Origin of the sequence: Luteimonas viscosa, assembly GCF_008244685.1 — a bacterium.
GTDB lineage: Bacteria > Pseudomonadota > Gammaproteobacteria > Xanthomonadales > Xanthomonadaceae > Luteimonas > Luteimonas viscosa.
On the sequence record NZ_VTFT01000001.1, the window covers coordinates 2,220,717 to 2,278,387 of the forward strand.

Annotated in this window: 47 protein-coding genes, 2 tRNA genes and 1 riboswitch (2 of these 50 cut by a window edge); of the genes, 23 read left to right on the forward strand and 26 right to left on the reverse strand. The window is 70.1% G+C overall.

Translation table 11 applies throughout. The annotated features are described in order from the left end of the window. From FZO89_RS09805 to FZO89_RS09845, 9 genes are all read right to left on the reverse strand, one after another. On the reverse strand, positions 1 to 1,111 hold the 5' end (the start) of the coding sequence (locus tag FZO89_RS09805) for an NADP-dependent isocitrate dehydrogenase (RefSeq protein ID WP_149103081.1). The gene continues 1,124 nt to the left of window position 1, outside the view; only the first 1,111 of its 2,235 coding nucleotides appear in the window; the start codon lies at positions 1,109 to 1,111; its stop codon lies off the left edge, out of view. A gap of 223 nt (positions 1,112 to 1,334) precedes the next feature. After that, a complete protein-coding gene (locus FZO89_RS09810) occupies positions 1,335 to 1,811 on the reverse strand; it encodes a hypothetical protein (RefSeq protein WP_149103082.1) in 477 nt (158 codons plus the stop codon). 51 nt (positions 1,812 to 1,862) lie between these two features. Then, positions 1,863 to 2,225, reverse strand: coding sequence for a LysM peptidoglycan-binding domain-containing protein (locus FZO89_RS09815; RefSeq protein ID WP_149103083.1), 363 nt, complete (start codon positions 2,223 to 2,225; stop codon positions 1,863 to 1,865). Between the two features lie 88 nt (positions 2,226 to 2,313). Next, the gene (queF, locus tag FZO89_RS09820) at positions 2,314 to 3,132 is read right to left on the reverse strand and encodes an NADPH-dependent 7-cyano-7-deazaguanine reductase QueF (RefSeq protein WP_149103084.1); all 819 of its coding nucleotides are present in this window, start codon (positions 3,130 to 3,132) and stop codon (positions 2,314 to 2,316) included. Between the two features lie 93 nt (positions 3,133 to 3,225). Further along, positions 3,226 to 3,756, reverse strand: coding sequence for a DinB family protein (locus FZO89_RS09825; RefSeq protein ID WP_149103085.1), 531 nt, complete (start codon positions 3,754 to 3,756; stop codon positions 3,226 to 3,228). A 30-nt stretch (positions 3,757 to 3,786) separates the two neighbouring features. Continuing rightward, complete coding sequence (locus tag FZO89_RS09830; RefSeq protein ID WP_149103086.1) at positions 3,787 to 5,094, reverse strand: amidohydrolase; 1,308 nt, start codon at positions 5,092 to 5,094, stop codon at positions 3,787 to 3,789. Positions 5,095 to 5,124: 30 nt separating this feature from the next. Then, complete coding sequence (locus tag FZO89_RS09835; RefSeq protein ID WP_149103087.1) at positions 5,125 to 5,586, reverse strand: VOC family protein; 462 nt, start codon at positions 5,584 to 5,586, stop codon at positions 5,125 to 5,127. After that, entirely contained in the window at positions 5,583 to 6,890 is a 1,308-nt protein-coding gene (locus FZO89_RS09840) for an amidohydrolase (RefSeq protein ID WP_149103088.1), read from the reverse strand. Before FZO89_RS09840 ends, FZO89_RS09835 begins: the two co-directional genes overlap by 4 nt. Before the next feature lie 141 nt (positions 6,891 to 7,031). Then, a complete protein-coding gene (locus FZO89_RS09845; RefSeq protein WP_149103089.1) occupies positions 7,032 to 7,676 on the reverse strand; it encodes a mechanosensitive ion channel family protein in 645 nt (214 codons plus the stop codon). A 287-nt stretch (positions 7,677 to 7,963) separates the two neighbouring features. Between FZO89_RS09845 and FZO89_RS09850 the strand changes: the two genes are divergently transcribed. Further along, a complete protein-coding gene (locus tag FZO89_RS09850; protein WP_149103090.1) occupies positions 7,964 to 8,857 on the forward strand; it encodes a fructose bisphosphate aldolase in 894 nt (297 codons plus the stop codon). A 257-nt stretch (positions 8,858 to 9,114) separates the two neighbouring features. Here FZO89_RS09850 and purU read toward each other — a convergent pair whose 3' ends face one another. From purU to FZO89_RS09900, 9 genes are all read right to left on the reverse strand, one after another. Further along, positions 9,115 to 9,966 carry a formyltetrahydrofolate deformylase gene (gene purU, locus FZO89_RS09855; protein WP_149103091.1) on the reverse strand — a complete coding sequence of 284 codons (852 nt, stop codon included), beginning with the start codon at positions 9,964 to 9,966 and terminating at the stop codon, positions 9,115 to 9,117. A 542-nt stretch (positions 9,967 to 10,508) separates the two neighbouring features. Continuing rightward, positions 10,509 to 10,766 carry a DUF2789 domain-containing protein gene (locus FZO89_RS09860; protein WP_149103092.1) on the reverse strand — a complete coding sequence of 86 codons (258 nt, stop codon included), beginning with the start codon at positions 10,764 to 10,766 and terminating at the stop codon, positions 10,509 to 10,511. Positions 10,767 to 10,977: 211 nt separating this feature from the next. Then, the gene (locus FZO89_RS09865) at positions 10,978 to 11,376 is read right to left on the reverse strand and encodes an acyl-CoA thioesterase (RefSeq protein WP_149103093.1); all 399 of its coding nucleotides are present in this window, start codon (positions 11,374 to 11,376) and stop codon (positions 10,978 to 10,980) included. Further along, on the reverse strand, positions 11,373 to 11,723 hold the full coding sequence (locus tag FZO89_RS09870; protein ID WP_149103094.1) for a thioredoxin family protein: 351 nt from the start codon (positions 11,721 to 11,723) through the stop codon (positions 11,373 to 11,375). Before FZO89_RS09870 ends, FZO89_RS09865 begins: the two co-directional genes overlap by 4 nt. Then, positions 11,695 to 12,177 carry a flavodoxin gene (locus FZO89_RS09875; RefSeq protein WP_149103095.1) on the reverse strand — a complete coding sequence of 161 codons (483 nt, stop codon included), beginning with the start codon at positions 12,175 to 12,177 and terminating at the stop codon, positions 11,695 to 11,697. The genes FZO89_RS09870 and FZO89_RS09875 overlap by 29 nt, the downstream gene beginning before the upstream one ends. Before the next feature lie 438 nt (positions 12,178 to 12,615). Next, entirely contained in the window at positions 12,616 to 13,677 is a 1,062-nt protein-coding gene (locus FZO89_RS09885; RefSeq protein WP_149103096.1) for a ribonucleotide-diphosphate reductase subunit beta, read from the reverse strand. A 152-nt stretch (positions 13,678 to 13,829) separates the two neighbouring features. Next, on the reverse strand, positions 13,830 to 16,331 hold the full coding sequence (locus FZO89_RS09890; protein WP_316247535.1) for a ribonucleoside-diphosphate reductase subunit alpha: 2,502 nt from the start codon (positions 16,329 to 16,331) through the stop codon (positions 13,830 to 13,832). Between the two features lie 174 nt (positions 16,332 to 16,505). After that, positions 16,506 to 16,736, reverse strand: a riboswitch (cobalamin riboswitch). A 390-nt stretch (positions 16,737 to 17,126) separates the two neighbouring features. After that, entirely contained in the window at positions 17,127 to 17,408 is a 282-nt protein-coding gene (locus tag FZO89_RS09895; protein ID WP_149104124.1) for an EF-hand domain-containing protein, read from the reverse strand. A gap of 95 nt (positions 17,409 to 17,503) precedes the next feature. Then, entirely contained in the window at positions 17,504 to 18,079 is a 576-nt protein-coding gene (locus tag FZO89_RS09900) for a hypothetical protein (protein ID WP_149103097.1), read from the reverse strand. Between the two features lie 187 nt (positions 18,080 to 18,266). Here FZO89_RS09900 and ompR point away from each other — a divergent pair, with 187 nt between their 5' ends. The 5 genes from ompR (at position 18,267) to FZO89_RS09925 (ending at position 25,948) form a co-directional block, all read left to right on the forward strand. Next, positions 18,267 to 18,986: an osmolarity response regulator transcription factor OmpR gene (ompR, locus tag FZO89_RS09905; RefSeq protein ID WP_149103098.1), complete on the forward strand. Its 720-nt coding sequence runs from the start codon at positions 18,267 to 18,269 to the stop codon at positions 18,984 to 18,986. Then, complete coding sequence (locus FZO89_RS09910; protein WP_149103099.1) at positions 18,983 to 20,239, forward strand: ATP-binding protein; 1,257 nt, start codon at positions 18,983 to 18,985, stop codon at positions 20,237 to 20,239. The genes ompR and FZO89_RS09910 overlap by 4 nt, the downstream gene beginning before the upstream one ends. A 28-nt stretch (positions 20,240 to 20,267) precedes the next feature. Continuing rightward, positions 20,268 to 21,191 carry an alpha/beta hydrolase gene (locus tag FZO89_RS09915; protein WP_149103100.1) on the forward strand — a complete coding sequence of 308 codons (924 nt, stop codon included), beginning with the start codon at positions 20,268 to 20,270 and terminating at the stop codon, positions 21,189 to 21,191. Between the two features lie 556 nt (positions 21,192 to 21,747). Next, positions 21,748 to 24,282, forward strand: a complete 2,535-nt coding sequence (locus FZO89_RS09920; protein ID WP_149103101.1) for a winged helix-turn-helix domain-containing protein — start codon at positions 21,748 to 21,750, stop codon at positions 24,280 to 24,282. A 133-nt stretch (positions 24,283 to 24,415) separates the two neighbouring features. Continuing rightward, positions 24,416 to 25,948: a hypothetical protein gene (locus FZO89_RS09925; RefSeq protein WP_149103102.1), complete on the forward strand. Its 1,533-nt coding sequence runs from the start codon at positions 24,416 to 24,418 to the stop codon at positions 25,946 to 25,948. Between the two features lie 293 nt (positions 25,949 to 26,241). Here FZO89_RS09925 and zapE read toward each other — a convergent pair whose 3' ends face one another. Together zapE and FZO89_RS09935 are read right to left on the reverse strand one after the other, a co-directional pair. Then, positions 26,242 to 27,402: a cell division protein ZapE gene (gene zapE / locus FZO89_RS09930; RefSeq protein ID WP_149103103.1), complete on the reverse strand. Its 1,161-nt coding sequence runs from the start codon at positions 27,400 to 27,402 to the stop codon at positions 26,242 to 26,244. Next, the gene (locus FZO89_RS09935; RefSeq protein ID WP_149103104.1) at positions 27,395 to 28,066 is read right to left on the reverse strand and encodes an alpha/beta hydrolase; all 672 of its coding nucleotides are present in this window, start codon (positions 28,064 to 28,066) and stop codon (positions 27,395 to 27,397) included. The genes zapE and FZO89_RS09935 overlap by 8 nt, the downstream gene beginning before the upstream one ends. An 89-nt stretch (positions 28,067 to 28,155) precedes the next feature. On the opposite strand from FZO89_RS09935, the gene FZO89_RS09940 reads away from it, so the two are divergent. After that, a complete protein-coding gene (locus tag FZO89_RS09940; protein WP_149103105.1) occupies positions 28,156 to 28,542 on the forward strand; it encodes a MerC domain-containing protein in 387 nt (128 codons plus the stop codon). Between the two features lie 282 nt (positions 28,543 to 28,824). Here the strand turns inward: FZO89_RS09940 and FZO89_RS09945 are convergent, their stop codons facing one another. Both FZO89_RS09945 and FZO89_RS09950 read right to left on the reverse strand, forming a co-directional pair. After that, the gene (locus FZO89_RS09945) at positions 28,825 to 30,603 is read right to left on the reverse strand and encodes an ExeM/NucH family extracellular endonuclease (RefSeq protein WP_149103106.1); all 1,779 of its coding nucleotides are present in this window, start codon (positions 30,601 to 30,603) and stop codon (positions 28,825 to 28,827) included. A gap of 79 nt (positions 30,604 to 30,682) precedes the next feature. Next, positions 30,683 to 31,198, reverse strand: a complete 516-nt coding sequence (locus FZO89_RS09950) for a c-type cytochrome (RefSeq protein WP_149103107.1) — start codon at positions 31,196 to 31,198, stop codon at positions 30,683 to 30,685. 159 nt (positions 31,199 to 31,357) lie between these two features. On the opposite strand from FZO89_RS09950, the gene recC reads away from it, so the two are divergent. The 7 genes from recC (at position 31,358) to FZO89_RS09985 (ending at position 46,541) form a co-directional block, all read left to right on the forward strand. Beyond that, entirely contained in the window at positions 31,358 to 34,822 is a 3,465-nt protein-coding gene (gene recC, locus FZO89_RS09955; RefSeq protein ID WP_149103108.1) for an exodeoxyribonuclease V subunit gamma, read from the forward strand. Continuing rightward, entirely contained in the window at positions 34,819 to 38,670 is a 3,852-nt protein-coding gene (locus tag FZO89_RS09960) for a UvrD-helicase domain-containing protein (protein ID WP_149103109.1), read from the forward strand. The genes recC and FZO89_RS09960 overlap by 4 nt, the downstream gene beginning before the upstream one ends. Then, positions 38,667 to 40,754, forward strand: a complete 2,088-nt coding sequence (gene recD / locus FZO89_RS09965) for an exodeoxyribonuclease V subunit alpha (protein ID WP_149103110.1) — start codon at positions 38,667 to 38,669, stop codon at positions 40,752 to 40,754. The genes FZO89_RS09960 and recD overlap by 4 nt, the downstream gene beginning before the upstream one ends. Before the next feature lie 367 nt (positions 40,755 to 41,121). Further along, a complete protein-coding gene (locus FZO89_RS09970) occupies positions 41,122 to 43,506 on the forward strand; it encodes a TonB-dependent receptor (protein WP_149103111.1) in 2,385 nt (794 codons plus the stop codon). A gap of 40 nt (positions 43,507 to 43,546) precedes the next feature. Beyond that, complete coding sequence (locus tag FZO89_RS09975; protein WP_187471191.1) at positions 43,547 to 44,224, forward strand: response regulator transcription factor; 678 nt, start codon at positions 43,547 to 43,549, stop codon at positions 44,222 to 44,224. After that, positions 44,224 to 45,462, forward strand: coding sequence for a sensor histidine kinase (locus FZO89_RS09980; protein WP_149103113.1), 1,239 nt, complete (start codon positions 44,224 to 44,226; stop codon positions 45,460 to 45,462). Before FZO89_RS09975 ends, FZO89_RS09980 begins: the two co-directional genes overlap by 1 nt. 179 nt (positions 45,463 to 45,641) lie before the next feature. After that, positions 45,642 to 46,541, forward strand: coding sequence for a nucleotidyl transferase AbiEii/AbiGii toxin family protein (locus FZO89_RS09985; protein ID WP_187471112.1), 900 nt, complete (start codon positions 45,642 to 45,644; stop codon positions 46,539 to 46,541). On the opposite strand, the gene FZO89_RS09990 is transcribed toward FZO89_RS09985, so the two are convergent. Next, positions 46,518 to 47,414 carry a type IV toxin-antitoxin system AbiEi family antitoxin domain-containing protein gene (locus tag FZO89_RS09990; RefSeq protein WP_149103115.1) on the reverse strand — a complete coding sequence of 299 codons (897 nt, stop codon included), beginning with the start codon at positions 47,412 to 47,414 and terminating at the stop codon, positions 46,518 to 46,520. The genes FZO89_RS09985 and FZO89_RS09990 overlap by 24 nt on opposite strands. Before the next feature lie 734 nt (positions 47,415 to 48,148). Between FZO89_RS09990 and FZO89_RS18840 the strand changes: the two genes are divergently transcribed. Next, entirely contained in the window at positions 48,149 to 48,478 is a 330-nt protein-coding gene (locus FZO89_RS18840; RefSeq protein WP_262378598.1) for a hypothetical protein, read from the forward strand. A 48-nt stretch (positions 48,479 to 48,526) separates the two neighbouring features. Beyond that, positions 48,527 to 49,339, forward strand: a complete 813-nt coding sequence (locus FZO89_RS10000) for an SEL1-like repeat protein (RefSeq protein ID WP_149103116.1) — start codon at positions 48,527 to 48,529, stop codon at positions 49,337 to 49,339. Between the two features lie 106 nt (positions 49,340 to 49,445). On the opposite strand, the gene FZO89_RS10005 is transcribed toward FZO89_RS10000, so the two are convergent. After that, entirely contained in the window at positions 49,446 to 50,579 is a 1,134-nt protein-coding gene (locus FZO89_RS10005) for a hypothetical protein (protein WP_149103117.1), read from the reverse strand. A gap of 129 nt (positions 50,580 to 50,708) precedes the next feature. Between FZO89_RS10005 and FZO89_RS10010 the strand changes: the two genes are divergently transcribed. The 6 genes from FZO89_RS10010 to FZO89_RS10035 all read left to right on the forward strand — a co-directional run bounded on the left by FZO89_RS10010 (position 50,709) and on the right by FZO89_RS10035 (position 54,245). Next, on the forward strand, positions 50,709 to 51,080 hold the full coding sequence (locus FZO89_RS10010) for a YciI family protein (RefSeq protein WP_149103118.1): 372 nt from the start codon (positions 50,709 to 50,711) through the stop codon (positions 51,078 to 51,080). A 138-nt stretch (positions 51,081 to 51,218) separates the two neighbouring features. Beyond that, positions 51,219 to 51,383 (forward strand): hypothetical protein, encoded by a 165-nt coding sequence (locus FZO89_RS10015; protein WP_222928108.1) that lies wholly within the window; start codon positions 51,219 to 51,221, stop codon positions 51,381 to 51,383. 128 nt (positions 51,384 to 51,511) lie between these two features. Continuing rightward, a complete protein-coding gene (locus tag FZO89_RS10020; RefSeq protein WP_149103119.1) occupies positions 51,512 to 51,901 on the forward strand; it encodes an EF-hand domain-containing protein in 390 nt (129 codons plus the stop codon). Positions 51,902 to 52,621: 720 nt separating this feature from the next. After that, positions 52,622 to 52,694: transfer RNA gene (locus tag FZO89_RS10025), tRNA-Pro, on the forward strand. Positions 52,695 to 52,697: 3 nt separating this feature from the next. After that, positions 52,698 to 52,765, forward strand: a tRNA-Thr gene (locus FZO89_RS10030). Between the two features lie 358 nt (positions 52,766 to 53,123). Next, positions 53,124 to 54,245: a slipin family protein gene (locus tag FZO89_RS10035; RefSeq protein ID WP_149104126.1), complete on the forward strand. Its 1,122-nt coding sequence runs from the start codon at positions 53,124 to 53,126 to the stop codon at positions 54,243 to 54,245. A 57-nt stretch (positions 54,246 to 54,302) separates the two neighbouring features. Here the strand turns inward: FZO89_RS10035 and FZO89_RS10040 are convergent, their stop codons facing one another. Further along, positions 54,303 to 55,847: a hypothetical protein gene (locus FZO89_RS10040; protein ID WP_149103120.1), complete on the reverse strand. Its 1,545-nt coding sequence runs from the start codon at positions 55,845 to 55,847 to the stop codon at positions 54,303 to 54,305. Between the two features lie 25 nt (positions 55,848 to 55,872). Then, a complete protein-coding gene (locus tag FZO89_RS10045; protein ID WP_149103121.1) occupies positions 55,873 to 56,430 on the reverse strand; it encodes a hypothetical protein in 558 nt (185 codons plus the stop codon). Between the two features lie 200 nt (positions 56,431 to 56,630). Here FZO89_RS10045 and FZO89_RS10050 point away from each other — a divergent pair, with 200 nt between their 5' ends. Beyond that, a protein-coding gene (locus FZO89_RS10050) for an RtcB family protein (RefSeq protein WP_187471113.1) crosses the window boundary here: on the forward strand, positions 56,631 to 57,671 show its 5' portion. 177 nt of this gene lie beyond the right edge of the window; only the first 1,041 of its 1,218 coding nucleotides appear in the window; the start codon lies at positions 56,631 to 56,633; its stop codon lies beyond the right edge, outside the window.

Sequence of the window (57,671 nt, forward strand, 5' to 3'; positions counted from 1 at the left end):
GCTCGCCCGCGGCGTTCCACATGCCGCCGCCGTCGCGGATCATCGCCGGCATCGAGGCGTCGACGATCACGTCGGATGGCACGTGCAGGTTGGTGATGCCCTTGTCGGAGTTCACCATCGCCAGGCCCGGACGCGACGCGTACAGCGCGCCGATCCCGGTGGCGATCGCTTCGCGCACGTCCTCCGGCAGCGACGGCAGGCGCCCGTACAGATCGCCGATGCCGTTGGCCGGATCGAACCCGGCTTCGGCCAGCGCAGCCGCGTGCTTCTCCAGCACCGGCCGGTAGAACTCGCCCACCGCCACGCCGAACATGATCGGGTCGGAGACCTTCATCATCGTCGCCTTCAGGTGCAGCGAGAACAGCACGCCCTGCGCCTTCGCGTCCTCGATCTCGTTCGCGACGAACGCCGTCAGCGCCTTGCGCGACATGCGTGCGGCATCGACGATCTCGCCCGCCTGCACCTTCACCGCGTCCTTGAGCACGCGGCTGGCGCCGTCGGCGCCGGTGAACTCGATGCGCAGCGTGTCGGCGCGCTCGAACGTGGTCGACAGCTCGCTGCCGTAGAAATCGCCGTCGTCCATGTGCGCGACGTGCGACTTCGAACCCGCGCTCCACTTGCCCATCCGGTGCGGATGCTTGCGCGCGTAGGCCTTGACCGATTTCGGCGCGCGGCGATCGGAATTGCCCTCGCGCAGCACCGGATTGACCGCGCTGCCCATGGCCTTGCCGTAGCGGGCGCGGATGTCGCGTTCGTTCGCATCCCGCGGCTCGTCCGGATAGTCGGGCAGCGGATGGCCCTGGGCCTGCAGCTCCTTGATCGCGGCCTTGAGCTGCGGCACCGAGGCGCTGATGTTGGGCAGCTTGATGATGTTGGCTTCGGGCGTCTTCGCCAGCTCGCCGAGCTCGGCGAGGTCGTCGCTGACCCGCTGCGCCTCGTCCAGCAGGTCGGGGAACTGCGCCAGGATCCGCCCCGACAGCGAGATGTCGCGCGTTTCCACCGCGATGCCCGCGGCACCGGCGAACGCCTGCACGATCGGCAGCAGCGAGGCGGTGGCCAGGAACGGGGCCTCGTCGGTCAGGGTGTAGAGGATCTTCGGCGTGTCGGGCATGCGGGGACCTGTTGGACGAAAATGGAAGCGCGCCGTGGGCAGGGCCGGCGTGGCGCAGGGGAATGCGCGTCGGGCGACGCGAGCGGGAGCGCGCATTGTCGCGGTTTGCGCCAGCGCGGGCAAAGCGGCTGCGTGCTGCACTGCGGCGTGCGCCGGCATCCCGGCATGCGAAAAGGGCGCGGCCATCGCCGCGCCCTCTGGTGTCCACCTTCCGCGAACGCAGTTACTGCACGGTGAACTCGCTGGTGTTGACCACCGCGCCGTCCATCGACACTTCCACCTGGTACCTGCCGGTGGGCCAGCCATCGGGCTTGCTGATGTGGAAGTCGGTGACCTGCGGGCCGGCGGCGATGTCCTTGGTCTCTTCGGCGACCGTCTGGCTGCTGTCGAGATGGGTCCACTTCGCCGTCAACTGGCCGGGGGCGGCGCCGTCGGTGGCGACCGACGCGTGGATGGTGTCGCCCGCGGCGAAGGTGGTGAGCGGCGTGGCGATGGTGTTGTTGGCATCGATCGCGTTGCCCAGCGTGACCGAGGCGCTGCTCGCGGGCGCGGCGGGTGGCGGTACCGGCGCAGGCGCAGGCGTGGTCTCGGCCGGTGCGGCAGGCGGCGTGGGCGCGGGTTCTTCCTTCTTGCAGCCGATCAGGGCCACGCTGCCAATGGCGGCGGCGAGCAGGGCCTGCGACAGACGGGTGCGATTCATGGGTGTGTCCTCGAGGAAATTGGAGATTGAAGGGCGATGGACGACGCGCACTCAGGGGGCCGACGGGTCGTCGGGGCTGCCGTCGCCGTCGGTGTCGATCGCAGGCAGGCGGATCACCTGGCCCGGGAAGATCCGGTCCGGATCCTCGATCTCGTCGCGGTTGGCTTCGTGGATCTGCCGCCAGTACTTCGCCTTGCCGTAGGCGCGCTGCGCGATCGCGGACAGGGTGTCGCCCTTCTCGATCGTGTAGCTGCGCTCGCCGCCGGCGGTGCCGGGCACGGTGTCCGCGCCGCTGACCACGTTGGAGAAGTCGGGCCGGGCGCCGGCCAGGGTACCGCCGCTGCTGCCGCCGGTGGGCCTGGTGTTGGCGCCGCTCTGGACGTTGGAGAAATCGGGCTTCTTGTCGCTGCTCATTGGGAGGCTCCTCCCTGGTGGACGATCCAGCGGCGAAAGTGGCACGGCGGGCGTTAAGAAACCATCGCGACTGCCCGCGGGGCGGTACTCACTGGCGCAGGTCGCGACGCGCTGCGGGTGGCGCGATCCCGGCGCTGCCGCGCCAGGGATTGATGTCGAGCCCGCCGCGGCGGGTGTAGCGCGCCTCCACCGACAGCGCTTCCGGCCGGCAGCGTGCGAGCAGGTCGACGAAGATGCGTTCGACGCACTGCTCGTGGAATCCCGCGTGTTCGCGGAACGAGACCAGATAGCGCAGCAGCGCCGCGCGATCGATGCGCGGTCCGCGATAGGCGATGGAGACGCTGGCCCAGTCCGGCTGGCCGGTGACCGGGCAGTTCGACTTCAGCAGCTCGCTGCGCAGGACCTCGGAGACGTTCCCGCCGGCGTCCGCGTGCAGCAGGCCCGCGTCGGGCGGGCCATAGGTCTCGATCGCGATATCGAGCCCGTCGATGCAGGCCGCCTCGTCGATGATGTCGCCTTCGAACGGAGGCAGGCCGAAGGCGAAGCCGACCGGCGCGCCCGCGGACCGCGACAGGTCCTCGGCGATGCGGCTGCTCAGCGCCTCGGCCGTGTCGAATCGCGTCGAGTTCAGCGAGTTGAGGTAGAGCTTGAGCGATTTCGATTCGACCAGGTTCGGCGACGTGGCCGGCACGGTGATGGTCGCCGTCGCCGCCTGTGGCTTGCCGCGTCCGTCCAGCCAGGACAGTTCGTACGCATGCCAGCGGTCGTGGCCTGCGAACGGCAGCGCCTCGCCGATCCCGAGTTCGCCCCGCGCCGGCGCGCGCGGGATCGGGAACAGCAGCGAGGGGTCGTAGTGCGCGGGGTACGCGACTTCGCGGCCGAGGGGGGAGTGGTCGGGGGTGGGCATGGGGGCATTCTAGGGGCGAGTGCAGCGTGGGTCCGTCGTCATCGCGAGCGGCGCTGTTGATTCTCTCGCCAGCCGGCGCATGCCCACGTAGATCTACTGCACATACACCAGATAGTCCGTCACTCCCGGATCCACCCCAAGCTGCTGCATCAGCGTCGTCACCTGCCCGCGATGATGGGTCTGGTGGTTGAACAGGTGCGCTGCCGCGATCCAGGCGGGATGTTCGCGCTGTCGTCCATTGGAGGTGCGGTAGCGCATCGTCGTGGCGAGCAGCGTGTCGGTCAGTTCGGTCGCCCAGCGCACGATGACTTCGTCGGTTGCACGCCGTTGTGCGTGCAGTTCGTCGAAGTCCGCGTACAGTTCGTGGCGCAGCGAGGGAAACGTGTGCACGAGGGCGGCATCGGCCAGCGACGTCATCGCGGGAAACGCGGTGGCGAAGCGGCCGAGCCAGATGCGGTCGGCGAGCAGGATGTGGTTGAGGGTGCCGTGGATCGATCCGAAGAACGCGCCCAGGTCTCGCTTGCGCTGTTCATCGCCCAGTTCCGACACCCGGTCGAACAGGTTGTGGTTGAACTCGAGATTGTATTTCGCGAAGCCGCGGAACTGGTCCTGGTGCGCGCCCATGTCGTTTCCTTGCCGGGCCGGGGCCGCGGGTCAGGTGCCGGACCCTTCGAGGTAGTCCAGCGCCACCTGCAGCATCGCGCGGAAGCCGACGTCGAGCGCGCCTTCGTCGAGATAGAACTCCGGCGAGTGGTTGCTGGCCGCGGTGCGCGGGTCGGTGCCCTCCGGCGTGGCGCCGACGAAGAAGTACAGCCCCGGCACCTCGCGGGCGAAGAACGAGAAGTCCTCGGCGCCGGTGATCAGGCCGGGATCGACCACGTTGCCGGCGCCGACCGCAGCCTCCAGGCTCGGCACCAGCCGCGCGGTGAGCGCGGGATCGTTGGCGGTCACCGGATAGTTGTGGTCGAGCGGGATGGTGGCGTCGATGGTCGCGCCGTGCGCGGCGGCGACGTGTTCGGACACGTTGCGCAGGTCCTCGAAGATCGCCTCGCGCATGCCGTCGTCGAAGGTGCGGATGGTGCCGATCAGTTCCACCGAGTCGGGAATGATGTTGTGGCGGATGCCGCCCTTGACCGCGCCGAAGGTCACCACCGCCGGCAACCTGGTGATGTCGGTGCGGCGGCTGACGATGCTCTGCGCGGTGGACACGAGGTCGGCGGCGGCGACGATCGGATCGACCCCGTTCCATGGCCGCGAGCCGTGCGTCTGCCGGCCCTTCACCGTGATCTCGAACGTGTCCGATGCCGCCATCATCGGCCCGGGCCGGACCGAGACCTGGCCGACGTTGAGCGCCGAACCCACGTGCAGGCCGAAAACCGCGTCCGGCCTGAAATCGTCGAACACACCCTGTGCCAGCATTTCCTTCGCGCCACCCACCTCGCCCTCGGGAACGCCCTCCTCCGCAGGCTGGAACAGGAACATCACCTCGCCCGGCAGTTCGTCCTTCATCGCCACCAGCGCCTCGGCCAGGCCCATCAGGATCGCCACGTGCGCGTCGTGGCCGCAGGCATGCATCACGCCGACGGTCTCGCCGCGGAAGGTGGTGGTGACCTTCGACGCGAACGGCACGTCGACCCGTTCGGTCACCGGCAGCGCATCCATGTCGGCGCGCAGCGCGATGCGCGGGCCGGGCCTGCCGCCCTTGAGCACGGCGGTCACGCCGGTGGTGGCGATGCCGGTCTTCGGCTCCAGCCCGAGCGCGCGCAGGTGGTCGGCGACCAGCGCGGCGGTGCGGGTTTCGCGATTGCCCAGCTCCGGATGCTGGTGGATGTCGCGGCGCCATTCCACGACCCTGGCCTGCACGCGCTGTGCGGCCTCGGCGACCTCGCCGCGCTGCGCGGCCCCGGCGGGGAACGGTGCGATCGCGACAAGCAGGCAGCAGGCGAGCAGGGAACGGGACATGGGGAGTCTCCTGGCGGCAGTCACGGGATATTAAACGCGGATGCCGGGGCCCGTCCGCCCCGTCGCACCGGCGGGGTCGCCGTCACCGCCGCCGTCGCGCCGCCACACCGCCTCGATGTTGTGGCCGTCGGGGTCGAGGACGAATGCCGCGTAGTACCCGTCGCCGTAGCGGGGCCGGTCGCCGGGCGGCCCGTGGTCGATGCCTCCTGCCGCCACCGCCGCGCGATGGAACGCATCCACCTGCGCCCGATCGCCCGCAACGAAGGCGACGTGCACGCGAAGGCTCGTTGGCGCATCGCTGCGCAACCAGAGCAGCGGATCGGGAGGGACACCGTAACCCAGCGTGACGCCCCCGCGCGGGTTGGCGTGGCGGTCGAGCAGTCGCAGGCCCAGCGGCGCCAGCGCCTGCGTGTAGAAGCGTTCGCTGCGCGCGAGGTCGGCGACGGCGATGTCGAGGTGGTGGATGCGCGGCCGGTCCGCCGGCGCGGTCATCGCGCGCTCGCCGCGCCATCCAGGAAGTCGACCGTCGCCTGCAGCATCGCGCGCACGCCGAGGTCGAGCGCGCTTTCGTCCGGTGCGTACAGCGGCGAGTGGTTCATCGGCGCGCTCGCCAGGTCCTGGCCGCGTGGCGTGGTGCCGACGAAGAAGTACAGCCCCGGCACCACGTTGGAGAACTGCGAGAAATCCTCGGCGATCGTGTAGCGCGGCACCTCGACCACGTTGCCCGCGCCCGCCGCGCGCTCCAGCGACGGCCGCAGGCGCTCCACCAGCGCCGGATCGTTGCTGGTGGCCGGCGCGTTGCCGGCGACCTCGAGCGTCGCGCTGGCGCCGCTGGCCGCGGCGAAGTGCTCGGCGGTGTTGCGGAAGCGTGCGATCACGTCCTCGCGCACGCCGGCGTCGAAGGTGCGCAGGGTGCCGACCATCGTCGCCGCGTCGGGGATGATGTTGAAGCGCGTGCCCGACTGGATCTGGCCCGCCGTCAGCACCACCGGATGTGCGGTGATGTCGATCTGGCGGGCGATGATCGACTGCGCGCCCAGCAGCACCTGCGCGGCGACGGTGATCGGATCCACGCCGGCCCAGGGCTGCGAGCCGTGGGTCTGCCTGCCGGTGATCTCCAGGGTCCACTCGTCGGCGCTGGCCATGAACGGGCCGGCGCGCACGCCGATCTGTCCCGCGTGCAGGCGCGACCAGACGTGCAGGCCGAGTACCGCGTCGGGCTTGAAGTCGTCCCAGATGCCCTCGTCGAGCATGCGCTTCGCGCCCGCCACCTCGCCGGGCACCGGCGGGCCTTCCTCGGCCGGCTGGAACACGAACATCACCTCGCCGGCCAGCTCCTCGCGCATCGAGGCCAGCGCTTCCGCCACGCCCATCAGGATCGCCACGTGCATGTCGTGGCCGCAGGCGTGCATCACCCCCACCGGCTGGCCGCGGTACTCGCTCTTCACGGTGGACGCGAACGGCAGGCCGGTCGCCTCGGTGACCGGCAGCGCATCCATGTCGGCGCGCAGCGCGATCCGCGGGCCGGGCCTGCCGCCTTCCAGCACGGCGACCACGCCGGTCGGGCCGATGCCGGTGCGTGGTTCCATGCCGAGCGCGCGCAGGTGGTCGGCGACGACCTGCGCGGTGCGCGTTTCCTGGTTGCCGAGTTCGGGATGGCGGTGCAGGTCGCGCCGCCAGTCCACGACCTTCGGCTTCACCGCCTGCGCGCCGGCGGCGATGCGGTCGGGCGACTGCGCGCACGCGAGGGCGGGCAACAGGGCGAGCGCGAGCAGCGCGATGGCGGCACGGGACATGCGGGCTTCCGGTAGCGGGATGTCGACATCCTATGCCAGTCGGATGCCGGCCGCGGCTGGAGGGCTCCCTGCAGCGTGCGTGGGTCCGGGACGCGACGACCCGCGATCCAGTGGCGACAACGTGCGATGCGGATCGATCCGCTACGGAAAACTCGTCACCGCGGCCCCGCCCCCGCCACCCGTCGATGCCTGGGCGCCACCGTCGTCACGGCTGCCGGCGGGCGCGGGCTGCGGCACCGGCTCCCCGCGCCAGCGCCGCGTCGCGCGCTGGAAGAACAGGCTGTTGGGCACGCGCAGCAGGCTCTCGCCGCCGGCGGGATGGGTTTCCTCGAGGGTCACGAAGATCAGGTTCATGTCCACCACGCGGCCGGCGAGGCCCGCGCGTTCGCCGTTCTCCAGCAGTTCGATGTGGTCGTGCAGCCGGAACGGGCGCGTGAGCAACAGCAGCAGCGAGCAGAACACGTTGGTCAGCACGCTCCAGGCGGCGAAGAACGCGACCGCCGCCACCGCGGCGAACCCGGTGAACGCGGTCCACAGCACGCCGCCGGACACACCGAAGCGTTCCAGGATCATCAGCAGCGCACCGAACCCGATCACGAAGCCGGACAGCCGGCGCGCGCTGACCACGATCTGGATCGGCAGGTCGTAGCGCCGGTGCAGGCGGTTGACCAGGCGCCGCGCCAGCCAGCGCAGCACCAGCGCGCCGACCACGATCGCCAGCACCTGCAGCACCAGGTTGATCTCGCCGAGCCAGACGTGGAGCCAGGGCGGCAGGTAGGCTTTCATCGACGAGGGGACCAGGGCGGCGCGGCGAGCGGGGGTTCCATTCTAGATCCTGCGCCTGGCATCTCCGGGGCGGATCGCGGCGCGCGACCGCTGCCGGCGACGGAGAGCGACGCCGGTCCGGGCGCATGCCAGCGGCATCGTGCGATCGACGTGCAGCGCGATGCGGACCGCGCATGCTGCACGACAGCAATCATCATGACCGCGACCGCGGCGGCGGGACGGTATGATCTTGGAGCTTCCGCGCGATCCCGCGCCCTCCCGTCCGCCAGCACAGGAACGACACCGACGTGGCCATCCATCCGCAGCAACGTGACCGCATCGCCTCCGGCAAGGGCTTCATCGCCGCGCTCGACCAGAGCGGCGGCAGCACGCCCAAGGCGCTCAAGCTCTACGGCGTCGACGAATCGGCGTACTCGAACGAGAAGGAAATGTTCGACCAGGTGCACGCCATGCGCACCCGCATCGTCACCAGCCCCGCGTTCACCGGCGAGCGCGTGCTCGGCGCGATCCTGTTCGAGCGCACCATGGACGACGATTTCGGCGGCAAGAACGCGGTGGCCTACCTGTGGGAGGACAAGGGCGTGGTGCCGTTCCTGAAGATCGACAAGGGCCTGGCCGACGAGGCGGACGGCGTGCAGAAGATGAAGCCGATCCCCGGCCTGGCCGACCTGCTGGCACGGGCCAAGGCCCGAGGCGTGTTCGGCACCAAGGAACGCTCGGTGATCAAGTCGCTCAATCCCGCCGGCATCGCGGCGGTGCTCGACCAGCAGTTCGAGCTCGGCCGGCAGGTGCTCGATGCCGGCCTGGTGCCGATCATCGAACCGGAAGTCGACATCAATTCGGCCGACAAGCAGGCGATCGAGGCCGAACTGAAGAAGGGCCTGCTCGAGCGGCTGGACCGGCTCGATGCGTCCACGCCGGTGATGCTCAAGCTGACGCTGCCGGAGGTCGACGGCGACTTCGCCGAGCTGGTCGCGCATCCGGCCGTGCTCAAGGTGGTGGCGCTGTCCGGCGGCTACAGCCGCGACGACGCGAATGCGAAGCTCGCGCGCAACCCCGGCGTGATCGCCAGCTTCAGCCGCGCGCTGAGCGAAGGGCTGAGCGCACAGCAGGACGACGACGCGTTCAACAAGACGCTCGACACCTCGATCGAATCGATCTACCGCGCGTCGATCGCCTGAGGCCGCGTCAGTGGCATCGGAAAGCCGGCGCGCAGGCGCCGGCTTTTTCATGGGCGCCCCACCCACGCATGCAGGCATTGCTCCATCGCATTGCGACCTGATCGGTCCCGCCCCGACCGCCAGGCCTTCGCAGCGAATGTCCTCCGCCATCCGCCTGCAGGCGGATGCCTCCCCCTTGATTTCGCCGCGAAGGCCCGGCGGCCGGGGCGGGACTCGGCTTGCGGGCGCAGGCGCGCGTCGCATCGCCGCGCGTTGCCTCAGCGGAACACCACCGTGCGATGTCCGTTGAGCAGGATGCGATGCTCCACGTGCAGCCGCACCGCGCGCGCCAGCACGCGCGATTCCACGTCGCTGCCGATCCGGATCAGCGAAGCGGGCGTCATCGCATGGTCCACGTGGGCCACGTCCTGCTCGATGATCGGGCCTTCGTCGAGCTCGCGGGTCACGTAGTGCGCGGTGGCGCCGATGATCTTGACCCCGCGCGCGTGCGCCTGGTGGTAGGGCTGGGCGCTCTTGAAGCTGGGAAGGAAGCTGTGGTGGATGTTGATCGCGCGGCCGGCGAGCGCATCGCACAGGGCGGGCGAGAGGATCTGCATGTAGCGCGCCAGCACCACCAGGTCGATGCGCTCGCGCTCGACCAGCTCGAGCAGCCGGCCCTCCTGCGCCGCGCGGTTGCCGGCATCGACCGGAAGATGGTGGAACGGCACGCGGTAGGAGGCGGCCAGCGGCGCGAAGTCGGTATGGTTGGAGACGACCGCCGCGATGTCGGCACGCAGCTGCCGGCTGTGGGTGCGGAACAGCAGGTCGTTGAGGCAGTGGCCCTGCCGGCTGACCAGCACCAGCAGCCGTGCGCGCCGGCGGGCGTCGTGCAGCTGCCAGTCCATCGCGTGCGCCTCGGCGAGCCGCGAGAAGGGCGCGTGCACCAGGTCGATGCGCGCCGGCTCGGGCGTGTCGAAGTGCACGCGCAGGAAGAAGCGGCCCGACTCCGGGTCGCCGAACTGCTGCGCATCGAGGATGTTGCAGCCGTGCTCGAACAGCAGGCCGGAGACACCGTAGACGATACCGGTGCGATCCGGGCAGGACAGGGTGAGGACGTGGTCGCGGGGCATCTGCGGCGGTGCGGGGGGCGATCGCGGGACTATGTCACAGCCGGCTGCGGGGCCGGATGACCGTTGCCGGTGCAACCAGGCGAGGTCGATGTTCGCTCCGACGCTGTCGTCCCGTCCCGACGCCGTCACTCTCACCACCGCTTCCGACTACCGCTGATGCCGCCAGTCTTTGCCGCCTCTGCCAGCTATTGCGATGCTGCCGGTCTTTGCCGCCGCATTCGGCTACCGCGATGCCGTCGGCTTTTGCCGCCGCAGTCGGCTACCGCGATGCTGTCGGCTTCTGCCGCCGCACTCGGCTGCCGCGATGCTGTCATCCCGAGCGTAGCGAGGGATCTCGCTTCCTGCAGGGAGCAGCAGATCCCTCGCTACGCTCGGGATGACAGGTGCGAAATGACAGGTGCGGGACGACAGGTCCGGGATGACAGGTGCCAAATGACAGGTACGGGATGAGGGTGCGGCGGGAAACGATGGATACGAACAGCGCCTGGATCGAAGTGAACCGGACGGAGGAAACAACGTCGCCGCCGCGGCCCTGGCACGGCCTACAGCCCCGTCTGCCGCTTCACCGCATCTTCGTGCAGCGATTCGTTGAGCTGGTCGACCACGGTGGTCCAGCGCGCGTCGGCGCGCAGCTGTTCGGCGAGGAACTGGCGCTGGCCCTCGCTCCAGTACGGAGCGTCGGCGATGTGCACCCCGCCCGGCAGCTGGTGCCTGCCGATGAATGCGGCGATCGCCTCGTGGTCGGCGTCGAGGCCGAGCTGCAGGAACAGGTTGGTCATGTTCGGCGTGGTTTCGTCCATGCGGGGCTCCGGGTCTGGCGGGGTCGTCGCTCATCTTTTTTTCGCGCGGGCGCCATCGGCTGCGGACGCCGGGCTCCGGTCGTCTGGATGTCCCGACGACGCGCCCGAAGGCGCTCTTGTGGTGCGAAGGGCGGATGCTGGCGCATCCGGGATCGCAGCAGCTCCGCCACCGCGGCAAAGTCGCGTGAGCGACGGAGTGGCGGCCCGGCGCTCAGCCCGGGGGCAAGGCCGGCACCGGCGCCGGCGCGCCGGCCTCGTCCAGCGCCACCATGACGAAGCGCCCGCGCGTGCACAGTTCGCGCCGGCCGCTGTGCAGGTCTTCGGTGAACACTTCCACCTGCACCTGCATCGAGGTGCTGCCGACCTCGACCACGCGCGCGATGGTCTCGACCAGTTGCCCCTGGCGGATCGGCAGGCGGAAGTCGACCTGGTCCGAGCGCGCGGTGACCACGGTGCGCCGTGCGTAGCGCGAAGCGGCGATGAAGGCGGCCTTGTCCATCCACGCCAGCGCCTGGCCGCCGAACAGGGTGCCGAGGTGGTTGGTGTGGTCGGGGAACACGATCTCCAGCATCCGCGCCTCGACGGCGGGCGCATCGGAAGCGGGCGTCATGCCGCCGATTCCGCCGACTCGCCGAGGTAGAGCCCGACCGCCTGCGCGATCTGCCCCGGCGCCTGGAAGCCCGGCAGCCGGCGCGCCTCGACGCCGTCCTGGAACAGCGACAGCGTCGGCGTCTGCCGCAGGCCCAGCGCGCGGAACAGGTCCTCGCCCACCGTTTCCAGCTTCACCTTGAGCAGCACCAGACCGGCGGCGGCGGGATCGTCCGCGAACTTCATGAGCGACATGTCCAGCATGCGGCAGGCCGGGCAGTCGTCCTTGTGGTAGTCCACCAGCAGCCGCGGGTGTGCGGCCAGGGCGGCGCGGTAATCGTCAGGCGATGAGGCGTGCAGGGTCTGCATGTGGGTGGCTCTCGATGGATTCCAGGAGGTGGTCGGTCCAGCATCGGATCCGCTCGGCGTCGCGTTCGCCATGCGGCATCTGTTCGATCTCCAGGCGCGGCAGCCGCGTGCCGAAGAACGCGGCGATGCGCCGCACCGCGCCGCAGTAGCACTCCTCGCCCCACTGGGTCTCGCCGGTGCCGAACACCGCGACGCATTGCGGCTTGCCGACCGCCTCGACCAGCTCGGCGATGAAGCGCTTCATCTCCGGCGGCGTGCGTCCGCCGTTGCTGCTCCAGCTGCCGAGCACATAGAGATCGTGCTCGGCGCCGTCGCGGCAGGCCTGCGCGAGCGTCTGGACATCGGCATCGATCCAGGCCACGTCATGCCCCAGCGCTTCGCATCGGGTGCGCACTGCTCGCGCGACGTCGCGCGTATTGCCGCTGAGCGAGGTGAAGGCGATCAGGATGCGCATGGAAGGTTCGATATCAACCGATCGGCCCGACAGATCGCGCGGGCCGACATTGCCCATGCCCATGCCCATGCCCATGCCCATGCCGTTGCCGTTGCCGTTGCCGTTGCCGGTGATCTTTCGAGCCGTAAAGCGAGCCGAGCATCGCAGGGCGGCGGGGCCGGAGAGCGGCCCATGTCTGAGCGCAGCGAGTTTGGGCCGCGTGCCCCGCCGACCGAGAAGCGCAGGGGACCGGACTGGCGCAGCCAGTCCGGATCGCGTCCGGCGAAAACGGTTTTGGTTCCTTTTGCCAAGACAAAAGGAACTCGCGCGCAGCGCGAAAGCTCTGCTTCTGAACTCATTCGACCGGTTCCAGATGTCACAGGAGCGCCTCGAAACATTGCGTGTCACCGCATCCACTGCATCGACCGGATCCCCGCCTGCGCGGGGATGACGGAGCCTCTACAGATCATCGAACCCGTTATCCGAATTCGTCTTCTTGTACGACGCATTCCGCATCTCGAAGAAATCCGTCTTGGTCTCGGTGAAGTTGTCGGCATAGGCCCGGATCCACGGCATCACGTTGTCGGTGCTGTCGGAGTACAGTCGCTCGATCCCGAGCATCCCGGCCATCTTGTTGGCGCGGTACTTCACGTAGCGGATCATCTCGTCCACGTCGATGCCGTCGATGCCGTCGAGCACCTCGCCCGACCACTGTGTCTCGAGCTCGATCGCATGGGCGAAGGCCTGGTGCACATAGCCTGTGAGCTCGTCGGTCTGCAGCTCCGGGTTCTCGCCGACGATCGCGCGGATCACCTCGCTGATGAACTTGGTGTGCGCCAGCTCGTCGCGGTTGATGAAGCTGATGATCTTGCCGGTGCCGGCCATCCGGTTCTGGCGCACCAGGTTGTAGAAGTAGGCGAAGCCGGAATAGAAGTTGATGCCCTCCAGGATCGAGGACTGGATCAGCGAGCGCAGCAGCGTCTCGGCGGTCTTCTCGCGCATGAAGTCGTCGTAGGACTCCATGATCGGCGCGTTGCGCCTGACGATCGTCGGATGCGTGCGCGCGATCTCGAACACCCGGTTCTGGTTGGCCAGGTCGGTGATCGAGGCCAGCACGTAGCTGTAGCTTTCGTTGTGGATCACTTCCTGCTGGCCGATGATCGCCGCGTTCGCGTGCGCGGCCGGGTCGGTGATGTATTCGGCGACGTTGTAGATGAAGCGCGTCTGCGGCGAGTCCAGCGTGGCGAGCAGGCCGATGATCGAATCGAACGCGTTCTTCTCGCGCGCGGAGAGCTCGCCGTACTGGCGCGCGTCGGCCTTCATGTCGACCTCGTCCGGGATCCAGAAGTTGGTCGAGAGCTCCTTGTAGGCGCGGTAGAACGACGGGTACGGGATGTCGTTCCAGTTGAGGATGCCGGAGGTGCGGCCGTTGATGATCCCGGTGGACCGGTTGGGATGGCGCGGCTCGAGGATGCGGATGCGGTCGAGCGGGGTGGAAGTGAGCGGGGCTGCTGCGGACATGGGCACTGGAATCTCTGGTCTGCTCCCCTCTCCCGCTTGCGGGAGAGGGGCTGGGGGTGAGGGCAGGGCGCGAAGAGCGCCCTCATCCGCCCCTTCGGGGCACCTTCTCCCGCAAGCGGGAGAAGGGACGGGTCATGGCGCAATGGGCCTCTTCAGCTCGAACACCATTCGCACTCGGCGATGTCGATGTCGTTCGAGCGCACGTAGTAGGTGGTCTTGAGCCCTTCGCGCCAGGCGGTCAGGTGCAGGTCGAGCAGGGTGCCGGCGCGGATGGTGCTCGGCACGTAGAAGTTGAAGCTGATCGACTGGTCGACGTGGCGCTGGCGGCGCGCGTTCTGCCGCACCGAGGCGAACTGGTCGAGCTTGTACGCGCCCTTCTCGTAATACGGCCAGGTCTCCAGCGACAGCCCTGGCGCGGCCACCGGCCTGCGGTAGTCCTTCTTCTCCTCGTAGTAGAACGCGGAGTAGATCGGGTCGATCGACGCGGTGGAGCCGGCGATCTGCGCGGTCGACATGTTCGGCGCGACCGCCAGCAGCCAGCCGTTGCGCACGCCGTTGACCGCCACCTGCGCCGCCAGCTCCAGCCACGCCGGCGAGTGGTAGCCGCGGTCGCGGAAATAGGCGCCGGTGTGCCAGTCGCTGCCGCTGAACACGGGATAGGTGCCCTTCTCCTTCGCCAGCGCCATGCTCGCCTGGATGGTCAGGTAGTTGATGCGCTCGTACAGCGTGTCGCTGTAGTCCTCCGCCTCCGGCGAGTTCCAGTGGATGCCCTTGAGCGCAAGCAGGTGGTGCCAGCCGAAGGTGCCCAGGCCGATCGCCCGGTACTTCGCGTTGGTGATCGTCGCCTGCGGCACCGGCAGGTCGTTGAGGTCGATCACGTTGTCGAGCATCCGCACCTGGATCGGGATCAGGCGCTCGAGCACGTCGGTGATCAGGTCGCCCTGCCCCTCGGGCGGCAGCACCGCGCGGCCGAGGTTGACCGAGGACAGGTTGCAGACGACGAAATCGCCGGCTTGTTTCGTGGTGACGATCTGGTTGCCGGAAATGATCTCCTGCATCAGCCTTGTGGGGCTCATGTTCTGCAGGATCTCGGTGCACAGGTTGGACGAATACACCATGCCCGCATGCTTGTTCGGGTTCTTGCGGTTCACCTCGTCGCGGTAGAACATGAAGGGATTGCCGGTCTCGAGCTGGCTGACCATGATCCGCTTGAAGATGTCGATCGCCTTGACCGTCCTGCGCGCGATGCGCTCGTCGGCCACGACTTCCTCGTAGCGGCGGCGGAACGTGCCTTCGCCCTTCTTTTCGTCGAAGCAGTCCTGCAGGTACCAGCCCTTGATCCGCTTGACCTCGTGCGGATCGAACAGGTACCAGTCGCCGCGCCGCTCCACCGCTTCCATGAAGAGGTCGGGGATGCAGACCGAGGTGAACACGTCGTGCGCGCGCAGGCGCTGGTCGCCGTTGTTCAGGCGCAGGTCGAGGAAGGCCTCGATGTCGCGGTGCCAGACGTCCAGATACACCGCCACCGCGCCCTTGCGCTGGCCGAGCTGGTCGACCGAGACCGCGGTGTTGTTGAGCTGCTTGACCCACGGCACCACGCCACCCGAGGAATTGGGCACGCCGCGGATCGACGAACCCGACGAGCGCACGTAGCCCATGTACGCGCCCACGCCGCCGCCCCCCTTGGAGACGCGGGCGATGTCGGTGTTGGAGTCGTAGATGCCCTGCAGCGAGTCGTCGACGGTGTCGATGAAGCACGACGACAGCTGACCGCCGGTCTTGCCGGCGTTCTGCAGGGTCGGCGTGGCCACGGTCATGTACAGGTTCGACAGCGCCCAGTACGCCTCGCCGACCAGCTGCATGCGGCGCTCGCGCCCGCCCTTGCCGGGCGTGAGCTCGTCCTGCATCAGGTACAGCGCGATCGTGAGCCATCGTTCCTGCGGCAGTTCGTAGACCGCGCGCGAGGTGTCGGTGGCCAGGTAGCGCGTGGCCAGCAGGTACAGGCCGTTGTAGGCGAACAGCTTGTCGCGCTCCGGATCGATCATGCGCCCGGCTTCCTGCAGCTCCTCCTTCGAGTACGCGCGCAGGATGTCGTTGGAGTAGACGTTGCGGTCGGCCAGCGACTCCTGCAGGCCGACGTACGAGCCGTACTTCTCCCCGGCATCGTAGAAGCGGTTGCGGCTGGCGCGCTTGTACAGCCGGTGCAGGTAGATCCGCGCGGCGAACATCTCCCACTCCGGCGCGGCCACGTCGACCCGTGCCTCGGCCTCGCGGATCAGGTGGTCGACCAGGTCGTCGGCATTCACCGCGTCCTTGCGCTCGACAAAGCCGAACACGCTGCGCTTGTAGTCGAAGATGTCGAGCTGCGGGAATTCGGCGTGGACGCGGTCGATGCTGCGCTCCAGGCGCGCGCGGTCATAGGGAATCCGGCGGTTGCCGGCTTCCTTGGTGATCCAGGTGGCCACGTCCTGCGCGCTGTCCTGGGCGACGGCCAGGTCGCTGGCCCGCGGCGGAGGGACGGTGTCGTCGACGTCGTCCGCGGATGCGGTGGTGCCGGTGAGCGACGGCGCGGGCCGGTCGGTGTCCCTGGTCGCGCCCGTGGCGACGGGTGCGCTGGCCGGCATGGCGGCGGGGGTGTCGTTGTCGGTGTTCATTGCGTCCTCGATGCGTCGCGCACACGTCCGCCCGTCCCGCGCAGGCGGCGGGGCCCGGATCGACAGAATGGAAAGGCGGCGTCGCAAAAGCGGGGACTGCGTGGAAAACGCGTCCCGACCCTGCGTCGCCAGCCCTCTCCCCCCGGAGATCCCGCAGCCGGCACCGCGCGGCGTGCAGGCGCGCGGCTGTCGGCAGGTCTTCGGACTCACGGGCACGGAAGCTGCGCTTCCACCTCCCCCGCCGCTTCCCGGAACGCAGGCTCCAGTGCTGGTGGCGGGTTCGTTCCCGATTACCGCTGCGGGGCAGTGCCGGAATGGCCGCCGGCCCTTGCGGGCGGGGCGTCACCGGCTTCCCTTTTCATCCCCGTGCCAAGGCCGCGGGGAACCGACGGCCACAACATAATGGGGTGTCATCGAACCGTCAACACGAAATGTTGTGGAACACGATGCGGGGCATTGTTCCACAGGACGGCCAGCGGCATGGGTCGACGGGTCCGGCGCGGAACCCGTTCCCCGCGCAAGCACCGCCGTCCGGCCGCGAGATCGCAGGCGCACGGGAGGCGGAGCAGAAAGGATGCAACACCCGCCCGGCTCGCGGCCGCGGCGGTCGGGGACCCAGCCCCGGAGCGATGGAGAGGCCCGCGCGCCCTCGCCGGACGATCCGCCGGCGGCTGCGGTCGGGTCCGTCGGCAGCCGGTCGCCCGGCGGCGACCACCAGAACGCCCCCATGTCATCGGGTGGCGGGAGTGCCACGGCGGGCGGGACGGCCTTCCTGGCCGCCCCACCCGCCGCGTCTTAGCGCCGCCGCTCGCCGAAGCGCTGGGCCATGGCGCGCAGTTCCTCCGGGGTCAGGCGGCCGTCGCCGTCGCTGTCGAGCTTGTCGAAGTTCTTGTAGATGCGCGGCAGGCCGGCTTCGGCTTCGGCCCGGTCGATGACGCCGTCGCCGTTGCGGTCGGCCGCCTGCCAGCGTTCCAGCATCTGCTGCCTCTGGTCGTCGGTGAGCTGGCGCTGGGCGCAGGCGGAGGAGGAGAGGGCGGCGAGCGCGAGGGCGGTCGCCAGCAGGAAGGTCGGGCGCATGGAGGTTCCTCTGGTTGCATCAAGAAAAAAGAGCGTCGCGGACGGCGTGGAGCCAGCTTCGGGGGAGGAGCGCCGTCCGCGACGCGAGGAGAAAATCAGTGGCCGCGGCAGGCGATGGCGTCGCCGGCGGCGTTGCTGCAGGTGGCCGTGCGGACCACCACGCCGTCGCTGATCGTGGTCGTGGCGTCGTAGCGGTTGCCGTTGGCGCCGGTGGCCTGGGTGCTCCGGCTGCCGTCGACATGGCCGTCGGCGTCGCGCGCGATGCTGCCCGAGGTGTGGGCGCTGCCGCCGTTGCGACCGTGCACGTAGGCGCTGCCCTGGTGGCCGGCACTGCCGTCGGCATTGCGATGGAAGCTGCCGCGGCGCGCGGCTTCGCCGCCGTGGGCGCCGTGCACGTAACGCGCGCTGCGCCCGGCGACGTTGCCGTCGCCGTCGCCGGCGATACCGCGACGCAGCGCGGTCACGCCCGCGTCGCCGCTGGCCACCAGGCGGCCGCGTGCGTATGCGCCGTGCCCGTCGGTGCCTGCCGCGCGGGTCGCGGCGATGCGGCCGCCGTCGCCGCCGTGGGCGACGACGCGTCCGCGCACGCGTTCGGCCGAGGCCTCGGGGACGATGCCGGCGACCGCGCCGAGCATCGTCAGCGCGGCCAGCAGGATCGGGAACTTGTTCATGGCGTACTCCTGTCTCGGGGGAGCGATGCAGTGCGCATCGCGTGTCGCCATCTTCGCCAGCCGGCGGCGGCCGGGTGTGTCGTCTTTGCGAGCGGATGTGTCCGCGCCGCGGCATGGACACATCCGTTTACATCTCGACCGCGGCAGCTGTTTGCGGGGGCCGTGCCGGCCGGCGATAGTGACTCCCATGGTCGAAGACGCCCCCCGGATCCTGCTGGTCGACGACGACGAGCGCCTGCGCGAACTGTTGCTGCGCTACCTGCAGTCGCAGGGATTCGAGGCGCGCGGCGTCGGCGACGGCATGCAGATGCGCCAGGCGCTCGACCGTGGCCACTACGACCTGATCGTGCTCGACCTGATGCTGCCCGGCGAGGACGGACTGGACATCTGCCGGCGCCTGCGCGGCCAGGGCGACACCACGCCGGTGGTGATGCTGACCGCCAAGGGCGACGAGATCGACCGCATCGTCGGGCTGGAGATCGGTGCCGACGACTACCTGCCCAAACCGGTCAACCCGCGCGAACTGCTGGCGCGGATCCGCGCGGTGCTGCGTCGTGCGCCGGGTGTCCTGGCGGGCGCGCCGCAGCCCGAAGGCGGCCAGGTCGTGTTCGGTCGATTCCAGCTGGATCTGGGCACGCGCGAGTTGCGCCGCGAAGGCGAATCGCTGCGGATCACCTCCGGCGAGTTCGCCGTGCTCGCGGTGCTGGTGCGACACGCGCGGCAACCGCTGAGCCGCGACCGCCTGATGAGCCTGGCGCGCGGCCGCGGCCACGATGCGTTCGAGCGCAGCATCGACGTCGCCATCGCCCGGCTGCGCAAGCTGATCGAGGACGATCCGAAGCAGCCGCGGATCCTGCAGACGGTGTGGGGCGTGGGCTACGTGTTCGTGCCGCCGGAGGCGCCATGAACGCACCACGCCCGGTGTTCGCGCAGCTGGCGCTGGTGATCGCGCTGACGCTCGCCGGCGCGGCGACGCTGGCGCTGCTGCTGGGCCGCGAGTTCGCCGCACGCCCGGCCACCGCGCAGCTGCTGCGCAATGTCGACGGCCTCGCCGACACCGTGGAAGCGCTGGCCCGCGACGGCCGGCGGACGCAGGCGCTGCAAAGGCTGCGCGCCGCCGGCATCGAGCTGCGCGAGGACCCGCCCACCGCGGTGCGCACCCGGCCGCTGGCGGTGATGCGCCGGTTCGAGGAACGCGCGCGCGCGGTGCTCGGTCCGCAGCGCGAGCTGCGCCTGGGCGCCGGCGAAGACGGCAACGTGCTGTGGCTGCGGCTGGAACTGTCGCCGCCGGTCTGGGTGGCCCTGGTGCACGACCGTCGCGGCGCCGGCGTGCGCCGGTTCTCGGCGCTGATGCTGGCGGGCTGCGTGCTGCTGGTCTGGGCCGCCGCGGCCTACTTCGCGCGCCGGCTGGTGCAGCCGCTGCGGCGACTGGCGGATGCGGCGCCGGCGCTGGTGCGTGGCGAGGACGCCGTGCCCGCGCTCGGGCCCGCACCCGCCGAGGTGGTCGAACTGGCGCGCGCACTGGGCGAGGCCAACCGCGAGGTGCGCGAGGCGGCCGGGGAACGCATGGTGATGCTGGCGGGCATCTCGCACGACCTGCGCACGCCGCTGACCCGGCTGCAGTACGCGCTGGCGCTGGTGCCGGACACCGACCGCGAGCTGCAGGCGGGCATGTACCGCGACATCGCCGAGATCGACGCGATCCTGTCGCAGTTCATCGCCTATGCGCGCGACGGTCGCGACGAGAACGTGGAACTGGTCGACCTCGTGCAGGTCTGCCGCAACGCGCTGGCCGCCGGCGAGGGCGACTGGGCGGTCGAACTGCCGGCGTCCGCGCCGATCCATGGGCGGCCGATGGCGCTGCTGCGCGCGGTCGAGAACCTGGTGGTGAACGCCGGCCGCCACGGCGCGCCACCGCTGTCGCTGTCGCTGTCGCGCGACGGCGAGGCCTGGTGCGTGGAGGTGGCCGATGCCGGGCCGGGCATTCCGGACGAACAGGTGCAGCGGGTGCAGCGGCCGTTCGTGCACGGCGATCGCGGCGGTTCCGGCCTGGGCCTGGCGATCGTCGCGCGCGTGGCGCGCCAGCATCGCGGCGAACTGCGCCTGCTGTCGCAGGCGACCGGCGGACTGCGCGCGCAACTGTGGTTGCGTGGCGCCTGATCCATCGCGACCACTGCAGGAGATTCCGATGAAGCCTTCCCCGACACCCGTTCCGGTCGTCCTCGCCGCCGCGTTCGCGATGCTGGCTTCGGCCTGGGTGCCGGCCGAAGCGCAGGGATTCCGCGAACGGCTGCAGCGCGCGCGCGAAGCCTCGCTGCGTCCGGCCGCGGAGCCGCCGGCGTTGCCCGCGGGTGCACGCCGGATCGCCGACCTGGCCTACGGCGACGATCCGCGCCAGACCTTCGATGTCTACCTCCCGGCGCAGGCGCGCGGCGCGCCGGTCCTGCTGTTCGTGCACGGCGGCGGCTGGGCGCACGGCAACAAGGACAACCCCGGCAACATCCCGGACAAGGCCGGGTACTGGCTGCCGAAGGGCTACGTGCTCGTCTCCACCAACTACCGCATGCGGCCGGACACCGCGCCGCTGGACCAGGCGCGCGACATCGCCCGCGCGCTGGCGGCGGTGCAGCGGCACGCACCGGACTGGAACGCGGATCCTTCGCGCGTGGTGCTGATGGGCCATTCGGCGGGCGCGCACCTGGCGGCGCTGGTGGCGGCATCGTCCACGCTGTGGCGGCAAGCCGGTGCGCAGCGTCCGCTCGGCGTGGTCTCGCTCGACAGCGGCGCGCTGGACGTGCCGGACCTGATGCGACACCCCCGCATCCCGCAGCTCTACCATCGTGCCTTCGGCGACGACCCCGACGACTGGATCGCCGCGTCCCCGCACCACCAGCTCTCGCGCGAGGCGTCGCCGATGCTGCTGGTGTGTTCCACGCGCAGGCCCGATGCCTGTCCGCAGGGGCGCGCGATGCGACAGAAGGCGTCCGCGCTGGGCGTGCGCATCGAGGTCCTGGAGCAGGATCTCTCGCATGCGGAGGTCAACCGCCTGCTCGGCCAGCCGTCGGACTACACCGCGGCGGTGGACCGGTTTCTCCGGTCGCTGCCCGACTGATCTCCGGCGCGCCGTCCGAACGTGGGTTGTGCCGGCGGCGGGCGCGGACGTGGGAGGTGGCGTAATCCCCGCGTAGCCCGGGTAAGGCGAAGCCGCACCCGGGATGGCGCGGGCGGGGAGTGCCCGGACCCGGATGCGCCCTGCGGGCTTATCCGGGCTACGCGGCTGATCTCCCGCGTGCCGTCCGGAAAGTGGGTGCCGGCGGCGGGCGCGGACGTGGGAGGTGGTAATCCCTGCGTAGCCCGGGTAAGGCGAAGCCGCACCCGGGATGGCGCGGGCGGGGAGTGCCCGGACCCGGATGCGCCCTGCGGGCTTATCCGGGCTACGCGGCTGATCTCCCGCGCACCGTCCGGAACGTGGGTGCCGGCGGCGGGCGCGGACGTGGGAGGTGGCGTCATCCCCGCGTAGCCCGGGTAAGGCGAAGCCGCACCCGGGGTGGCGCGCGACGAGGCAGGGACCTGTCCTGCGCGACGGTGCCGGCGCCTGTCCTGCGCCACATGGCCGCGGCGCGGCCGGGTCTGTCATCCTTGCGTCGCAAATCCGGTCATGCGCCCTGTTGTCCTTGTCCCCCGCCCCGTCCCCGTCCGCCTTCCGTTTCGGCGTGTTCGAGTTCGACCTCGCGCGCCGCGAACTGCGTCGCGACGGCGAGCCGGTGGACATGCCGGTGCGGGTGTTCGAGTGCCTGGAATGCCTGGTCCTGCACCGCGACCGCGCCGTCGGCCGGGACGAGCTGCTGCAGGCGGTGTTCCACCGCACCGATGTCAGCGACGGCCACCTCGCGCAGGTCGTGCTGCGCGCGCGACGCTGCGTCGACGACGACGGGCAGACCCAGCACACCATCGGTACGGTGCCGCGTTTCGGCTTCCGCTGGATGGCCGAGACCAGCGTGCTCGACGGCGGGCCGGACGCGACGGGCCTGCCGCAGCACGCACAGGAAGACGCCCCCGTGGCGCAGGGCGCAATCCAGCGCGACCCCCGGCCGGGAAAGGCCGACGGCGCACGCACCCCCCATGCCGCGCCGACCACGACGCGCCTGCCGCGGAACGGACCGGACGACGGCCCCGTCGCGCGCGCAGACACCCGGATCGATCCCCGGCCGGACGGCCCGGAGGGCGCACCGAACCCCGGCCCCGCGCCGGCGGCGAAGGCGCGCCGGCTGCCGTCGGCAAGCCGCTCGCGCTCGATCGCCGCCGTCGCGGCGGCGGTGGCGCTGGCCCTGCTGGTGACGTCGGTGGTGGCGTGGCGTCCGCAGCCGTCCGCGATCCAGGCGGAGGTTGCCTCCACCCCGGTCGATGGCGCCGTCATGCTGGTCCTGCCGCTGGTGGTCGAGGACACCGAGGACATCGCCTGGGCCCGCCTGGGGCTGATGGACTACGTGGCCGACCGCATGCGCACCGCCGGTCTGCCGGTGCCGCCCAGCGAAAGCACGCTGTCGCTGCTGGGCCATGGCGAGGCGGCGCCGGGCCGCCGCGCGTTGCGCCACCACATCCCCGCGGCGACCGTGGTGACCGGGCGCGTCGCGCGCGCCGGCGATGGCTGGCGCCTGGAACTCGAGGCCGAGGGCGCCGACGGCGTGGAGCTCGAGGCCGCGGCCGAGGCCGACGACCTGCTGTCCGCGGCGGCGCTCGCGAGCGATCGCCTGCTGGCGGCGCTGGGGCATGCCGCGCCGGCCGGCGGGGACGGCGTCGAACTGGCGCTCGAGGAGCGCCTGCAGCGCGTCCGCGCCGCGTTCCTGGCCAACGAACTGGACACCGCGCGCCGGATCCTCGAGGACGCCCCGCCATCGCAGCTGTCGCAGCCGCAATTGCGCTTCCGGCTCGCCCAGGTCGACTACCGTGCCGGAAAGCTGGACGCGGCCGAGCGTGCCGTCGACGCGCTGCTGCGCGACCCGGAGGCGGCGCGCGACCCGCTGTTCCGCGCGCGCCTGCTCTCCTACCGCGGCGGCGCCAGGATCCGTCGCAACGCGCTGCACGAGGCCGAGCGCGACTTCGACCTGGCGGCCGCGGCGCTGGCCGACCGCGAAGGCGACCTCGAGCACGGTGGCGTGCTCATGGGCCGCGCGGTGGCGCGCGCCGCGCTCGGGCGCGAGGACGAGGCGATCGCCGATTTCGGCGCGGCGCGGACCCGGCTGCAGCGCGCCGGCGACCGTCTCGCCGTGGCCCGGGTCGATGCCAACCTGGGCGCGCTGGAACTCGGGCGCGGACGCCCGGCGCAGGCACTGGAGTACCTGGGTAGCGCGCTCGCGGTGTTCGAGGGCTCGACCGCGATGAACGAGCTGCAGGTCACGCGCTCGGCGATGTCCGCGGCGCACCTGTTGCGGCTGGACGCAGCGGCCGCACTGGCGGTCAGCGACGAGGTGCAGATCCTGCTGCCGCGCACCCCGGATCCGTCGCTGCGGCTGGCGGCCGCGCTCGACCGCGCCAATGCCCTGATCGCGCTCGGTCGCCTGTCGGAGGCGCGGCAGGTGCTCGACTCGCCGGACATCGCGGCCCGCAGCACGCCTCCGTACGAGCACCGCCGGGCGCAGACCCGGATCGAGCTCGCCTGGCGCAGCGGCGAGCCCGCCGCCGCGGTGGCGATCGCCGACGCGATCCTCGCCGACTGGACCCGCACGCCCGGCGACGCCCTGTACGACCATGTCCGCCTGCGCCGCGCCCAGGCCGCGCGCGCGGCCGATCTTCCCCCGGGATCCGCCGCACGGGTAGAAACCCCGGATCGACCGACCCCGGCGCTGCTGCTGGCGCATGCGGTCGAGCGTGGCGACGCCGCCGACGCCGAAGCCGGCCTGCGCGCCGCGCTCGCAGCGGCCGAGGCCCGCGGCGCGCCGGCGGAGATCGTCGAGGTGGTCGCCGTCCATGCGCGCTGGTTGTTGCGCCGCGACCGGGTGTCCGATGCCGCTGCCCTGGTCGGACGGGTCGCGCCGTGGCTGGACCGGTGCCACGACTGCGCCGTGCTGCAACTGGAGCTGGCCGAGGCGCTCGGCGACGACGCGCTGGCCGCGGAGGCGCGTCGCGCGGCGGCCCGTCTTGCCGGCGAACGGACCCTGCCGGCCCGCGACGCCGCCATGCCGCCGGGCGTCAGTGGCCAGTAACGCACCTGTCATCGATCACGAATGCGCGGTGGCTGGCGTGGGGGCACGATCCAGCGGTCCCGCGCGCCGCGCCGGCGCTGCCCCCGCGGCGCCGGGCGAGCCCCTGTCACTCCCAATCGAGGAGATCCTGCCGATGCCCCGACCCTCACTGCTTGGCCTGGCCTGCGCCGCCGCACTCGCCGCCGGCCCGTCCCTGGCCGCGACCCCGGTCGTCACCGACCTGGGCGCCGACAACTACGTCCAGGCCGTGTCCGACGACGGCGGCGTGGTCGTCGGCATGCAGGTGCGCTTCGACGTGGACCCGGCCGGCAACGGCGTCACCCGCTGGACCGCGGCCGGCGGCACCCGGGTCATCGGCGGCCTCGCCAGCGGACGTCCCGACGTCTCGGCCGACGGCCGCACCATCGGCGCCACGGTCATGGCCGACCGCCCGATCGCCGCCTTCTGGACCGAGTCCGGCGGCTGGAAGACGCTCGCCGAGCAGAACATGATCCCGCCGCTGCCCGGCTGGGAAACCCACGCCAACGCGATCTCCGCCAACGGCACCCGGCTGACGGGCTTCACCGTGCCCAGCCCGGTCGACTACTACCAGTACCGCGGCTTCAGCTACAACCCCGACGACGCCATCGACCGCTGGGTCGACTTCGGCTGGGCGGAACTGCCGATGCTGCGCAAGGGCACGTATTCCGAGGCCACCGACACCTCCACCGACGGCCTGGTCCAGGTCGGCATCTCCACCACCGGCTTCAGCAGCGCCTACCACGCGGTGATCTGGGAGCAGGGCGACATCCGCCAGCTGCGCGACGCCGCCGGCACCGCCCTGGACGCGGGCACGCTGCGCTGCAACGCCGACTGCTCGGTCATCGCCGGCGGCGGCGGCGGCTACAGCGCGTTCGAGCCGGTGCTGGCCTGGCGCTACCTGCGCAGCGAGCGCGGCGACCGGGTGTGCCACTTCAATCCGCACCAGGGGGTGAACCGCACCGCGCTGCGCTACCAGTCCTACGCCACCAGCGCGTCGGGCAACGTGATCGCCGGCAGCTACTACTTCGACGACGTGCCGCCCGACGGCGGCTGGGCCCGCAACGTGGCCAAGGGCTTCCTGTGGATCGGCACCGAGACCGGCGGCACGATGCACGACCTGCAGACCTACCTGCGCGGGCTGGGCCAGCGCGCGTTCGACGACTGGGCCGAGGTGGAGGTCACCGGCATGTCCGCCGATGGCCGCTACCTGGTGGGCTGGGGCATCGACGCCAGCGAGACCGTGCGCGGCTGGCGGGTGGATTTCGGCGCCACGCCGCGGGCGACCGGGCCCCGCGCGGACTACACCTCGTGCCCGCCGCGGACCAAGCCGCCGCGCACGCAGGCGCTCGCCGCCGCGGACGCGCCGCAGCGCGACCAGGCGCGCTACGAGGACCAGCCCTCCGGTGAATTCGGCACCGGGCGCGGCCAGCGCTACTTCGTCGAACCGCACGGCGCGCGCCTGCTGGGCGGCGCGCGTCGCGACCGGCTGCAGGCACTGTTGCCGCTCGGCGGCGGGCGCTACCTCGACCGTAGCAGCGGCATGCTGATCGCCTTCACCCGCGACCGCGAGGGCATGGTCACCGGCCTGCATGCCCGCCGCGGCATGGCGGGCGCGGGCCTGCGCCTGCCGCGCAAGCCCGACTGACCGTCGCGCCCCGCGTATGCGGACCCACGCGGGTCCACGTGCGGCCGCCCTCGCATGACGGGGCGGAGCCTGCGTAGCCCGGGTAAGGCGAAGCCGCACCCGGGTCGGCGCGCGGGGGTCAGGCCCGGGTGCGCGCCCCCGTCCGAGCGTCGCTCCCAGGCGTGCGTGGACCGGCGCGGGTCGCCGTAAGGCCGCCCCCGCATTACAACGCGGAGCCGCCTTCGTAGCCCGGGTAAGGCGAAGCCGCACCCGGGTCGACCCGCACGGGTCGGACGCCGCGGCCGCACCCGGCGCTACGCGCCCAGGTGCCCGCTGGCCAGATAGTCCTCGCCCTGCATCTCCACCAGCCGCGATGCCGTGCGCTCGAACGCGGCGCCAAGGCGTTCACCAGCATACAGCGCGTGCGGCGCGGCATCGGCGGTGCACACCAGGTTGACGTGGCGGTCGTACAGCTCGTCAATCAGGGTGACGAAACGACGCGCCGCGTCGTCGCGCGTGGCCTCGAGCACCGGGATGCCGCCGAGCAGCACGGTGTGGAACTCGCGTGCGATCTCGATGTAGTCGGTGGCGCCGCGCGGGCCTTCGCACAGCGCGTCGAAATCGAACCAGGCCATGTCCTGGCAGCGCGCGCGCACCGGGATGCGGCGGCCGTCGATCTCGATGCCGGCCTCGCGGTGCGCATCGTCGCCGCCCAGTTCGCGCCAGCGCGAGTCCAGCCAGGCATCCGACCCGGAGTCCAGCGGCGCGCGATACACCGGCGAGCGGGTCAGCGCGCGCAGGCGGTAGTCGATCGGGCTGTCGAGGTGCACCACTTCGCAGTGGCGGCGGATCAGCTCGATCGCCGGCAGGAAGCGCGCGCGCTGCAGGCCGTCCCGGTACAGGTCGGGCGGATCGACGTTGGAGGTGGTCACCAGCACGATGCCCTCGTCGAACATCCGCTCGAGCAGCCGCGCCAGGATCATCGCGTCGCCGATGTCGCTGACGAAGAACTCGTCGAGCACCAGCACCCGCAGGCGCGCGCGCCAGTCGCTGGCGATCGTCGCCAGCGGGTCGCGTTCGCCGGAGTGCGTGCGCAGCTGCTCGTGGACGCGGCGCATGAAACGGTGGAAATGGGTGCGGCGCTTGCCGGGCGCGGCCGCCGTCGTCCGGCCGCCGGCCAGCGCTTCGCCGCGGATCTCCGGCAGCGGCAATCCGGCATAGAACAGGTCGACCAGGAAGGTCTTGCCGCGTCCCACGCCGCCCCACAGGTACAGGCCGTCCGGCGCCGGCGGCGGCTCGCGGCCGCGCAGGCGGTCGAACAGGCCAACGCGCGGTCCGGGTTGCAGCAGGGCGTCGTGCAGGCGGTCGAGCGCGTGCAGCGCGGGCTGCTGCGCCGGATCGTCCTGCCAGTCGCCGCGTTCGACACCGGCGCGGTAGCGTTGCGACGGCGTTTCCGCCGGGGCGGCGTCATCCATCCGCGGCAGGCAGGTAGGCGCGCACGCCGTGCTTGATCGCGCCGCGCAGGTCGATCAGCTTGCGGTGGAAGAAGTGGCTGGTGTCGGGCATGCGCACCAGTTCGGCCTGGGCGCGGCTGCGCTCGAGCCAGTCGTAGACCGCCTGCGGATCCACGATCTCGTCGTTCTCTCCCTGGATCACCAGCCAGGGCATGGTCGGCAGCTCGATGTCGTCGAAGTCCCAGCGTCCGGCCGGCGGCGCGATCGACAGCAGCAGGGCCGGCTGCAGTTCGGCCGCCGCGCGCAGGGTGACGTAGGCGCCGAAGCTGAAGCCCGCCAGCCACAGCGCCGCCTCCGGCCGTTGCGCCCGCACCCAGGCGGCGACCGCGCGCAGGTCCTCGAGCTCGCCGTCGCCCTGGTCGAACTCGCCTTCGGAGTGGCCGGTGCCGCGGAAGTTGAAGCGCACGGTGGTCGCGCCCAGCTCGCGCAGGCTGCGCGCGGCCATGGTCACCACCTTGTTGTGCATCGTCCCGCCCTCGGTCGGCAGCGGATGGCAGACGATCGCCACCAGCGGCAGCGTGGCGACATCGTCGTCGGGCGGATCGACCGAGACTTCCAGCGCGCCCGCGGGGCCCGGCAACAGCAGGGTCCCGGCGTCGGCGGGAAAGGCGGGGAGGGTGGACATGGTCGGCATGATAGCGGCCGGCCTGCTGCGGGGCGTCAGGGTTGACAGCCCTGCTACTGTTACAAAATAACAATTCAGGACCCGGCCCCATGAGAATGTCCCCGGCCTCGTTGCTCGATGCCTCTGCGATCGGCCTGTCCGGCCTGTGCCTGGCCCATTGCCTGCTGCTGCCGGTGGGGGCGGCCATGCTCCCTGCGCTGGCCGCGGCGGCCGAGGCCGAGTGGTTGCACCTGCTGTTCGTGGCCATCGCGCTGCCCCTGGCCATGGTGGCGCTGGGTCGTGCGCACCGGCGACGCCCGCTGCCCGGGGCCCTGTGGCTGCTCGCCGCGAGCGGCCTGGCGGGTTTGCTGGCGGGGGCCATCGGCTGGCCGGCGCATGCCCTGGAGACGCCGTCGACCATCGCCGGCAGCCTGCTGCTGGCCGCCGCCCACGGCTGGAACTGGCGGCGGCGGCCGCATCCCGCCTGCGACGGCTGAGGGCGGCGGTCGATTCCCTTCTCCCTCCGGGAGGTGGCCTGCGCCGCCGGATCAGGGTGCGGCGGAGCGGGCCTGGCCCGGACGCCGTGCAGGTCCTGCGCCGACCCGTCGTGTCGGGGCTGTCGTTCGCCTCGCGCCCCGGACCCTCGCCCGTCCCCTTTCCCCCGGGGAGAAGAGCGCGACCCTGGGCGGGGGCCGGACGCCGATCGCACCTTGGGCGAAACGGAGGCTCCCGCCGGGAAACCCGAGCGGGCCTGCCAGAGGTCGGGGAATCCGGCGTCGCTAGAGGTCCAGCCCCACCAGCAGCGGATCGTGGTCCGAGCTGCGCCACGGATTTCCCACAGGATCGCCGGAATTTGCGGCGCGATGGCCGACGTTCGGCTCGTCGGCGTTGCTGGACCATGTCGCCGCGCCCGCCAGCCGGGCCGCCAGCGCGGGGCTGAGCAGGGCGTGGTCCAGGCGTCCGGCCTGGCCGTCGAACACGTAGCTGTAGGCACCCTCCACGCTCGCCACGTCCATCGCGTCCCGCCAGCCGTGCCGGCGCAACAGGCGCAGCGGATCCTCCTCGGCGTACGCGTTCATATCCCCGACGATTGCCACAAGATCGCTTCCTGTTCGTGTGGGATCGCGCTCCAGCCACGCCAGCAGCCGGCGCGCCGATTCGACCCGGGTCGCGTTCCAGCAGGCCTGGCCGTCGCCCTGGTCGCGGTCCGCCCCTTCGGCTTCCCTGCAGCCCTTGGACTTGAAGTGGTTGGCCACGACCACGAAGGCCGGGCCCGCGTCGCGGCCGGCCGCGACCGGCACGAAGCCCTGCGCCAGCGGCACCCGGCTGCGCGCGCCGAACGGGCCGTCCTCCAGCATCGCCGGGGCGCCGACCGGCCGCAGCCGCGACGCCCGGTAGACCAGCCCCACCCGGATCGCGTCGTCGCCCGGTCCCTGCCCGCTGTCGACGAAGCGCCAGTCGTCGCCGCCGGCATTGAGCGCGTCGACCAGCTGGGCGATGCTCGAGTCCGGCCCGTAGCCGTCGTTCTCCAGTTCCATCAGCGCGGCCACGTGGGGATCGAGCGCGCGGATCGTCGCCACCAGGCGGCCCAGCTGGGCCTCGAGCTGCGCCGGCGTGCGCGCGCCGCGCTCGGTCGGAAAGCCGCCGCCGCGGCCATCGCCGTTGAACAGGTTCTGCAGGTTGAACGCGGCCAGGCGCACCGTGCCTGCGACGGTGGGCGGCGCCGGGCGCGGCGCCGGTTCGATCCGCGGCGCCGCGGTCAGCTGCAGCCGCACGTCGCCCCAGCGCTGGTCGACGATGCCCTCGACGCCGGTCACCAGGCTGCCCGAGCGCGGCGGCGGCCGTCCTTCGAGATACCAGACCTCGCGCGGGTCCTCGCGCGCCATCGCGTCGTCGAGCAGCAGCCGGCGGCGGGCATTGCCGGCGGCGATGCGCTCGGCTTCCGGGCCGGGCGGGGCCAGTTCGGTCGGCGTGAACAGGCGGCCGTCGAAAGCCGCATGCAGCACCCCCCGGCGCGAAAGCTCGTGCTGGCCGCCGATGGTGAGCGGGGCGTCGATGCGGACGCGCATGCCTTCGTAGCGCTCCCAGTCGTCGGGCGCGGCGGCGAGCACCACCGGCGCGACCTCGCCGCGCCCCACGACCTCGATCGCCTCCGCCTGCAGCGTGGTCAGCGTGCCGCGCGTCCGCTCGCCGTGCTCGACCACCCGCCCGCGCACGCGCACCCGGTCGCCGGTGCGCAGTTGCGCCGGTTCGTCGGCCACCACGAACACCGCGTCGGAGGTGGCTTCGTCGCCGTCGCCGGCGTCCTGCACGAACCAGCCGCCCAGCCCGCGTGCGAAATTGCCGGTGACCACGCCCTCGACGGCGACGGTCTCGTCGAGCAGGGGACTGGCGGGACCGGCGCCCTGCACCGTGCCGATGGCGACCACGCCGTCGTCGCGCGGCGCGGCCGACGGATCGGACGGCGGCGTCTCGCAGGCGGCGAGCAGGCCGGCGGCCAGGAGCAGGAGGGTGCGGGGCAGGGCGGTCGAACGGGCGGGCGGGGCAGGAGCGGGCATGCGCGTTTCCGGATTCGCGGGGCACGGACACGACAACGCCGCCCGGAGGCGGCGTCGTGGGACCGCGGCGGCGGCCAGCTTACTGCAGGTTGTCGAGCATCCAGTCGACGGTGGCCTGCACCTGCTCGTCGGTCAGCGCAGGATTGCCGCCCTTCGCCGGCATCACCCCGGCATTGCCGGTGAAGCCCTCGATCGAATGCCGGTACAGCGTGTCCTTGCCCTGGGCGATGCGGGCCGCCCACTGCGCGGTGACCAGGGTCGGCGCGCCGCCGGCGCCCGAAGCATGGCAGCCCGAGCACAGGTTCTGGTACACCACCGAGCCGTCGAGCGTGCCGCCATAGGCCACCTGCGAGGCGGCGGCCGCCGCGGCCGCCGCCGCCGCCGCGGCCTGGGCGGCGGCGCCGGTGCTGCCGGCGTAGACCGCGCCGACCGGGGCGATGCGGTACTCGGTGCGCTTGGCGGCGGCAGGGTCGACCTCCGGCGGCAGCGCGCGATGCAGGAAGGCGGCGCCGATGATCAGGCCCAGCGTGACCAGGACCAGGAAGCCGATCACCATCGAAAAGCGCTTGAGGAACTCGAGGTCGTAATTGCGCACGAAAACACCCTTGGCAAGCGGCCGACGGAGCCGCAGCTAGCGCGGAAGTATAAACGCCAAACTCCGCCCGACCACCCGGGGCGCCGGTACCGGCCGCCGTCACCGGCGCGCGGGTGGCGTATCGGGGCCTGCGACCGGTTCCTGCACAATGCCCGGGGCATGCACACCCACGCCCGGACCGACTTCCGCCTCTACCACTCCAACGCGCTGGACGTGCTGGCCGGGCTGCTCGCCAGCGAGCTGCGCACCCCGGCGCCGGGGCAGGGCCCGCTGGAGCCGGACGTGGTGCTGATCCCGCAGGTGGCGCTGCGCCGCTGGCTGCAGGCCACCCTGGCCCAGGCGCACGGGGTGTCGGCCAATCTGGAATTCCTGACGCCGGGCGAATTCGTGCAGCGCGCGCTGGACGCCAACGTGCCGGGCAAGGGCGAGGACCTCGACGCCGCCGCGCTGCGCTGGCGCATCCACGCCGCACTGGCCGACCCGGCCTTGCTGCGCGAGCGCGCGCTGCAGCCGCTGCGCGCCTACCTGGAAGGCGCGCCCGATCCGCTCAAGGCCTGGACGCTGTCTGGCGAGCTCGCGCAGGCCTTCGAGAAGTACAAGGCCTGGCGCCGCGAATGGCTGCTGGCCTGGGAGGCCGGGGAGGCGCCGCGCGATCCGCAGGCCGCGCTGTGGCGGCGCGTGGCCGGCGGCACGCAGCATCGCGCGCGCCGCATCCACGAGTATCTGGAGGGTTTCGCCGCACCGGATGCGCCGCTGCCGGATGGACTGCCGAAGCGTCTGTTCGCCTTCGCCATCCTCAACGTCTCGCCCGATGTGCTGCGCGTGGTCGCCACCCAGGCGCGCGTGGGCACGCTGCACTTCTACGTGCCCTCGCCCAGCCGCGACTACTGGGGCGACCTGCAGCGCGTGCGTGGCGGCGACCCCGGGGCCGCGGCCGGCGAGAACCCGCTGCTGCGCGCCTGGGGCGCGGCCGGGCGCGACTTCATGGCGCTGCTGGGCGGCTACGAGGTGGTGCACCCGGACATCGAGGTTCGCGGCGATGCCGATCCGGGCGAGGGCGGCGGCGCGCTGGCCGGCAGCCTGCTGCGACGGCTGCAGTCGGACCTGTTCCACCGTCGCCCGGTGCCGCCGCCTGCACCGACCGCCGCGGATCCGCGCACCCGCCTGCCGGCACTGCGCCGCGACGATCCCAGTCTGCAGGTGCACGCCTGCCACACCCGCCTGCGCGAACTGCAGGTGCTGCACGACCAGCTGCGCGCGCTGTTCGAGGATCCGCGCTTCGACCCGCCGCTGCAGCCGCGCGAGGTCGCGGTGCTGGCGCCCGACATCGATCCCTACCTGCCGTACCTCGACGCCGTGTTCGGCGGCCGCGGCCGCGGCGATGCCGGCTTCAATCAGGCGATTCCCTGGGCCGTCGCCGACGCCAGTCCGCTGGCCGGCGAACCGCTGGCCGACGTCTTCCTGCGCCTGCTGGCGTTGCCGGTGGCGCGCTTCGGCCTGGTGGAAACGCTGGACCTGCTGGCCAGCCCGCCGCTGGCCGAGGCCGCGAACCTCGATGCCGCCGCCTTCGACCGCCTGCACGCCTGGCTGCACGCGGCCGGCGCGCGCTGGGGCCTCGATGGCGCGCACCGCGCGCGCCTGGACGCGCCGGACGACGATGCCTACACCTGGGCCTTCGCGCTCGACCGCCTGCTGCTCGGCCACGCCACCGGCAGCGACGCGCCGATCGCCACCGCCGGCGGGCAGCTGGTCGCGCCGATGCCGGAACTCGAAGGCAGTGCGCTCGATGCGCTCGACACCCTCGTGCGCCTGCTGCGCGTGCTCGCGCGCCACGCCCGCGTGCTGGACGAAGCGCTGACGCCCGAGGGCTGGCGCGAGCGCCTGCTCGGCCTGCTCGATGCGCTGCTGACGCGTCCGCCCGAGTCGTCGAACACCCGCCGCGCGCTCGACCGCCTGCGCAGCCTGATCGACGCCTTCGCCGCCGACGCGCATCGCGCCGGCGTCGACACGCCGGTGCCGGCCGAGATCGTGCGCGCCCACTTCGCCGCCGCGCTGTCGGAGGCCGACACCCGCGCGCCGCTGCTCACCGGCGGCGTCAGCATCGCGCGCATGGTGCCGATGCGCCTGCTGCCGTTCCGCGTGATCTGCCTGCTGGGCATGGACGACGGTGCGTTCCCGCGGCGCGATCCGGGCGGCGGGATCGACCGGCTGGCGTCCGATGTCGCCAGGGGTCTGCGCCTGCGCGGGGACCGCTCCACCCGCGACGACGACCGGTTCCTGTTCCTGCAGCTGTTCGCCGCCGCGCAGGACGTGTTCTACGTCAGCTACCAGGGCGCCGACCCGCGCGACGGCAGCGTGCGCGAACCCTCGGTGCTGGTGGCCGACCTGCTGGCCGCGGCCGATGCGCAGCACGTACCCGAAGCGAACGCGGGCGAGGCGCTGGTGGTGCGGCATCCGCTGCAGCCGTTCGCGCCGGCCGCATTCGGCGGCAGCGACGAGCCGCGGCGCTTTTCCTACAGCGCGCAGTGGTGGCCCGCGGCCGCGCAGCCGATGGCGAAGCGTACGCCGCTGCCGGCATGGTTCGATGGCGAGGCGTTGGCTGCGCCGGACGATGGCGAAGCCGCGGGTGCCGTCGCTGCCGACGGTTCCGGAATCAAAGGCGCAAGTGCGTCCGCCGCAGCGACCACGCTCACGCTGGACGAACTGCGCCGCTTCCTGCAGTCGCCGGCCGACACCTTCCTGCGCCAGCGCCTGGGCCTGCGGCTGGCCGAAGTCGAAGAGGTCGACGAGGACGTCGAGCCGCTGCTGGCGCCGGGCCGCGGCATCGCGCGCCAGGTGCTGCAGCAGGCGGTGTTCGATGCGGTGCTGCGCGGCGAAGACGATGCCACCACCCACGCCCGGCTGCGCGCGCGCGGCCTGCTGCCGTCCGGGCCGCTGGGGCATCGCGCGCTGGAGCAGATGCGCGCACAGGTCGATCCCTACGCGCTCGCCTTCGGCGGATGGCGCGGCGATGCGACCCCGGAATCCCATCGCCTGGACGTACCGCTCGACGAGGTGAGCCTGCAGGGCCGCATCGCCGACGTCTACGACAAGGGCATCGTGCGCGTGCGCTTCGATCCACCCGCCGGCCGCTCGGCGATCCGCAACGGCCTCGACTGGCTGCTGGCGAGCGCCGCCGGCCTGGCCAGGCCGCTGGTGGAATTCCACGAGGATCGCGAACGCGGCGCCGGCCCGCATGAGCGCGACCCGCTCGATCCGGCGCAGGCGCGCGCAGTGCTGCGCATGCTCGTCGCCCTGCGCGAACGCGGCCTGCGCAGCCCGTTGCCGTTCGCCCCCTACAGCGGCTGGGAATTCTTCCGCGCCGACGACATGCGCAAGGGCCTCGAGGCCGCGGCGAAGAAGTGGCACGGCAGCGACTTCAACTGGGGCGAGAGCAGCAGCGAAGCCCTGCGCCTGGCGCTGCGCGGCCGCGACCCTTTCAGCGACGAAGCCACGCAGGTTGCCTTCATCGACCTCACGATGGGCATCTACCTGGCGGTGGTGGAGGGCAAGCTCTACGCCGGCACCGACCCGACAGCGTTGCACGCGATCGCCGACGCACTCGACCTGGAGGAGGCCGAATGAGCGTCGCCTCCTCCACGCCCGCGCCGGTGCGCGACCTCTACCTCGACCTCGCGCTCGATGGCGTGCACGCCATCGAAGCCTCCGCCGGCACCGGCAAGACCTACACCCTCGCCACCCTGGTGGTGCGCCTGGTGGTCGAGCGCGGCCTGCGCGTGGGCCAGGTGCTGGCCGTGACCTTCACCGAAGCGGCCACGCAGGAGCTGCGCAAGCGCATCCGCGAACGTCTGCTGCTGGCCGGCGAACTGGTCGGCGCGCCGCCCGCCAGCGATGACACGCCCGAAGCCGCGCTCACCCGCAACGTCCTCGAAGGCCACCTCGCGCGCGGCACCGAAACCGCCGAGGCCCTGCGCCGCCGGCTGCACGCCGCCGCGAACGACATCGACCTCGCCGCCATCTTCACCATCCACGGCTTCTGCGCGCGCGTGCTGCGCGAGCATGCGCTGGAAGCGGGCCAGGCCTTCGACGCGCCCGAGCTGCTCACCAGCGACGCGCCGCTGTACGAATCGATCGCCGCCGACCTGTGGCGCGCGCATGGCCGCGGCAGCGAGTCCGCCGACGACCTGCTCGCGCTGTGGCCGGGCGGCCCGGCCGCACTCGCCGGCGACCTGCCGCTGCTGGTGCGCGAACGCACGCTGCGCCCCGCGCTCGATGAGCTGCCCGACGACCCCGCGCCGCGCCTGCACGCCAGCGGCGAAGCGCTGGCCGACACCTTCCGCGCGCACGGCGACGACTTCCGCGCCTCGCTGGTGTCCGCTGTGGAAGGCAAGGTGTTGCATGCCGGCAGCTACAAGCTCGCCTGGATCGGTGAACTCTTCGATGCCCTGCACCAGTGGTGCAACGCCAGCGAACGCAAGCTGCCGTTCCAGCATCCCAAGCTGCCGCAGCTCACGCGCGAGACGCTGCAGCTGCGCACCAGCAAGGCCGGTGCCGGCCGCACGCCCGACTCGCCGGTCTGCGACGCCATCCCCGCCTACCTCGACGCGCTCGCCGCCATGGCCGAATGGCAGGATGCGCGCCGCGTCGAGCTGCTGCACCGCCTGCGCTTCGACGCGCGCCAACGCGTCGCCCGCGCCAAGCGCCAGCAGCGCGTGCAGACCTACGACGACCTGATCGACCGCGTCGCCGACGCCATCGACGGCCCGCACGCCGCCGACCTGGTGCAGCGCCTGCGCGCCCAGTACGAAGTGGCGCTGGTGGACGAATTCCAGGACACCGACGCCCGCCAGTGGCGCATCTTCGACCACGTGTTCGGTGCCGCAAGCGCCGCGCTTCACGGCCAGGCGCCGGCGCTGTTCGTGATCGGCGATCCCAAGCAGGCGATCTACGGCTTCCGCGGCGGCGACGTCGAGACCTACCTCGCCGCGCGCGAAACCGCATCCGACGCGCCGCCGCTGTCGCAGAACTTCCGCTCGCGCCCGTCCGTGCTGCGCGCGGTCTCGGCGCTGTACGCGCAGGCGCAGGCCGCGGCGGAAGTGGACGAAAAGATCCCGCCGCCCTTCATCGACACCCGCATCAGGTTCTACGAAGTGCAGCCCGGTGGCGTGCGCCGCGACGAGGACTTCCAGCGCCACGGCGTACCCGCGCCCGCGCTCACCGTGTGGCGCGCACCGCTGCCGGACGAGGTCGACAGCAAGGGCAAGCTGAAGCCCTGGAAAGCCGGGCACTCGCGCGAACTCGCCACCAAGGCCTGCGTCGCCGCCATCCACCGCGTGCTGTTCGACGCGCGCGACGGCAACGCCAGCATCGAAGGCCGCCCCGTGCAGCTCGGCGACATCGCGGTGCTGGTGCGCAGCCACAACGAGGCCACGCGCATCCGCCACGCGCTGGCGATGGCCGGCATCCCCGCCGTCGCCGCCGGCCGGCAGAGCCTGTTCGCCACGCCCGAGGCGCGCGACCTGCACGCGCTGCTGCTCGCCCTGCTGCACGGCGCCGACGACGGCCGCCTGCGCATGGCGCTGTCGAGCGTGCTGGTGGGCCTGGACGCCGCCGCCATCGCCGCGCTCGACGACGACGGCGAGGCGCTGCGCCACTGGCAGCTCGAGGCCCTGGCCTGGCGCGAACGCCTGCAGCGTGGCGGCCCGCTGGCCCTGGTCAACGCGCTGTGCGCGCAGCACGCCGGCCGCCTGCTCGGCCTGCTCGACGGCGAGCGCCGCCTCACCAACTACCTGCAGCTGGCCGAAGGGCTGCAGGACGCGCAGGCGCGCGCGCTGGGCCTGCACGGCCTGGTCGACTGGCTGGCCAACGCCATCGCCGATGCCAACGCCAGCGACGAGAGCCAGCTGCTGCGGCTGGAGTCCGACGCCCGCCGCGTGCAGGTGGTGACCCTGCACAAGAGCAAGGGCCTGGAATACCCGCTGGTGTTCCTGCCTTTCGCCGCCATCGGTGCGCACGCGCGCCATCCCGGCCAGCGCGTCGTGGTCAACGACGAGGACGGCCGCGTGCTGCACTGGAAACTGCTGGTCTCGCAGTCCGGCTGGGAGGCGGCCAAGGACGCCTGGCTGATTGCCCAGCGCGCCGAAGACGCGCGCCTGCTCTACGTCGGCCTCACCCGCGCGCGCCACGCGCTGTGGCTGGCCAGCGGCCTGTTCTGCAATCACGACAGGTCGCCGCTGCAGCACATGGTGGCGAAACCCGATGCGCTGCAGGCCGCGTTGGGCGACGCGGTCGCCATCGACGACAGCAGCCCGCCCGACAGGTTGCCCTGGCTGCCACCCGCGTCGACCGACGCCGTGCCGCCCGCGCGCACCGCGCGGCGCGCGCTCGCCAGCGACTGGTGGGTCTACAGCTTCACCCAGCTCGCCAATGCCGACGGCCAGGAGGACACGGCGGCCAGCGCCACGCAGCCGGCGGAAGGCGGGCGGGACGAGCCTGCCGGCGAAGTGGATGCGGGCATGGACATGACGGCGCCGCGCGTCGACGCGGGCGAGGGCGCGGCTGCCGACGTCGACGCAGGCACTGGCGCCGACCTGCGCGACACGGCGCCTGTCGACGGGGCAGCCGACATCTTCGATGCCCGCTTCGGCGGCACCCGTTTCGGCGTGGTCCTGCACGACGTGCTGGAACGCACCGACTTCGCGCGCTGGTCCGCATGGACGCCCGGCGCGCCCGCGCCCACCAGCGACGACGCCGGACTGATCGCCGAACGCCTGCGCGCCGGCGGCTATCCGGCGGGCGACATCGACGACGGGCTCGCCGTGCTCACCCCGCTCATCGGCCACACCCTCACCGTGCCCCTGCCCGAAGGCGTGCGCCTGGCCGACGTGCCGGCAGGCCAGCGCCGCCCCGAGATCGAATTCCAGTTCGCGCTCGCGCCCACGCGCATCGATGCATTGCTCGCGCTGCTGCACCGCCACGGCCTGCTCACCGCGCGCCAGGGTTTCGGCGCGCGCCGCCGGCTGGAAGGCCTCATGACCGGCCTGATCGACCTCACGTACGTGCACGATGGCCGCTGGTACGTACTCGACTACAAGTCCAACCGCCTGCCCGGCTACGGTCCCGCACGGCTCGCGGAGGCCATGACCCACAGCGAGTACGACCTGCAGGCGCTGATCTACACCCTGGCCCTGCACCGCTGGCTGCGCTTCCGCCTCGGCGACGCCTACGACTACGCCCGCGACTTCGGCGGCATCCGCTACCTGTTCTGCCGCGGCCTCGATGCCGGCCGCGACGATGCGCAGGGCGTGCAGGCCTGGCGCTTCGATCCGGAACTGGTCGACGAACTAGACGCGCTGTTCGCCGGCCACACGCCCGAGGTGGGCGAGCCCGCGGCAGAACCCCTCTCCCGTTCACGGGAGAGGGGCAGGGGTGAGGGTCCGGCGGAGCCGCGCCAGGACCAGATGCCGACATGACCACCACGCTCCCGCTCTTCCCCGAAGACCAGCCCGTCGACCCGACCGCCGCCACGCCCGGCGCGCGCGACCCACGCGAGTCAGGGAAATCACGGACCGCCGGGGACGCAGTTGACGCCCGCGGCACACCGGAGACATCGGATGCGGCAGATGCACGCGACCCGCGCGACCTGCGCGACGCACATGGCGCACACGACGCGCCGCCATCGCAGGCATCGCGTCCCACCGGCCTCCTGCAGCAACTCGCCAGGGCCGGCGCCCTGCGCACCCTCGACCACGCCCTGGCCCAGAGCCTGCGCCGCCTCGCTCCCGACACGCCCGACACCGTGCTCGCCGCCGCCGCCCTCGCATCGCTCGCCGTCGCCTCCGGCCACGCCGGATTCGACCCGGCGCAGCCCCAGCGCCTGGTCGACAGCCCGATCAGCTGGCCCACGCCCGAAACCTGGCACGACGCGCTGCAATCCTCCCGCTGGGTCGCGCTCCCGGAAAGCGGCGACCTCGAATCCACCCCGGACGCCCCGCTCGTCTACGAGCACGGCCTCGTCTACCTCCGCCGCTACCGCGAATACGAACGCCGCCTCGCCGCCGGCCTCCACCGCATCGGCACCTCCCGGATCCCTTCTCTTCCCCCGTTCCCGGGGGAAGAGGCCCGAAGGGCAGAAGGGGGCATCCCCGCGCAACCCGCAGACGACCTGCAGGCCCAAGCGATCACCGCCGCCCGGCACCACCCCCTCCTGCTCATCACCGGCGGCCCCGGCACCGGCAAGACCACCACCATCACCCGCCTGCTGCTGGCGCTCGTCGCCCAGGCCGACGCCGCCGGCGCCTCGCCCCCACGCATCGCCCTGGCCGCGCCCACCGGCCGCGCCGCAGAACGCATGGCCGAAAGCGTGCGCAACGCCGTCCAGGCCCTGCCCGCGCGCGGCATCGACCCCGCGCTCGCCGCCCGCCTGCCCACCTCCGGCACCACCCTGCACCGCCTGCTCGGCACCATCCCCGACTCGCCCGCCTTCCGCCACCACGCCGACAACCCGCTGCCGTTCGACGTGGTGGTGGTGGACGAAGCCTCGATGATCGACCTGCCGCTGATGGCCAAGCTGGTCGAAGCCGTGCCCGACGGCGCGCGCCTGGTCCTGCTCGGCGACCCCGACCAGCTGCCATCGGTGGAAGCCGGCGACGTCCTCGCCGGCATCCTCGCCGCCGCCTCTCCGCCCGCCGCGTCCCACACCTCTCCCGCCCGCGGGAGAGGTCGCGCCGCAGGCGCGGGTGAGGGCGCTCTCCCCGCAGCCGCCACGCAATCCACCTTCCCCGCCCACCACATCCACCTCACCCGCAACCACCGCCAGAGCGCCACCCTCGACCTCGCCCCCCTCGCCACCGCCGTCCGCGAAGGCGACACCGCCACCGCACTGTCCCTGCTGCGCAGCGGCCAGCTCTCCGGCGTCCACTTCCACGAGGGCATCACCGACCCCCTGCAAACCCACCGCGACCACCTCCTTGCACACTGGACCGCACTCGCCGACACCACCGACCCCGCCGAAGCCCTCGCCCGCGCCGGCGCCTTGCGCATCCTCACCGCCGTGCGCGAAGGCCCCCAGGGCGCTCGCGGCCTCAACGCCCGCATCGAGGACCTGCTCGCCGGTACCCGCCGCGGCGCCGGCCCGGCATCCGCCGCCGGCCGCCATTTCCACGGCCGCCTCCTGCTGGTCAGCGAGAACAGCTACCGCCACCGCCTGTTCAACGGCGACATCGGCATCTGCCTCCGCGACGACGGCGGCACCCTGATGGCCTGGTTCCCCGGCGACGATCCGAAGCACCCGCGACCGTTCCATCCCGCCGCGCTGCCCGCGCACGACAGCGCCTTCGCCATGACCGTGCACAAGGCCCAGGGCAGCGAGTTCGACGAGGCCTGGCTGGTGCTGCCGGTGCGCGACAACCGCGTGCTGTCGCGGGAGCTGGTCTACACCGGCATGACGCGCGCCCGGAGCGTCCTGCATCTGGCCGGGAGCGCCGATGTGCTTGCGAACGCGCTCGCGCGACATGCGGGAAGGTGGTCAGGCCTGGGGCGTCGGCTCGGGAGATAGCCGGCGGTCGCGCTCGACCCGAAGCGGCCCGTCCAGTAGTCGCCGAGCGCAGCTCCGGATGGACCTGCGAGTTCCGATGCGAGACCCGGACTCCGGTTGGCCTCTCACGACGGCGCTCCTTGATCGAGCCGCAGCCGGCACAAGGCCGGCGTACGCACGAGCAAGCGCAGCCACAGGGTCGATGGGCTCGCCAACCGGCCCGGCGCCATCGGACGCTGGAATGCAAACGGATGCACATCGGGCGCATACGCATCGGCATCGGCACCCGCTGCCGCGCGGCCGCGCCGGCGACCTTTTGGCGACATTTGCGCCCTTAACCTCGCATCGCTTCATGACGTGATACGGCCAATCCTGGAGGCAGGGCGATATGAGCAGGCACGCGCGACGGACGTTGTCGCTGGCACTTTCGGCGCAGTTGATCGGCTTCTCCCTGTTCGCGCACGCCGCGGAGGCGCCCGGCGCCCTGACCATCATCGTCAGGGACCAGACGACCGACCGGCCGCTGCCGAACGCGACGGTCACGCTCACCGAACGCGATACCGACACCGCACGCTCCCTGGAAACGGACGCGCAGGGCCGCATCGTGGTCGACCGGCTCGACCCGGGGCTGTACGCGGTCAACATCGCCAAGGCCGGGTTCGCCACGATCTACGAGCCGAGCGTCCGCGTGATCACGCGCAAGAACTCGCAGGTCGAATTCGATCTCGGCGTCCCGCTGCTGGACGAGGTGGTGGTCCAGGCGCGGCCGCTCGATGCGCTGTCATCGCCGTCCAGCACCTGGCTCGACCGGGACGCATTGCGCGACGCCGTCGGCGGCGGCGCCGATCCGCTGCTCTCGCTCGACGGCCTGCCGGGGCTGGCCTCCGCGAGCGAATTCGCGAGCTTCAGCGTGCGTGGCCGCGGGCCGCGCGACAACCTGGTCTTCGTCGACGAGTTCCCCTTCGACAAGGCGGTGCACTTCGACGCGACGCTCGGGGAGGACGAGGACGTCGGCGGTGGCGGCCGCTTCTCGATCTTCGCGCCGGATGTCATCAGCGGCGCCGAGTTCTCGCCGGGCGGCTGGGGCCCGGCCTACGGCGGACGCGCCGCCTCGCTGCTCAAGCTCGAAGTGGCCGGCGGCAACCCGAGCCCGTCGGCCAGCCTGCGCTACGACCTCGCCGGCTTCGAAGTCGGCTACGACGGTCCCGCCGGCATCACCAAGGACGCCACCCTGCTGGTGTCCGCGCGCCGGCTGGATTTCGGCTCCCTGTTCGAAACGATCGAGGAACTGGACATCGGCAATCCCGTGCTGCGCGACGTGATCGTCAAGTCGGTCGTGCCGATCAGCCCGTCGAATACCCTCGAGGTGCTGCTGATCGACACCAACGAGACCTACACGCGCGACGTGACCCATGTCTTCGAGTCGCCCAACTTCGAAGACGCCGCGTTGCTCGACTTCCGGCAGGACAGCGACCTCTACGGCGTGACCCTGCGATCGCTGATCGGCGAGAACGCCACGTGGACCAACAGGGTCTACCGCCGCGCCAGCGACAAGATCAGCTCGGAGGGCGAAGCGTTTCCCGATCTCGCGCCCCCCGGATCGCCCGCCTCCGACTTTCCGGTGCGCGAAGACATCATCACCGTGACCGAAGACGAGACCGAGATCGGCTGGCACAGCGACTTCGCCACGGTGAACCGCTGGGGCACGTTCAGTGCGGGCGTCCAGGCGACGCGGATCGAGCTCGACTACGGCACCGTGCTGGACGGCGACTGGATCCGCTACGTCTACGATAGCGACGACTTCAGGCCGGACCCGGACCAGCGCTACATCGTGCTGACGCCGGAGAACATCGACTCCACCCTGAGCCGCACGGCCACCAACTATGCCGGCTACGTGGACCAGGCCTTCAAGTTCGGCGCGTGGGACATCCGCACCGGCGTGCGCCTGGAGCGCGACGACCTCACCGACGAAAGCCTCGTCTCGCCCAGGCTCAGGGCCAACTGGCAGCCGGGCAAGCGCGTCAGGTACTTCGCGACCGCGGGCCTGTTCCACCAGTCGCCACGGTTCCTGGACCTCGCGGCCAACGCGGCGAACACGCTGGAGAACGAGAAGATCACGCACGCGAGCGTCGGGCTGGAGTACTTCATCAACGATCGCTGGTCGGTGCTGGCCGAAGCGTATAACCAGAACCTCGACAACCTGGTGGTCGACCAGGATCGCGTGAGCGGCACGTTCGCCAACATTGGCGACGGCACCTCCCGCGGCGTCGACGTCGTGCTCAAGGGCACGATCCGCGAAGGTCTATACGCCAGCGCGACCTACAGCTACAACGATGCCGAGATCGACCGCAAGGACGGCCGCGGCGCCGTCGCCGACGAGTTCAGCCGCGAGCACGTGGCCACCCTCGGCGTGACCTGGGAAATCACCGACCGCTGGAAGGTGGCCGCGCGCTACAAGTACCTGTCCGGCCGGCCGGAGGACGCCTACCTCATCCACGAGGACGTGCTGGGTCCCGGGCAGCCCCTGCGCTACTCGCGCGAGACGGTCGAGCGCGGCATCGGCCGCAGGGACGGCTACGGCGTGCTCAACGCCCGCGTCGACTACCGGCGCGCGTTCGGCCCCATCGACGTCACCGCCTTCCTCGACGTCATCAACCTGACCTCGGCGTCCTCGACCGACGACACCGAGTTCGACTACCGCCGGGGCGTCAACGTGGAGGACGAAAGCGAGGCCGAGCCGCTGATCGGACTTCGGCTAGACTACGCCTGGTAGACGGAGGCGGCAGATGGCACGCGTTCCTGATGCGACGCCCATCAGGGCGCTGATCGTCGAGGACAACCGCGACATCTGCGCGAACATCGCCGCGTACCTCGAAAAGCTCGGCCATGTGCTCGATTTCGCCCACGACGGCGTGACCGCAATGAACCTGGCGTTGACCCATCCGTTCGACGTCATCGTGCTGGACCTGATGATGCCGCGGATGGACGGCCTGACCTTCTGCGAGAGGCTGCGCAACGAGGCCGGGATCGAGACGCCCGTGCTCATGCTGACCGCGCGCGACACGCTCGACGACCGGCTCAAGGGCTTCGACGCCGGCGCCGATGACTACCTGGTCAAGCCGTTCGCCCTGCAGGAGCTGCATGCGCGCATTCGCGCCCTGTACAAGCGCAGCCACCGCAATACCGACAAGCTGCTGGCCGTGGCCGACCTGACGTTGAACCGGTCCACGCTGCAGGTGCACCGGGCAGGAAGGCGCGTCGAGCTCAATCCGGCCGGCATCAAGCTGCTGCGGCGGCTGATGGAAGAGTCTCCGTCCGTGGTGAGCCGCGAGGACCTGGAGACCCTGCTGTGGGCCGACGAACGGCCGGATGGCGATGCGCTGCGCTCGCACATGTACAAGCTGCGGCAGGCGATCGACCGGCCCTTCGACCAGCCGCTGATCCACACGGTGCACCGGATCGGGTACCGGATCGCGGAGGACGCCGAGTAGTGCGGCAGCACAGTCTGCGCAAACGGGTCGAGTACGCGTTCGCGCTGTGTGTGGTCGGGCTCAGCGTAGCCTGGGGCTTCGCGTTCTACGGCGCCATCCGCTTCAGCGAAGACCGGGTGCTGGCCAACCAGCTGCAGCACGCCGCCGAGCGCTATCCCGACCTCAACACCAACCTGCGCGGATACGACGACGCCGGAAGCTTGCCGGAACCGCTGCGGAAATGGGCGCAGGCCGGCCCCGACGCGGGCCTGTACGAATTCGTCGCCGAGGAGCTGCACGTTGCGGTCGTCCCTGCCGACAACCCGCAGGGGCGCGCCTTCGTGGTGTTCGACGTCGCCGGGATCGAGGCGGCCTCGTCCGAGGACTGGTGGTGGCTGCTCGTCATCACCGGCGTGGTGGGCGTGCTCGGCGCCCTGGGGTTCGGGCTCGGCATGCTGGTGATGCGCCGGGCGGTGGCGCCGGTGGTGCAGCTGGCCGACGTGGTCGCGGGCATCGACCTGGAACACCTGTCGGCCGGCGACCACAAGCTCATCGAGTCCGGCCGCTTCGGGCGCGACGAGGTGGGCCTGCTCGCCGGCACCATCGAGAAGACGCTCGAGCGCATCAGCGCCTTCGTCGTGCGCGAGCGCGACTTCACCGGCTCCGCCAGCCACGAGCTGCGCACGCCGATCACGGTGATCACCGGCGCGATCGAACTGCTGGAGCAGGCCGACCTGTCGGACGAGGATGCGAGGGCGGTGCAGCGGATCCGCCGCGCGACGGCCGAGATGAAGTCCACGATCGAGATGTTCCTGTGCATCGCGCGCGAAGCCGACGACGGGCAGTACGGCGAACGCTTCCTCGTGGCGCCGCTGGTGGACCGGGCGATCGACCAGCAGCGCTACCTGCTCAATGGCAAGGGCGTCGACGTCGAAGTGCATGTCGAAAGCCTCGCCACGCCCGTCGTCCAGGGGCACCCGCAGGCGTTCCTGATCGCGGTCGCCAACCTGGTCCGCAACGCGTTCGAGCACACGCCCGCCGGCCAGGGGCCGATCACGGTACGCATCCGCGCGCGCGACCTGCTGGTCACCAACCGGCGCAGCGGCGACGATGCGGGCCGGCCCACCTCGGATGGCGTTCCGGCGTCCAATGGCTATGGCTTGGGCCTCGGCATCGTCCAGCGCCTGTGCGAGCGCAACGGGTGGGAGTTCTCGCTGCAGGTGGACGAGGCGCGGGTGACGGCCTGTCTTTCCTGGTGAGCATGCGGGGAGAGGATTCTGCGCCGGTGTAGCGAAGGGCGCCTTTCGACCCCGAGCGGACACTCAGTATTTCTTGTAGGTCTTTTGCATGTGCGAGAGCGCGCGAGGGCTGTACTATTTTTCCAAGGGAATCCGAAAGGATGTCGCAGGCTGTCGGGAGCTCAGCAAATGGAGGATCAATGAAGAAGAAGGGTGTTGCCGCTGAAGCTGCTCTGGGGTCCGAGCTTGAAAAGATCAAGAAGGCCGGGATCGTGGCCATGTTCGCCGATGACGATCTCATGGACCTGTTGGTTTTGAAGGGGGGTAACGCTATGGACATCGTGCACAGGGTCCACTCGCGAGCATCGGTGGATCTCGACTTTTCAATGCGCGATGACTTGGACTACGGCGTGGCGAAACCGAAACTTGAACGAGCGTTGACGTCCACGTTTGATCTTGAAGGCTACGTGGCATTCGACGTGAGTTTGAGCCCTAGGCCGAGCAAGATGCCCGACGAATTGGCAGCTTTTTGGGGTGGGTACCTCGTGGAATTCAAGCTCATCTCTAAGAAGCGGGCTGACGAGGTTGATTACGATCTCGAGACCATGCGCCGAGAGGCAGTGCGTCTCGGCGAGGGTTCGAAGTTCACTGTCGATATTAGCCGTCACGAGTATGTTGATGACAAAGTTGAGTGTGAGCTCGATGGCTACCGCATTTTCGTCTATTCGCCGGAGATGATTGTGTGCGAAAAACTTCGCGCTATCTGTCAACAGATGCCGGAGTACGCGCAGGTCATCAAGCGAAACGGACTCGGCAATCAAAGAGCTCGTGACTTTGTTGATATCGAAGCACTGATAAGACAGTTTGATGTCGACCTTGCGTCAGGCCGAGCGAGGCACATTGTTACGGAGATGTTCGCCTTGAAGCGGGTTCCGCTAGACTTGCTTGGCCTTATTCCGGGCACGAGGGACTTTCATGCACTTGGTTTTGAGGAAGTGAGGGCAGCAATGAAGCCCGGTGTCCAAATTGAACCGTTTGACTATTACTTTGATTTCGTCGTTGGACAATGCAGCAAGCTAGAATCCTTGTGGCACATGTAGCCGCCAACGACTGATGTACGACGTCTTCCCCATATTGTGGGTTAAGTAAAAGTCCCGCTCCATCGGCTGTCGTTGAAAGAGCTCTACGAGCGGGGCCTTGTACTCGGCCCGCTCCAAGTAGTAGCCGATAACCTGATGGTACGGATAGCCGAATGCCATCCGGTGCAGCATGGCGGCCAGTGTATTGACTGAAAGCCGGTCCTTTGAGCGCTCGAATGCTTTGGCGACTTCGAAGACGCCGCCGGCATAGAAGGGTCGAACGGCAATATCGATCAGTGTTCGCTCCAATCCGGTGTAGCGGAGGTGCAGGTCGCGTTCGCCGCCGAGGTTGATGTCGCCAGTTGTGATGCCCAGTCCACCTTGGTAGGCGCCTTCAAGTAGCACTACGCGTACTTGTTCATCTTGGAGTTCGATCTCGTTCGTCGATACGCGTGGAGGGCGACTGAACGCAGAATCGATTGCCTTCTGATCGAATGGCTTGGGCTGCTGTCTGCCTACAGTGGAGCCGCTCGACCTCTCCCGTGATAGGTAAATTGTTTTTGGGACTTGCTCGGTAAGTCCGTGGATGCTTACCGCGGTGTAGTGGCTGTAGTAACTGCCTTCGACGAGGCCCAGTAGCGTTTCGAGCAGTGGGACATCGCCCCAGGTGTAGCCAGACACCTCTCGATTCGGAAAAGCGAAGCGCACAGGCTTGAGGTTGGTCTTCTCAGTCATGAAGCCCAAAAAGCTATGCAGCGTGGTGCTCTTCGTCAGCCGCCAGAATTCTCGCTGTTGATTGAAGATTTGGGCTACGTCATGCGTTCGCAGGATGCGAGGTCCGGCGGCAAATGCCCTGACGATGTCAGGTTTCGCAATCTGTATACGGCTGGCCATTAGACATTAATGTGCTAGGAAGCATATATGCTTCCTAGCATATACTTTCAAACTTGGCTCGTCAAGTACTAGGGGCGCCTCTCTGCCTAGACAATCCGCCATAGAGGGTTTGACAACGCAAGCAAAATTGTGTAAGGTACAGCCGCATATATGCGGCTGTACTATGTAGTTACGATAAACGTATTTTTCATAGGCTTAGCTGACTTAGGGGTTGACAAAAGCGAATTGCTGTGTTAGGCTGCATATATGCAGCCTAACACGCTGTGCTTCTTCGGTAATGCAACCACAACAGCCACAAGGTCCGCCATTAGCGATGGAACTCTGATCGCGGAGCGTCCGTTCCAAACGACTTGCTTGCGGCCGCGCCAGTGACGTGCTTGCACGTCTGCTCTTGGCCGGAAGCCGTCATCCATCTTCGTCCATCACGAAGCAGGATCAGACTCGTTTCCGGGAACTGGCGCAGCTGCGCTCCGCTGGTGCCGCACATCCAGAGCGGTGCCGGCGCGCACTCGGCGCAGATCCGGCCGCCCGCACCACTGTCCTCTGGGGCATCGAGGCCGCGATTAAAGGGGACGGAGGGAATTAATGCGACCCCAAGAAGATGAGCGCTACCGGCAATATGCTGGGCCGCGCCGCTCGGGGGGCCGGACGATCGGGTAGAGTTCTTTTTCTGGTGGGTAGGCAGTGAAACGAGCGAATCTTGCTGGCATTGCGATGACAGTTTCCATTGGCCCATGGGCGCTGGCCTCCCGCTACGGAGACGAGTCCTACCAGAAGCCCAGGACTGCAGCATCATTACTGGGCAGAACCGGCACAATCCATTCCCCTACCTGTTCCGCGACCAGTGTGAGCGCATCAACGCCAGCACCAGACAGAGCGCGGCGCGCATCCTGGGCCGGCCGCAGCCCTCGCGGAAGGTGCTGAGCGTACCCGCGCACGGCACCGATGAGACCAGCCGGCTCGGCGTTGCCTGCATGGGCGGGCTGGTGATGCTGCGGATCGAGAACGGATGGCAGCAGGCACTGGACGACGAACATCGCTACTACACTTGTCGGGAACGCTGACAAGCAGTGCACCGACTGCGTCGCGACTCCAATCACTGCGTGGTTCCGATGATTGCCGCCCGCCGACTCGCCGTATGCCTCGCCATCGCGCTCCTGCCGGCCTTGGGTCACGCCTGCGATCAAGCGCCGGCGCTCGAAGGCGTGCTGTCGATCCCGCAGTGCAATCCCGCGTCCGAAGAATGCGTCCCGGGCACCCGGGCGGCCTACGAGGCGATCCAGGCACTTGAGATCCCCGATGTCTTCACCATAGGCGTGCAGACCAGTCCTTGGCGGATGTATGACGCCGAAGGACGCATCCTGACCATCGCGGAAGTGGCGGCCGCGGTCCGTGCCGGAAAGCCGGCCAGCGATCGTCGCGTGCATCTGGCAGGGTCGTGGACGGCCGCGCGGCCGGATGGCAGTGGCGATACCCTCGCGCATCGACTCTCGGTCGCCCTGGAGGGTGTCCCGGTGGACGGCAGCGATGGATTCCTCTGGCTGAGCCCATCCGGCGCCATGCGCACTACCCGGCAGGCGTTCTCCGTGTGGAGGTCCGGCCCGTACAGCGTGGCGCGTGGCGAGGACGTGCTGATGCCGCTGGTGCCGGGCGCGATGGCGCAGTTCGAGGACCAGTTCGCCGGGGACAACAACGCAGCGGGGGTAGTGCAGGCGGGCATCGGCTTCGATGTCTTCATGCTCTGTCACGAACGCGCATTGGCGGCATTCGAGCGCGCCGCCCGGATGGGCAGTGCGATCGGTGCCTACAACGCCGGATTGATCCACGCCGAGAAGGGGGACAGCGTCTCTGCGAAGCCCTGGTTGCAACTGGCGGCACGTCTGGGCGAGGCCAAGGCAGTCGATGCTCTGGAACGGCTGCAGTAATAGGGGCTTCAGGTCTGGCGCTTCCACAAAGGTGCGGGCAGTCCCGCTCAGCGTTGTGGCGTCGACGACGCGCGGCAGGCACGTCTCGAAACGCTCGCCGAGCGCATCATGCATCCATAGCGCCAACGCGATTCACCACTTCCAGCAAGGCGGCTTCATTGGCAACTGTGTAACGCGTGCTCGCAGCTCGATCGTCTCGCTGGATCGTGATGGCTGGTGCGACAGCAGCCACGACCACGTCGATCACGTCCTCCAGTCCCGCCTCGCGCAGGTATTGCAGCACCACTCGAAACCCTCCGTCGGCGCGCAATGTCAGGAACCTGCGTGGTCCGTTGGGTGATTCGTGATACAGGCTGGCGGACGTCGACTGCAGTCCAAACGTCAGCCTGCCGTTGCTCTGCGCTGCGGTCCGCTGCATCTGCTCCACGAGACTGCGGGCGACCGACACCTGCCTCGGATGGTTAGTTTCGATCGCCGCCAGCAACTCATCCACGGACTTGAGCTTGTTGTATCTGCCGGTGCGTTCGTCTTCGTGGACGATCTTGTCCACCATCACGCGCGCCTTTGGTGATTCGCCTTCCACAACAACTCGGACCACTTGGCGCAAGTCGCTGAGCACTGTACCCAGGAGTTCCGGGACCAGGTAGAGGTGATTGTCGTCCGCCGAGGTGCGATAGAGATTGAGGTCGACCATGGCGAGATCCCACTCGCTGGTGAGGTGCCGGGCCAGCATGGACTGCGACAAGCGCAAAGCACGTGGATCCAGCGCATCGCCCGCAATCACCAGCAGGAAACGGCCCGCATTGAGACATTCGATCAGGTCTTCCTCCAGTGGTGCGGCTGGATGGTCCGGAAGCTCCGGCAGATCCTCCCGATCGGATTCCTGCAAGGACAGAGCATAGTCGAGCACCTGGGCGACCACTTCGCGTCGCTTCTGGGGGTTGTAGGACAGCTTCGTTTCGACGATGCCCACGCGGCCGTGGGATGAGATCAGGAGTACGTCGATCGGGCCGGAACCGAAGTTGGTTTCGATGCGCCAAGGCAGCCAGGCTTCATCGGCCGGGATGCGTCCTGCCATGCGGCAGGGGCCCACCACCAACTCGGGCTCGGCAAAGATCGCGTCGCGAAACCAGCTTTCCTGGAGTCCGATCGCCTTGGCGTTGACCCGCTGCAACGTTGGCTTGGGGGCCGGGGTTCCCGCCCTCTCCAGGCGGAACAGACTCTCCCCGATCGATTTCATTCAATCTCCTGTTCGCCTTGGAACAATTCGAAGCTGCGACTGTACACGTCAACTGGTTCCGGTCAGGGGGGTGTCGAAATCTGCCAGCCTGCTTCGTCGTCAGGCCAACACCACACTGGAGAATCCGCCATGAAATACCTGGGCCTCGCCTACTACAACCCCGAAAAGTTCGCCGCGATGACGCCGGAGGCCGTCGACGCCCTGGTCAGCCAGTGCCCCGCACTGGACGAGAAGATGCGCGCCACCGGCAAGGTGCTGGTGTCCGCGTCGCTCGGTGAGCCGGACAAGTGGACGACGCTGCGGCCGCGCGCGGGCAAGGTGCAGGTCAGCGACGGCCCCTACACAGAGTCGAAGGAATTGGTGGGCGGCCTGTTCGTCATTGAGGCGGACAGCCACGACGAGGCGGTGCGCCTCGCCTCCATGCATCCGGCCGCCACGCTGGGCGAGGAAGGCGGCTGGGCGGTCGAACTCATCCCGATCGGCTTCTACCTCGGCGACTGAGGCGCGGCGAATGCCGCATGGGAAGCGGCGTTCACCTCGCGCATCCGCGGGATCGCCCTGCACACCGGTTTGACTTGCTCTTGCAGGGCGGCGTCTGGCATGGCCGCCAGTCGAAACCGGATTCCCGTGGAGGCGATCATGCACACGCCAAACCGCGCGCACGGCAAGCGCGCCACCCTGTACCGCATGGTGATGGACCAGCACGTCTGCCCCTACGGCCTGAAGGCCCGGCACCTGCTGCGCTACCAAGGCTTCGCCGTCGACGACCGCTGGCTGATCACGCCCGCGGCGGCGAATTCGTAAGGCGAGCGTGATGGCGAGCGGGTGGCGTCACCACGCCCGGCAAAGACCGCCCATGGTGTGCTGCATCGGCGCCGGGCTGCTTGGCCGACGCCGCTTTTCCCCTCGTTGTACCGCCCGGGAGGACACCCATGAAGACGACAGGCACGCTTGCCCTGACCGCGTTGGCCACGGCCATGGCGTTCGGCACCGCGTTCGCGCAGGACACCACGCCACCCACCAGCCAGACCCCCGTGACCCAGCCGCCGCCCAACGAAGAGGCGGCCTCGTCGCCGACCCAGCACGACGCCACCGGCGCGACGCACGGGTCCGAGCACGGGACGAAGGAAAAGGCGAGTTACGCCGAACTCGACACCCGGGGTGACGGGGAGGTGGCGCACACCGATCTGGCGGCGCATCCGGTGTTGCAGGACAACTTCGCGGATATCGACGCCGACGGCGACGGCACGATGTCCCGCAGCGAGTACGACGCCTGGAAGGCGCGGAAGGAAGCCCGCGACGGCAACCCGCCGCAACCCTGACCGCTTCTGCCAGATCCCGAACAGCCGCACCCACGGAGCGCCCCGACAAGGGCGCCCTTTTCTTCAGGGGTGTCGGCGTCCACACACGCTTGCACCAGCGGCCGGTCAAGTCCGCCAGCCGACCGTTCGTCGCTCGATCAAAAAACTGCTTGCAGCTGCAGATCGACGCGAGTAAGGTGCGCACCCTTCGGGATCCATGCGATCCATTTCAACGCTCCAATCTTCGACCATGACCCTCCGCCACCACATCGCCAATCGCCCCACGCCGTCGCCGCGCAAGCGCGATGCGGGCCTGCGCGCGTGGTTCGCGCATGAAGGCGTCTTCCTGACCTGACCGGCTCCTCCACGGGAGATCGGTCGCCCCGATCTTCCGAGGCACGGCGAATGCCCTCGGACTCCATGCCGGGGGCATTTTTCGTTCTGGCGTTCGCAAAGGACTTTTCGAACAAGCGTGCATCGCGCGATCCCGAGGCACCCGGGCCATGCTGGCCCGTGGCAAGGGACGCGGAGACGCGACGGTGCGGGCTTACGCCCGCCTCCGGCGCGGCGCCTGGGTGCCTCGGTGCAGGCCGCGGCGCGATGCGACGCCATGAATTGCCGCTTCGAAACAGGCGGCAATGCGCAGTCGGATCCACCGGCAACAGCGGTGCGGGCTCGTGTCCCGCCCGGTGCGCGCGGCGCTGCCGTGGCGTATGCCGATGCCGGCCCGGGCCGGCTGCGACAACGTTGGCTCAACTGGTAGAGCAACAGCTTCGGATGCTGTCGGTTGCGGGTTCGAGTCCCGCACGTTGACCTCTGGATAGCTCAGACGGGTAGAGCAATGGACTTGTACTCCATGTGTCGCGGGTTCGATTCCCGCTCCAACGATCGCTGATCGTCATCAGCACAACAGGGCGCAAGCCCCAACCGGGAACGTCCCGTGCGCAGGTCCCCAGGCATCGCAATGCACCGCGATGCACGACGGACCCGCAGCGGGGAGCGCACCGGCACCGCGTCCTGGCGGTGGCCGACAACGGAGAGCAGCGGTTGCGCGCCGGCACGGGTGCGACCGCCGCTCCACGCAAGACGCCACCAGCAGCACCGGCCGCCCGCGCGCTCGCCGTCAGGGACGTTTCCACTTTTTTTCCGCCGGCGGCGTTCTGCTTCCGGCACCACGCGGCAACCGGCTCCCCGCCCCTCGCGAGCCGGATCACCAGAGCCATTCACAAGGAGAGACCCCATGATGTTCTGGACCCGACGGGTCGTGATCGGCGATGCCGAGCGCGGCCTGGTGTATCGCAACCGTCGTTTCGAACGCGTGCTCGCGCCGGGCGTGTACCGCCTGTTCGCGTGGCGCGGCCAGCTGGAGGTGGTCGTGCACGACATCCGCAAGCCGGAATACGCCGGCAACGATGTCGACGCGCTGATCGCCGCGCTCGGCGCCCGCCTGGGCGAGACTTTCGTGCTCGCCGACATCGGCATGGACGAGGTCGGCCTGGTCTCGAAGAACGGCCGCCTCGAGGACGTGCTGGCCCCGGGCGTGCGCCAGCTGTACTGGCGTGGCCTGGTGCAGGTCGACGTCGAGACGGTGTCGCTCGCGGAAGGTCTGCGGGTGGCGCCGGAGGTCGCGCGTCGCCTGCGCCAGCTCGGCGCGCTGGCCCGCGTGGCCGTGGTGCTGGAGGTGCCGGCGGAGTCGGCGGGCCTGGTGTTCGTCGACAACATGCTGGTGCAGGTGCTCGGCGCCGGCAGCTACGCCTTCTGGAACTTCCGGAAGAACGTGGCGGTGGAGACCATCGAGCTGCGCGTGCAGTCGATGGAGGTCTCCGGCCAGGAGCTGTTGACCCGCGACAAGGTGAGCCTGCGCGTGAACCTGGCCGCTTCCGTGCGCGTGACCGATCCGGTCGCCGCGCGCACGCAGGTGGCCAGGTACGCCGACTACGTTTACCGCGAACTGCAGTACGGTTTGCGCAAGGCCGTCGCCGCCCGCACGCTCGACGAGTTGCTGGGCGACAAGGCCACGCTGGACGCGGAGATCTTCGGCTACGTGCGCGGTCGCGTGGAGGCGCTGGGCATCGAGGTACTGGGTGTCGGCGTCAAGGACGTGATCCTGCCGGGCGAGATGCGCGAGATCCTCAACGGCGTGGTGCAGGCGGAGAAGCTGGCCCAGGCCAACGTGATCCGCCGCCGCGAGGAGGCCAACGCCACCCGGTCGCTGCTCAACACCGCGAAGCTGATCGACGAAAGCCCGGTGCTGATGCGTCTCAAGGAGCTGGAAGCCCTGGAGAAGGTGACCGAGAAGATCGACCGGTTGACCGTGTTCGGCGGCCTGGATGGCGTCGTCAGGCAGCTGGTGACGATGAAGTAGCAACCCCCGCTCGTCGCACGGACGCAACGGGCGGGGCCTTACAAGGAATGGAACAGATCAGGCTCTTTCGAACTCGCCGCCCTGCCGTTGACCAGCGGACTGTGGCCGAACTTCCCGTTCTTCGCCCTGTTGCTGTGCCAACAGCTGTTCTCCGCGACGGATGAACGCGATGCCCTGGGGAGACTGCGCGAATTCCAGTGCGATGCCGCTGGCCCCCGACTCGTCCCCCGCGGTGACGGCGGCGAGCATGCGGTTGAGGTAGGGATTCTCGAACGGGATTGCCGATGTGCTCACAGGCATCTGCCCGGGCCCGGGAGCTCGGTCCCGAGGCGATGCGAGCACGAAATCACGGGATTCCTCATTGTCCGACGCCATGGTCGCGTCGGCACGCAGGCCTGGCACCGTGGGATCGACGCGCAACAATGTCGCGCGTCGCCCGTGCTCGTCGATCCTCAGCTCGGTCGTACCGTCGGCATTGCGCACACGCGTCAGGTCGTCGGGATCGATGCTGCGCCACTGCCCGCCGATGAACGCCTGGCCCTGACCGTTGCGGTTCCAGTGCACGAAATCGTCGCCCGACACGTAGAAGCCTGCCTGTCTGCTGCCATTCGCCTGCGGTTGCGGGCTGCCTTCGGCCAGCGCTGCGCCCCGATCGAGCGCTGCGATGAACCGGCGCGAAGCCTCCGGCGTGAGGAACAGGGACCGCACTGTGTCGTACTCGAAGCCGAGTTCAGGACTCGCGGCATCCGATCGGTGTGCGGCGACCGGCCCGACGAGTGGATCGGCGGATACACTGGCCCATGCCCTCGCCAAGGGGTTGTCCGCATCGGCACCGCGCAGCGCATTGAGTACACCGATGCCACGCAACGTATTGTCCGCACCGCTCTGCAGATAATCCGGATTGCCATTGGGCTGGTTGGGCAGCAAGCCGTCGATGGCCGTCTTCACCGCGTCGGACGATGTCAGCGTTCCCGCTTCCACACGGTCCAGCAATCCCGGCCAGCGGGCACGGCCGGCCTGGTTCTGCAGCTTCATGAACATGCCCGCCAGTTCCGCCTGCTCATCGCCGGTGGCATTGCGATACAGGTCCGTGCGTCGCAGGCGTTCCAGCGCCGTGTCCCGGTTGCCCACGACGCCATCCATCGCGGTCACGCCATCGACGTGCGCGGTGTCCAGGCCATGCACGAACGTCCGCCCATCGTCGGAGGCCAGGAACCGGTTGATGACCGAGCGGTCGATGTCCACGGCGTCGTCGGCGCGCATCTGGCGCCCGGTGCGTTGCAGGGATGCCAGCACGGCGGCGCAATCGTCCTGCGAAAGCTCGAGTGCGGCCCGATCCGGCTGCGTCGCCGCCCAGGCCTGGTAGCGCTCCAGCAGATCGCGGGCCACTGCCGGGTGCTGTCCCAGGTCGACCTGCATCGTGCCGAACGAGTAGCCGCTGTTGGCCACGGGCTCCATGCGGCCGCCTGCCCCGACATTGCCGGCGAAGCTCAAGCGGTAGGCCACGTCACGGCCTGCGATGCTGCCTTCAGAGGTCACGCCCACGGCGAAGTAGGCGGCCGCCCGCAACTCGTTCTCGGTCAGGGGATTCGGGTTCGTCATGATCCATCTCCCTCCGGGTCATCCGTTACGGAGCGTTCGACAGACAGTCCTGCACCCAGGGCTCCGCCTGCAATGCTTTCCACTCGCCTTGCAAGTTGGGCGCGGCCTGATACTCGGCGAAACATGTGCCGTCCGCACCTGTCAGATCGCCGAGCTTGCCGTCGCAGAGCAGCAGCGGCTTGTCGATGCTTTGCCAGCCGTCGCTGCATTCGGTGTCGGTCTCGGCACCCGGACGCCCGCACACGCGCGTGCGTTGCGCTTCCGTCGAGGATGTCGCGCGCGCCACGACCCTGCCCTCGTACGCTTGTCCGGATGCGAGGTAAGACCAGGTCCCGCAGATGCGGTCGCCACGCTGTACCAGCAGGTAGCGACTGCATTCCTCCGGTGAAGGCGCGCCCTCGCACGACTGCCAGGCGCCTGCGAAGGGTCCAGCAGACGACGCGTCCACGGGCTCGTGCTGCACTGGCGGCGCCGAAGTGCGCTCGTCCACAGCCGACGGCGTCATCCCTCCACCATCATGCCCGGTGCCCGCCCCGGCGCACGCCGCAAGCCCCAGCCACGCCACCAGTCCTAGTGCACGCATCCAGAATCCCTCCTGATGAGCGTTCTACCCTAATGAAGGGGTAAGAGGTAATCAAGGCGACGTGAGCGTCTCGGAGCCAGGCGGGTCGGTTTACTTCCAGTAGGCGGCCTGTGGTCCACCATCGGATGACACCCGACCTGCATCAGGCGGATCCAACGACGCAGTACCTGGAGACGTGGCAGATCAGCAACATGGAACACATGGACACGACCAACTATCAATGGCTGCATCGCGAGGGCGAGACCCCGATCAAGGGCTGGGTCCGCGGCGTGCCGCTGGAAGACAAGGCCCACGCGCAGCTGCGCAACATCGCCAGCCTGCCCTTCGTCGGGCCGTGGGTGGCGGTGATGCCGGACGTGCACCTCGGCATCGGCGCCACGGTGGGCTCGGTGGTGCCGACCCAGGGCGCGATCATTCCCGCCGCGGTGGGCGTGGACATCGGCTGCGGCATGGCCGCGGTGCGCACCACGCTCGGCGCCGGCGACCTGCCCGATTCGCTGGCGCGGCTGCGCTCGGCGATCGAGCGCGCGATCCCGGTCGGCAACGGCCCCGGTGGCGAGCATCGCAGGACGCCCGACAGCGTCGAGACGGCGCTCGCGAACTCCGGCCTGTGGCAGCGGCTCGAGCGCATCAAGACGAAGCACCCGAAGATCCGGCTCGACAAGGTGGAGAAGCAGCTGGGTACGCTCGGCGGCGGCAACCACTTCATCGAGGTGTGCCTGGACGAGGGCGAGTCGGTGTGGGTGATGCTGCACTCGGGTTCGCGCGGCACCGGCAACCTGATCGGCAGCTATTTCATCCAGCGCGCGCGCGAGGAGCTGGGCAAGCGCGTGCTCGGCTTCCACGTGCCGGACCAGGACCTGGCCTTCTTCATGGAAGGCGAGCCGCTGTTCGACGACTACGTCGAGGCCGTGGGCTGGGCGCAGGACTACGCCCGCGCCAACCGCGAGGCGATGATGCAGCGGGTACTGCACGCCATGCGCGCGGAACTGCCGAAGTTCAAGCTGCAGGCGATGGCGGTGAACTGCCACCACAACTACGTGCAGAAGGAAACGCACGCCGGGCGCGAAGTGCTGGTGACACGCAAGGGCGCGGTGCGCGCGGGCAGGGACGAGCTCGGCATCATCCCCGGCAGCATGGGGGCGAAGAGCTTCATCGTCCGCGGCCTGGGCAACGACGACAGCTTCCACAGCTGCAGCCACGGCGCCGGCCGGGTGATGAGCCGCACCGCGGCCCGCAAC

Coding starts and splice junctions, on each gene's coding strand:
- FZO89_RS09810 (WP_149103082.1), bottom strand. CDS start 1,811: ATGAATCGCACCCGTCTGTCGCAGGCCCTGCTCGCCGCCGCCATTGGC.
- FZO89_RS09815 (WP_149103083.1), bottom strand. CDS start 2,225: ATGAGCAGCGACAAGAAGCCCGATTTCTCCAACGTCCAGAGCGGCGCC.
- queF (WP_149103084.1), bottom strand. CDS start 3,132: ATGCCCACCCCCGACCACTCCCCCCTCGGCCGCGAAGTCGCGTACCCC.
- FZO89_RS09825 (WP_149103085.1), bottom strand. CDS start 3,756: ATGGGCGCGCACCAGGACCAGTTCCGCGGCTTCGCGAAATACAATCTC.
- FZO89_RS09830 (WP_149103086.1), bottom strand. CDS start 5,094: ATGTCCCGTTCCCTGCTCGCCTGCTGCCTGCTTGTCGCGATCGCACCG.
- FZO89_RS09835 (WP_149103087.1), bottom strand. CDS start 5,586: ATGACCGCGCCGGCGGACCGGCCGCGCATCCACCACCTCGACATCGCC.
- FZO89_RS09840 (WP_149103088.1), bottom strand. CDS start 6,890: ATGTCCCGTGCCGCCATCGCGCTGCTCGCGCTCGCCCTGTTGCCCGCC.
- FZO89_RS09845 (WP_149103089.1), bottom strand. CDS start 7,676: ATGAAAGCCTACCTGCCGCCCTGGCTCCACGTCTGGCTCGGCGAGATC.
- purU (WP_149103091.1), bottom strand. CDS start 9,966: ATGCCCCGCGACCACGTCCTCACCCTGTCCTGCCCGGATCGCACCGGT.
- FZO89_RS09860 (WP_149103092.1), bottom strand. CDS start 10,766: ATGGACGAAACCACGCCGAACATGACCAACCTGTTCCTGCAGCTCGGC.
- FZO89_RS09865 (WP_149103093.1), bottom strand. CDS start 11,376: ATGACGCCCGCTTCCGATGCGCCCGCCGTCGAGGCGCGGATGCTGGAG.
- FZO89_RS09870 (WP_149103094.1), bottom strand. CDS start 11,723: ATGCAGACCCTGCACGCCTCATCGCCTGACGATTACCGCGCCGCCCTG.
- FZO89_RS09875 (WP_149103095.1), bottom strand. CDS start 12,177: ATGCGCATCCTGATCGCCTTCACCTCGCTCAGCGGCAATACGCGCGAC.
- FZO89_RS09885 (WP_149103096.1), bottom strand. CDS start 13,677: ATGTCCGCAGCAGCCCCGCTCACTTCCACCCCGCTCGACCGCATCCGC.
- FZO89_RS09890 (WP_316247535.1), bottom strand. CDS start 16,331: ATGAACACCGACAACGACACCCCCGCCGCCATGCCGGCCAGCGCACCC.
- FZO89_RS09895 (WP_149104124.1), bottom strand. CDS start 17,408: ATGCGCCCGACCTTCCTGCTGGCGACCGCCCTCGCGCTCGCCGCCCTC.
- FZO89_RS09900 (WP_149103097.1), bottom strand. CDS start 18,079: ATGAACAAGTTCCCGATCCTGCTGGCCGCGCTGACGATGCTCGGCGCG.
- ompR (WP_149103098.1), top strand. CDS start 18,267: ATGGTCGAAGACGCCCCCCGGATCCTGCTGGTCGACGACGACGAGCGC.
- FZO89_RS09910 (WP_149103099.1), top strand. CDS start 18,983: ATGAACGCACCACGCCCGGTGTTCGCGCAGCTGGCGCTGGTGATCGCG.
- FZO89_RS09915 (WP_149103100.1), top strand. CDS start 20,268: ATGAAGCCTTCCCCGACACCCGTTCCGGTCGTCCTCGCCGCCGCGTTC.
- FZO89_RS09925 (WP_149103102.1), top strand. CDS start 24,416: ATGCCCCGACCCTCACTGCTTGGCCTGGCCTGCGCCGCCGCACTCGCC.
- zapE (WP_149103103.1), bottom strand. CDS start 27,402: ATGGATGACGCCGCCCCGGCGGAAACGCCGTCGCAACGCTACCGCGCC.
- FZO89_RS09935 (WP_149103104.1), bottom strand. CDS start 28,066: ATGTCCACCCTCCCCGCCTTTCCCGCCGACGCCGGGACCCTGCTGTTG.
- FZO89_RS09940 (WP_149103105.1), top strand. CDS start 28,156: ATGAGAATGTCCCCGGCCTCGTTGCTCGATGCCTCTGCGATCGGCCTG.
- FZO89_RS09945 (WP_149103106.1), bottom strand. CDS start 30,603: ATGCCCGCTCCTGCCCCGCCCGCCCGTTCGACCGCCCTGCCCCGCACC.
- recC (WP_149103108.1), top strand. CDS start 31,358: ATGCACACCCACGCCCGGACCGACTTCCGCCTCTACCACTCCAACGCG.
- FZO89_RS09960 (WP_149103109.1), top strand. CDS start 34,819: ATGAGCGTCGCCTCCTCCACGCCCGCGCCGGTGCGCGACCTCTACCTC.
- recD (WP_149103110.1), top strand. CDS start 38,667: ATGACCACCACGCTCCCGCTCTTCCCCGAAGACCAGCCCGTCGACCCG.
- FZO89_RS09970 (WP_149103111.1), top strand. CDS start 41,122: ATGAGCAGGCACGCGCGACGGACGTTGTCGCTGGCACTTTCGGCGCAG.
- FZO89_RS09985 (WP_187471112.1), top strand. CDS start 45,642: ATGAAGAAGAAGGGTGTTGCCGCTGAAGCTGCTCTGGGGTCCGAGCTT.
- FZO89_RS09990 (WP_149103115.1), bottom strand. CDS start 47,414: ATGGCCAGCCGTATACAGATTGCGAAACCTGACATCGTCAGGGCATTT.
- FZO89_RS18840 (WP_262378598.1), top strand. CDS start 48,149: ATGGGCGCTGGCCTCCCGCTACGGAGACGAGTCCTACCAGAAGCCCAG.
- FZO89_RS10000 (WP_149103116.1), top strand. CDS start 48,527: ATGATTGCCGCCCGCCGACTCGCCGTATGCCTCGCCATCGCGCTCCTG.
- FZO89_RS10005 (WP_149103117.1), bottom strand. CDS start 50,579: ATGAAATCGATCGGGGAGAGTCTGTTCCGCCTGGAGAGGGCGGGAACC.
- FZO89_RS10010 (WP_149103118.1), top strand. CDS start 50,709: ATGAAATACCTGGGCCTCGCCTACTACAACCCCGAAAAGTTCGCCGCG.
- FZO89_RS10015 (WP_222928108.1), top strand. CDS start 51,219: ATGCACACGCCAAACCGCGCGCACGGCAAGCGCGCCACCCTGTACCGC.
- FZO89_RS10020 (WP_149103119.1), top strand. CDS start 51,512: ATGAAGACGACAGGCACGCTTGCCCTGACCGCGTTGGCCACGGCCATG.
- FZO89_RS10035 (WP_149104126.1), top strand. CDS start 53,124: ATGTTCTGGACCCGACGGGTCGTGATCGGCGATGCCGAGCGCGGCCTG.
- FZO89_RS10040 (WP_149103120.1), bottom strand. CDS start 55,847: ATGACGAACCCGAATCCCCTGACCGAGAACGAGTTGCGGGCGGCCGCC.
- FZO89_RS10045 (WP_149103121.1), bottom strand. CDS start 56,430: ATGCGTGCACTAGGACTGGTGGCGTGGCTGGGGCTTGCGGCGTGCGCC.